General features: G+C 71.0%; 54 protein-coding genes and 1 tRNA gene (2 of these 55 running past the window's edge). 22 read left to right on the top strand and 33 right to left on the bottom strand.

The annotated features are described in order from the left end of the window. On the top strand, nt 1–520 hold the end of the coding sequence (locus ACWEN6_RS11905) for an acetyl-CoA C-acetyltransferase (RefSeq protein ID WP_452570187.1). Its footprint begins 701 nt before the window's first position; only the last 520 of its 1221 coding nucleotides appear in the window; its start codon lies beyond the left edge, outside the window; the stop codon is at nt 518–520. Between the two features lie 123 nt (nt 521–643). Here ACWEN6_RS11905 and ACWEN6_RS11900 read toward each other — a convergent pair whose 3' ends face one another. From ACWEN6_RS11900 to ACWEN6_RS11875, 6 genes are all read right to left on the bottom strand, one after another. Beyond that, the gene (locus ACWEN6_RS11900) at nt 644–1054 is read right to left on the bottom strand and encodes a PPOX class F420-dependent oxidoreductase (RefSeq protein ID WP_354927483.1); all 411 of its coding nucleotides are present in this window, start codon (nt 1052–1054) and stop codon (nt 644–646) included. A 108-nt stretch (nt 1055–1162) separates the two neighbouring features. After that, nucleotides 1163–1396 (bottom strand): DUF4287 domain-containing protein, encoded by a 234-nt coding sequence (locus tag ACWEN6_RS11895; protein WP_248961667.1) that lies wholly within the window; start codon nt 1394–1396, stop codon nt 1163–1165. A 216-nt stretch (nt 1397–1612) separates the two neighbouring features. Next, entirely contained in the window at nt 1613–2401 is a 789-nt protein-coding gene (locus tag ACWEN6_RS11890; RefSeq protein WP_452570186.1) for a Bax inhibitor-1/YccA family protein, read from the bottom strand. Between the two features lie 646 nt (nt 2402–3047). Further along, nucleotides 3048–3120: transfer RNA gene (locus ACWEN6_RS11885), tRNA-Leu, on the bottom strand. Between the two features lie 230 nt (nt 3121–3350). Further along, a complete protein-coding gene (locus ACWEN6_RS11880; RefSeq protein WP_452570185.1) occupies nt 3351–4709 on the bottom strand; it encodes an NAD(P)/FAD-dependent oxidoreductase in 1359 nt (452 codons plus the stop codon). A gap of 216 nt (nt 4710–4925) precedes the next feature. Next, the gene (locus ACWEN6_RS11875) at nt 4926–5720 is read right to left on the bottom strand and encodes a uracil-DNA glycosylase (protein WP_452570184.1); all 795 of its coding nucleotides are present in this window, start codon (nt 5718–5720) and stop codon (nt 4926–4928) included. Nucleotides 5721–5898: 178 nt separating this feature from the next. Between ACWEN6_RS11875 and ACWEN6_RS11870 the strand changes: the two genes are divergently transcribed. Continuing rightward, nucleotides 5899–6522, top strand: coding sequence for a DJ-1/PfpI family protein (locus ACWEN6_RS11870; RefSeq protein WP_452570183.1), 624 nt, complete (start codon nt 5899–5901; stop codon nt 6520–6522). Between the two features lie 16 nt (nt 6523–6538). Here ACWEN6_RS11870 and ACWEN6_RS11865 read toward each other — a convergent pair whose 3' ends face one another. The 7 genes from ACWEN6_RS11865 to mfd form a co-directional block, all read right to left on the bottom strand. Then, nucleotides 6539–7540 carry a Ppx/GppA phosphatase family protein gene (locus ACWEN6_RS11865; RefSeq protein WP_452570182.1) on the bottom strand — a complete coding sequence of 334 codons (1002 nt, stop codon included), beginning with the start codon at nt 7538–7540 and terminating at the stop codon, nt 6539–6541. Continuing rightward, nucleotides 7537–8127, bottom strand: a complete 591-nt coding sequence (locus ACWEN6_RS11860; RefSeq protein WP_452570181.1) for a DUF501 domain-containing protein — start codon at nt 8125–8127, stop codon at nt 7537–7539. Before ACWEN6_RS11860 ends, ACWEN6_RS11865 begins: the two co-directional genes overlap by 4 nt. A gap of 352 nt (nt 8128–8479) precedes the next feature. Continuing rightward, on the bottom strand, nt 8480–8902 hold the full coding sequence (locus ACWEN6_RS11855; protein ID WP_452570180.1) for an FtsB family cell division protein: 423 nt from the start codon (nt 8900–8902) through the stop codon (nt 8480–8482). 57 nt (nt 8903–8959) lie between these two features. After that, on the bottom strand, nt 8960–10237 hold the full coding sequence (eno, locus tag ACWEN6_RS11850; RefSeq protein ID WP_354839916.1) for a phosphopyruvate hydratase: 1278 nt from the start codon (nt 10235–10237) through the stop codon (nt 8960–8962). Between the two features lie 247 nt (nt 10238–10484). Next, nucleotides 10485–11456, bottom strand: coding sequence for a MazG family protein (locus tag ACWEN6_RS11845; RefSeq protein WP_452570179.1), 972 nt, complete (start codon nt 11454–11456; stop codon nt 10485–10487). Between the two features lie 4 nt (nt 11457–11460). Beyond that, nucleotides 11461–12084: a SurA N-terminal domain-containing protein gene (locus tag ACWEN6_RS11840; RefSeq protein ID WP_354839910.1), complete on the bottom strand. Its 624-nt coding sequence runs from the start codon at nt 12082–12084 to the stop codon at nt 11461–11463. A gap of 54 nt (nt 12085–12138) precedes the next feature. Then, nucleotides 12139–15720, bottom strand: a complete 3582-nt coding sequence (gene mfd / locus ACWEN6_RS11835) for a transcription-repair coupling factor (protein ID WP_452570178.1) — start codon at nt 15718–15720, stop codon at nt 12139–12141. A gap of 446 nt (nt 15721–16166) precedes the next feature. Between mfd and ACWEN6_RS11830 the strand changes: the two genes are divergently transcribed. Beyond that, nucleotides 16167–16898, top strand: coding sequence for a class I SAM-dependent methyltransferase (locus tag ACWEN6_RS11830; protein WP_452570177.1), 732 nt, complete (start codon nt 16167–16169; stop codon nt 16896–16898). 44 nt (nt 16899–16942) lie between these two features. Here ACWEN6_RS11830 and ACWEN6_RS11825 read toward each other — a convergent pair whose 3' ends face one another. Both ACWEN6_RS11825 and ACWEN6_RS11820 read right to left on the bottom strand, forming a co-directional pair. Beyond that, on the bottom strand, nt 16943–18328 hold the full coding sequence (locus tag ACWEN6_RS11825) for a hypothetical protein (RefSeq protein WP_452570176.1): 1386 nt from the start codon (nt 18326–18328) through the stop codon (nt 16943–16945). Then, nucleotides 18325–18855 (bottom strand): SigE family RNA polymerase sigma factor, encoded by a 531-nt coding sequence (locus ACWEN6_RS11820; protein WP_452570175.1) that lies wholly within the window; start codon nt 18853–18855, stop codon nt 18325–18327. Before ACWEN6_RS11820 ends, ACWEN6_RS11825 begins: the two co-directional genes overlap by 4 nt. A 100-nt stretch (nt 18856–18955) precedes the next feature. Between ACWEN6_RS11820 and cysC the strand changes: the two genes are divergently transcribed. After that, nucleotides 18956–20215, top strand: coding sequence for an adenylyl-sulfate kinase (gene cysC / locus ACWEN6_RS11815; RefSeq protein WP_452570174.1), 1260 nt, complete (start codon nt 18956–18958; stop codon nt 20213–20215). A gap of 26 nt (nt 20216–20241) precedes the next feature. Here the strand turns inward: cysC and ACWEN6_RS11810 are convergent, their stop codons facing one another. Beyond that, the gene (locus ACWEN6_RS11810) at nt 20242–21246 is read right to left on the bottom strand and encodes a glycoside hydrolase family 26 protein (RefSeq protein ID WP_452570173.1); all 1005 of its coding nucleotides are present in this window, start codon (nt 21244–21246) and stop codon (nt 20242–20244) included. 438 nt (nt 21247–21684) lie between these two features. On the opposite strand from ACWEN6_RS11810, the gene ACWEN6_RS11805 reads away from it, so the two are divergent. The 7 genes from ACWEN6_RS11805 to ACWEN6_RS11775 all read left to right on the top strand — a co-directional run bounded on the left by ACWEN6_RS11805 (nt 21685) and on the right by ACWEN6_RS11775 (nt 30002). Then, nucleotides 21685–22944, top strand: coding sequence for a hypothetical protein (locus ACWEN6_RS11805; protein ID WP_452570172.1), 1260 nt, complete (start codon nt 21685–21687; stop codon nt 22942–22944). Continuing rightward, a complete protein-coding gene (locus tag ACWEN6_RS11800; RefSeq protein ID WP_452570171.1) occupies nt 22941–24461 on the top strand; it encodes a hypothetical protein in 1521 nt (506 codons plus the stop codon). The genes ACWEN6_RS11805 and ACWEN6_RS11800 overlap by 4 nt, the downstream gene beginning before the upstream one ends. Further along, entirely contained in the window at nt 24458–25711 is a 1254-nt protein-coding gene (locus ACWEN6_RS11795) for a hypothetical protein (protein ID WP_452570170.1), read from the top strand. The genes ACWEN6_RS11800 and ACWEN6_RS11795 overlap by 4 nt, the downstream gene beginning before the upstream one ends. A gap of 8 nt (nt 25712–25719) precedes the next feature. Beyond that, complete coding sequence (locus ACWEN6_RS11790; protein ID WP_452570169.1) at nt 25720–26565, top strand: sulfotransferase domain-containing protein; 846 nt, start codon at nt 25720–25722, stop codon at nt 26563–26565. Between the two features lie 11 nt (nt 26566–26576). Then, nucleotides 26577–28199, top strand: a complete 1623-nt coding sequence (locus tag ACWEN6_RS11785) for a lipopolysaccharide biosynthesis protein (RefSeq protein WP_452570168.1) — start codon at nt 26577–26579, stop codon at nt 28197–28199. A gap of 150 nt (nt 28200–28349) precedes the next feature. Continuing rightward, complete coding sequence (locus ACWEN6_RS11780; RefSeq protein WP_452570167.1) at nt 28350–29507, top strand: sulfotransferase; 1158 nt, start codon at nt 28350–28352, stop codon at nt 29505–29507. Between the two features lie 117 nt (nt 29508–29624). Next, the gene (locus ACWEN6_RS11775; protein WP_452570166.1) at nt 29625–30002 is read left to right on the top strand and encodes a hypothetical protein; all 378 of its coding nucleotides are present in this window, start codon (nt 29625–29627) and stop codon (nt 30000–30002) included. A 100-nt stretch (nt 30003–30102) separates the two neighbouring features. Here ACWEN6_RS11775 and ACWEN6_RS11770 read toward each other — a convergent pair whose 3' ends face one another. The 4 genes from ACWEN6_RS11770 to ACWEN6_RS11755 form a co-directional block, all read right to left on the bottom strand. Then, nucleotides 30103–31239 (bottom strand): ABC transporter permease, encoded by a 1137-nt coding sequence (locus ACWEN6_RS11770; protein ID WP_452570165.1) that lies wholly within the window; start codon nt 31237–31239, stop codon nt 30103–30105. 167 nt (nt 31240–31406) lie between these two features. Then, nucleotides 31407–32102 (bottom strand): ABC transporter ATP-binding protein, encoded by a 696-nt coding sequence (locus tag ACWEN6_RS11765; RefSeq protein ID WP_452570164.1) that lies wholly within the window; start codon nt 32100–32102, stop codon nt 31407–31409. Continuing rightward, nucleotides 32099–33325 (bottom strand): peptidoglycan-binding domain-containing protein, encoded by a 1227-nt coding sequence (locus ACWEN6_RS11760; RefSeq protein ID WP_452570163.1) that lies wholly within the window; start codon nt 33323–33325, stop codon nt 32099–32101. The genes ACWEN6_RS11765 and ACWEN6_RS11760 overlap by 4 nt, the downstream gene beginning before the upstream one ends. 59 nt (nt 33326–33384) lie before the next feature. Next, nucleotides 33385–33924 carry a hypothetical protein gene (locus ACWEN6_RS11755; protein WP_452570162.1) on the bottom strand — a complete coding sequence of 180 codons (540 nt, stop codon included), beginning with the start codon at nt 33922–33924 and terminating at the stop codon, nt 33385–33387. 123 nt (nt 33925–34047) lie between these two features. Between ACWEN6_RS11755 and ACWEN6_RS11750 the strand changes: the two genes are divergently transcribed. Both ACWEN6_RS11750 and ACWEN6_RS11745 read left to right on the top strand, forming a co-directional pair. Then, nucleotides 34048–34698, top strand: a complete 651-nt coding sequence (locus ACWEN6_RS11750; protein WP_354839861.1) for a response regulator transcription factor — start codon at nt 34048–34050, stop codon at nt 34696–34698. After that, entirely contained in the window at nt 34695–36125 is a 1431-nt protein-coding gene (locus ACWEN6_RS11745) for a sensor histidine kinase (protein WP_452570161.1), read from the top strand. Before ACWEN6_RS11750 ends, ACWEN6_RS11745 begins: the two co-directional genes overlap by 4 nt. Nucleotides 36126–36164: 39 nt before the next feature. Here ACWEN6_RS11745 and ACWEN6_RS11740 read toward each other — a convergent pair whose 3' ends face one another. From ACWEN6_RS11740 to ACWEN6_RS11725, 4 genes are all read right to left on the bottom strand, one after another. Further along, a complete protein-coding gene (locus tag ACWEN6_RS11740) occupies nt 36165–36356 on the bottom strand; it encodes an HAD hydrolase-like protein (protein ID WP_452570319.1) in 192 nt (63 codons plus the stop codon). 126 nt (nt 36357–36482) lie between these two features. After that, nucleotides 36483–37316: a WecB/TagA/CpsF family glycosyltransferase gene (locus ACWEN6_RS11735; RefSeq protein ID WP_452570160.1), complete on the bottom strand. Its 834-nt coding sequence runs from the start codon at nt 37314–37316 to the stop codon at nt 36483–36485. Nucleotides 37317–37426: 110 nt separating this feature from the next. After that, on the bottom strand, nt 37427–38140 hold the full coding sequence (locus tag ACWEN6_RS11730) for a glycosyltransferase family 2 protein (RefSeq protein WP_452570159.1): 714 nt from the start codon (nt 38138–38140) through the stop codon (nt 37427–37429). Nucleotides 38141–38538: 398 nt separating this feature from the next. Then, the gene (locus ACWEN6_RS11725; RefSeq protein ID WP_452570158.1) at nt 38539–39525 is read right to left on the bottom strand and encodes a sulfotransferase; all 987 of its coding nucleotides are present in this window, start codon (nt 39523–39525) and stop codon (nt 38539–38541) included. Nucleotides 39526–40587: 1062 nt separating this feature from the next. Between ACWEN6_RS11725 and ACWEN6_RS11720 the strand changes: the two genes are divergently transcribed. After that, on the top strand, nt 40588–41484 hold the full coding sequence (locus ACWEN6_RS11720; protein ID WP_452570157.1) for a nitroreductase/quinone reductase family protein: 897 nt from the start codon (nt 40588–40590) through the stop codon (nt 41482–41484). A 64-nt stretch (nt 41485–41548) separates the two neighbouring features. Here the strand turns inward: ACWEN6_RS11720 and ACWEN6_RS11715 are convergent, their stop codons facing one another. The 3 genes from ACWEN6_RS11715 to ACWEN6_RS11705 all read right to left on the bottom strand — a co-directional run bounded on the left by ACWEN6_RS11715 (nt 41549) and on the right by ACWEN6_RS11705 (nt 44048). Next, complete coding sequence (locus tag ACWEN6_RS11715; RefSeq protein WP_452570156.1) at nt 41549–42850, bottom strand: LCP family protein; 1302 nt, start codon at nt 42848–42850, stop codon at nt 41549–41551. Continuing rightward, nucleotides 42838–43281 (bottom strand): RNA polymerase sigma factor, encoded by a 444-nt coding sequence (locus ACWEN6_RS11710; RefSeq protein ID WP_452570155.1) that lies wholly within the window; start codon nt 43279–43281, stop codon nt 42838–42840. The genes ACWEN6_RS11715 and ACWEN6_RS11710 overlap by 13 nt, the downstream gene beginning before the upstream one ends. A 314-nt stretch (nt 43282–43595) precedes the next feature. Beyond that, complete coding sequence (locus ACWEN6_RS11705) at nt 43596–44048, bottom strand: Lrp/AsnC family transcriptional regulator (protein ID WP_452570154.1); 453 nt, start codon at nt 44046–44048, stop codon at nt 43596–43598. A gap of 105 nt (nt 44049–44153) precedes the next feature. On the opposite strand from ACWEN6_RS11705, the gene ACWEN6_RS11700 reads away from it, so the two are divergent. Continuing rightward, nucleotides 44154–45002 (top strand): LLM class flavin-dependent oxidoreductase, encoded by an 849-nt coding sequence (locus tag ACWEN6_RS11700; protein WP_452570153.1) that lies wholly within the window; start codon nt 44154–44156, stop codon nt 45000–45002. Between the two features lie 2 nt (nt 45003–45004). Further along, nucleotides 45005–45433 carry a nucleoside deaminase gene (locus tag ACWEN6_RS11695; protein WP_354839833.1) on the top strand — a complete coding sequence of 143 codons (429 nt, stop codon included), beginning with the start codon at nt 45005–45007 and terminating at the stop codon, nt 45431–45433. 137 nt (nt 45434–45570) lie between these two features. Here the strand turns inward: ACWEN6_RS11695 and ACWEN6_RS11690 are convergent, their stop codons facing one another. From ACWEN6_RS11690 to ACWEN6_RS11680, 3 genes are all read right to left on the bottom strand, one after another. Continuing rightward, nucleotides 45571–46473, bottom strand: coding sequence for a GNAT family N-acetyltransferase (locus ACWEN6_RS11690; RefSeq protein WP_452570152.1), 903 nt, complete (start codon nt 46471–46473; stop codon nt 45571–45573). 664 nt (nt 46474–47137) lie between these two features. Next, nucleotides 47138–47692, bottom strand: coding sequence for a hypothetical protein (locus tag ACWEN6_RS11685; RefSeq protein ID WP_452570151.1), 555 nt, complete (start codon nt 47690–47692; stop codon nt 47138–47140). Nucleotides 47693–47800: 108 nt separating this feature from the next. Then, nucleotides 47801–48787, bottom strand: coding sequence for a hypothetical protein (locus tag ACWEN6_RS11680; RefSeq protein ID WP_452570150.1), 987 nt, complete (start codon nt 48785–48787; stop codon nt 47801–47803). Nucleotides 48788–49436: 649 nt separating this feature from the next. Between ACWEN6_RS11680 and ACWEN6_RS11675 the strand changes: the two genes are divergently transcribed. Together ACWEN6_RS11675 and ACWEN6_RS11670 are read left to right on the top strand one after the other, a co-directional pair. Next, on the top strand, nt 49437–49925 hold the full coding sequence (locus tag ACWEN6_RS11675; protein WP_452570149.1) for a hypothetical protein: 489 nt from the start codon (nt 49437–49439) through the stop codon (nt 49923–49925). A 164-nt stretch (nt 49926–50089) separates the two neighbouring features. After that, nucleotides 50090–50488 (top strand): VOC family protein, encoded by a 399-nt coding sequence (locus ACWEN6_RS11670; RefSeq protein WP_452570148.1) that lies wholly within the window; start codon nt 50090–50092, stop codon nt 50486–50488. A gap of 201 nt (nt 50489–50689) precedes the next feature. Here ACWEN6_RS11670 and ACWEN6_RS11665 read toward each other — a convergent pair whose 3' ends face one another. Continuing rightward, nucleotides 50690–50902: a DUF397 domain-containing protein gene (locus tag ACWEN6_RS11665; protein ID WP_354839825.1), complete on the bottom strand. Its 213-nt coding sequence runs from the start codon at nt 50900–50902 to the stop codon at nt 50690–50692. Beyond that, the gene (locus ACWEN6_RS11660; RefSeq protein ID WP_452570147.1) at nt 50899–51726 is read right to left on the bottom strand and encodes a helix-turn-helix domain-containing protein; all 828 of its coding nucleotides are present in this window, start codon (nt 51724–51726) and stop codon (nt 50899–50901) included. Before ACWEN6_RS11660 ends, ACWEN6_RS11665 begins: the two co-directional genes overlap by 4 nt. A gap of 230 nt (nt 51727–51956) precedes the next feature. On the opposite strand from ACWEN6_RS11660, the gene ACWEN6_RS11655 reads away from it, so the two are divergent. The 4 genes from ACWEN6_RS11655 to ACWEN6_RS11640 all read left to right on the top strand — a co-directional run bounded on the left by ACWEN6_RS11655 (nt 51957) and on the right by ACWEN6_RS11640 (nt 54927). After that, nucleotides 51957–52502, top strand: a complete 546-nt coding sequence (locus tag ACWEN6_RS11655) for an ATP-binding protein (protein WP_452570146.1) — start codon at nt 51957–51959, stop codon at nt 52500–52502. A 343-nt stretch (nt 52503–52845) separates the two neighbouring features. After that, a complete protein-coding gene (locus tag ACWEN6_RS11650; RefSeq protein ID WP_452570145.1) occupies nt 52846–53181 on the top strand; it encodes a YciI family protein in 336 nt (111 codons plus the stop codon). After that, nucleotides 53178–54443 carry an RNA polymerase sigma factor gene (locus ACWEN6_RS11645; protein WP_452570144.1) on the top strand — a complete coding sequence of 422 codons (1266 nt, stop codon included), beginning with the start codon at nt 53178–53180 and terminating at the stop codon, nt 54441–54443. The genes ACWEN6_RS11650 and ACWEN6_RS11645 overlap by 4 nt, the downstream gene beginning before the upstream one ends. Further along, nucleotides 54421–54927, top strand: a complete 507-nt coding sequence (locus ACWEN6_RS11640) for a DinB family protein (protein WP_452570143.1) — start codon at nt 54421–54423, stop codon at nt 54925–54927. Before ACWEN6_RS11645 ends, ACWEN6_RS11640 begins: the two co-directional genes overlap by 23 nt. A gap of 408 nt (nt 54928–55335) precedes the next feature. On the opposite strand, the gene cysN is transcribed toward ACWEN6_RS11640, so the two are convergent. Further along, nucleotides 55336–56307: the 3' portion of a sulfate adenylyltransferase subunit CysN gene (cysN, locus tag ACWEN6_RS11635; RefSeq protein ID WP_452570142.1), read on the bottom strand. 291 nt of this gene lie beyond the right edge of the window; only the last 972 of its 1263 coding nucleotides appear in the window; its start codon lies beyond the right edge, outside the window — the gene reads right to left on this strand; its stop codon occupies nt 55336–55338.

Here is a 56307-nt window from a genome sequence, read left to right as displayed (position 1 = left end):
CGGCACCACCTACGAGGCGGTCTCGCAGCTCAAGCCGGTGTTCCGGCCCGACGGCACGGTCACGGCCGGCAACTGCTGCCCGCTGAACGACGGCGCCGCCGCGGTGATCGTGATGAGCGACGTCAAGGCCGCCGAACTGGGCATCACACCGCTGGCCCGCATCGTGTCGACCGGCGTCACCGGCCTGTCCCCCGAGATCATGGGCCTCGGGCCGGTGGAGGCGTCCCGGCAGGCGCTGGGCCGCGCCGGCATGTCGATCTCCGACGTCGACCTGGTGGAGATCAACGAGGCGTTCGCCGCGCAGGTGATCCCGTCCTACCAGGAGCTCGGCATCGACCTCGACCGGCTGAACGTCAACGGCGGCGCGATCGCCGTCGGGCACCCGTTCGGCATGACGGGCGCCCGCATCACCTCCACGCTGCTCAACGGCCTGCGCTTCCACGACAAGTCGATCGGCCTTGAGACGATGTGCGTCGGCGGCGGCCAGGGCATGGCCATGGTGCTGGAGCGCCTCAACTAGACGCCCCCCCCCCGGCGACCGGGCGGGCCACGTGGCCCTGGGGCCGTGGACGCCCGGCCGGGGGGCGGTCAGCCGTGGACGTCGGGGCCGAGGGTCGCTCGCGGACGCCCGGCCGGGGGACGGTCAGCCGTGGACGTCGGGGCCGGCGCGGGTGAGGTCGATGCGGACGATCACCCGCCGGTCCCGCGTCATGGCCGCGCGGTAGTCGTCCCAGTCGGGGTGCTCGCCCGCGACGGTGCGGTAGTAGCCGACCAGGTGCTCCATCGCCTCGGGCAGGGAGACGACCTCGGCGGTGCCCTCGATCTGGATCCAGTCGCCGTAGAAGCCGTCGTTCATCACGCATAGCGCGACCTTGGGGTCACGGCGGAGGTTGCGGGTCTTGGCCGCGGTCTCCCGGGTGCTGACCACCGCGTACCCGTCGGCGTCCACGCCGACCGTCACCGGTGACATCTGCGGGCGGCCGTCGGGGTGGTAGGTGAGCATCACCGCGCGGTGGTTGGCGCCGAGGAATTCACGGGCCTTGTCGAGATCCATGTCTCCATGATGATCCATGCCGGCGGAGGGACGTCACGGCGGGCGCCGGCCCCTGGCACAGAACGGCGCCCACGCCAGACGGTGACGTGGGCGCTGGGACTGCAGGACTTACATGAAGCCCATGCGGGAACGGCGTTGCCGCTCGTGCTCAATGACGATCGCGGCGGCGTAGCCGTGGGTCAGCCCGTGCTCGTCGGCGAGCCAGTTGGCCCGCTCATCGCAGCGTAGGAACGACGGGCCGTTGTCGATGGCTTGGAACCACTCTGGGAGTGCGCGTCCGGTGATGTCCGGAACCCTGGCGATCAGCTTGTTCTGCGTCTCCGGTGAGTGGTTCAACGACATGGGCACCTCCATGAGTGAAGCCTCTTTTGCTCGACACTGCATCACCAGCCCCGTGATGGCAAGGGCCCAAAGGCCAGACTTGCATCTCACCAGGTAGATCATTGGTCGCAGCGCGTTGGCATACCCATACCTGCGCTTGCCATGCCGGTTTTCGGTCAGGAACCAGCAAATACGGACGCCCCGCCCGGGACCGGGCGGGGCGTCCGTGGCGAGGATCTAATCGTTGTTGAAGAAGTAGCTGATGAAGCGCAGGATCTCCAGGTAGAGCCACACCAGGCTCACCGTGAGACCGAAGGCCATCAGCCAGGAGTACTTCTCGGGGACGCCCGCGCGCACCCCCTGCTCGATGGAGTCGAAGTCCAGCAGCAGGAAGAAGCAGCCGAGCAGGATCATCGCGACGCTGAACACCCAGCCGATCGGGCTGTCGGTGCGCAGTCCGAGGCCGCCGTCGGTGAAGAAGCCCGCGACCCAGTTGATCAGCATCAGGCCGACGGCCGCGAAGCCGGCGGCGACGACGAACTTGGTGAACTTCGGCGTCGGCCGGAAGATCTTGAGCGCGTACACCGCCAGCGTGCCGCCGAAGGCGACCATCGTGCCGAGCACGGCCTGGAAGACGATGCCCTCGTAGATGTAGTTGTAGGCGTTGCTGATCACCCCGATGGCCAGGCCGTAGGCCACGGAGTAGCCGAGGATCAGCGCCGGGTTCGTGCTCTGCCGGAACGAGACGATCAGGCCGAGCACCAGGCCGACGATCGCCGCCGGCACGGCCACCGCGAGACCCAGGTTGAGGTACCAGGCGAGCGCCGCGGACACCACGAGGGTGCCGAGCGTGATGAAGCCCCGGACGACGACATCGTCGATCGTCATCGGCCGCGTCGCGGTCGGCGGAGCGTACGACGGAGTGTTGTACATCTCCTGCAGGTACTGCGGACTGGCGGTCGGGCCCGCCCACGACTGACGGTTGTTCTTACCCAGCCTGTTAAGGACCGGGTTCCTGCTCTGCATCACTGCCTCCACTGCGACCTGCGATCACCCTGCTCGTCGAGCCTCACAGGGGATGCCGCTTGCACGCGAAAACTCGTCATCGGTCATGGCGGTCAGGACGACCCTGCCGTATTGCGCCGCCGGGGACGGCATCCCGGCCTCCGGCGGCAACGAGTACAACGACCGACTGTCCACCTGAGTTCCGCCCTGCATGTTGCGGTTGGATCACCGCGGTCCGCCCGGACGGCGCGCCCGTGACTTCTCCGACCGGCGAGGTCGGCGTCCGATGGCGGACTCGGGGCTTCGCGGGACGTACCGTCACTGGAATGGGAGGTTCTGTCCCGTCCCTAACCTCCGCCATAGGCGGATTTTTCCACCATTGTTGACCGCTACCCTATTTATGGTGACTTTATCGCTTATAAGCAATTACCGTGCGTAGATCATCGATGGGCCGGGCGGCGAATAGCGGGGGCCACCGGCGAGAGCGCCGGGACGGCGTCGCGGCAGGACACAAGACGGTAACGATTGCCTGTGGGGGACGGAGCAGGGCCCGCAAGGCCCGCACGGAGGCCGGGGATAAACACGCGGCTCCGGGTGGCGAACCAACAATTATAGGGGCAAGAGCCCCGTCGTTACTATCACGGGGTGTTTCATATAGCCGGCAGAGTGCCCCCGGTGGGACTCGAACCCACACTGGAACCCTTTTAAGGGGTTTGCCTCTGCCATTGGGCTACGGGGGCGCCGTAATCATACGTAACGGACCACACTTGCGTAACGGGTCAGAGCCCACGTCTCCGCTCTTCCTTCCGTAGTCCGCAAGATAACCGTATACGTCGCACGCCCCCGCGACTCGGGCAATGAACAACAGACCGCTCAAGTAGCCCAATTCCACCACGCATCCTTGTTATGCCTACAGACAACGGTACGGCTCGCGCCCGAGGTCCTCGGGCGCGAGCCGTACCAGAAGCGGTCAGCCGGTGGCGGCGGCCGCCTTGAACTCCTCACGCGGAGACTCGATCTCACCCAGTGAGAGGGTCTCCCGCTTGAAGAAGAGCGCGAGCGTCCAGTCGGCCACCACGCGGACCTTGCGGTTCAACGTAGGCACCCGGGACAGATGGTAGGTGCGGTGCATGAACCACGCAGGAAATCCGTGAAGCTTGACGCCGTAGACGTTCGCGACGCCCTTGTGCAGCCCCAGCCCGGCCACCGAACCGACGTACTTGTGCCGGTACTCCCGCAGCGGGCGGCCCTGGAGGTGCCGGACGATGTTGTCGGCGAGCACCTTGGCCTGCCGCACCGCGTGCTGGGCGTTGGGCGCGCAGAACTGCCCGGGGTTGGTCATGTCGGGCACGCCCGCGACATCGCCGGCGGCGAAGGCGTCCTTGACGCCGGCGACCGTGAGCCGCGTCGTGGTCTTGATGCGCCCCCGCTCGTCCAGCGGCAGGTCGCCCGCGTTGACGACGGGACTCGCCTTGACGCCCGCCGTCCACACGATCGTGGCCGACTCGAAGCGGTCGCCGTCGGACAGCATCACGTGGCCGCCCTCGCAGGACTCCAGCAGCGTGCGCATCTTGACCTCGATGCCCCGCTTCCGCAGCTCCTCCAGCGTCCACTTGCCCATCTCGGGGCCCACCTCGGGCAGGATGCGGTCGCTGGCCTCGACGAGCACCCAGCGCAGGTCGCTCTCATTGAGGGTGTCGTAGTAGCGCACCGCGTCGCGCGCCATGTCCTCAAGCTCCGCCAGCGCCTCGACGCCCGCGAAGCCGGCGCCGACCACGACGAAGGTCAGCGCCCTGCGCCGCACCTGCTCGTCGTCGGTGGAGTCGGCCCGGTCGAACAGGGCGAGCACGCGGTTGCGGAGCGCGATGGCCTCGCCGACCGTCTTGAAGCCGATGGCGGCGTCCTTCAGACCCGGAATGGGCAGCGTGCGCGAGACCGAGCCGGCCGCCATGACCAGGACGTCGTAGGTGAGCTCCTTGGCCGGACCGGTGCTGGGCTCGAACGTCACGGACTTGTTGGCGTGGTGCACCTTGGTGACCTTGCCGTTCAGGATGCGGACGCGGTTCAGCACCCGGCGCAGCGGCGCGACGACGTGGCGCGGCGACAGGTTGCCGGCCGCGGCCTCCGGCAGGAACGGCTGGTAGGTCATGTAGGACTGCGGGCTGACGATCGTGATGCGGACGCGCCCGGAGCGCAGCTCGTCGCGCAGTTGGCGCTGCAGCCGCAGGCCCGTGTAGAGGCCGACGTACCCTCCGCCGACGATCAGGATGTGCTTCGCCTTCTGGTCCACGTGAGTGCCCCTTCGCGGCATGGTCGCTTGTGAAACCATTCACAAGCCTACGTCACGGTTGCCTATCGACGCCAATCCCGCCAGGCATCAAACTTTGGCGATTTTTCCGAAACTAGCCTCCTGAGCAGGGGTTTCTCCACAGAAGTTCGGCAAAACTTTCGTCTAGTGACGAACTTCACTCCACGTCAGCACGTCCGCGGAACGGAACGGGCCCGCCGTCGCGAGGACGGCGGGCCCGTTGCTCCGGCGCAGGCGTCAGCCCGAGAGCTCCACCGCGCGGGCGAAGACCGCGTCGAGCATCTCCTCGGTCACCCGCCCGGTGAAGGTGTTCTGCTGGCTCGGGTGGTAGCACCCGAGCAGGCGCACCGGCGTGCCGCCGTGCGCGATCTCCACCTCGGCGCCGTGCCCGAACGGCGGCCTGCGGCTCGGCAGCGTGTACCCGGCCTGCCGCAGCGCGGGCCACAGGGCCTGCCAGGCGTACCCGCCGAGGGCGACGATGACGCGCAGCGGATCGGCGACCAGCTCCAACTCCCGGGCCAGCCACGGGAAGCACGCCGCCCGTTCCTCGACCGTCGGCTTGTTGGCCGGCGGGGCGCAGCGGACGGCCGCGACCACGCGCGCGCCGAGCAGCCGCTGCCCGTCCCCGGCGTGGGTGCTGGTGGGCAGCGCCGCCAGCCCGGTGCGGTGCAGCGAGGCGAACAGCCAGTCGCCGCTGCGGTCACCGGTGAAGACCCGGCCCGTGCGGTTGCCGCCGTGCGCCGCCGGTGCGAGCCCGACGAGCAGGACCCGCGGCTTGTCGTCCCCCCAGCCGGCGATGGGCCTGCCCCAGTAGGTCTCCGTCATGAACGCCCGCCGCTTGACCTCCGCGACCTCCTCCCGCCACTCGACCAGGCGGGGACACGCCCGGCACACCGACTGCCGGGCGGTCAGCTCGGCGAGCGTGCCGCTCGTGCGGGCGAGATCGGCGACCTCCTCGGGCGTGCCGGCCACAGGAGTGTCCGGCCCGGCCGGATCCTCCGGCCAGCCACTGCCAGGGGGAACAAAGCTCATACCCCGATCGTGCCAGCCACCCCGGCATGCCCCGACCACTCCCGGACCACTCCCCGGCCACCTGCGCCGCGCTCGCCGCCTTTGGCAGGATCATCACGACGCCTGTCGTCGCCGCCACGACGTCGAGGACCGCCGAAGCCCGGCGGCACCCGACCGGACCACCGACCGAGGACTCACCATGCGAATCGTCATCCCGCTCTTCCAAGGCTTCACCGCTCTCGACGTCGTCGGCCCGTACGAGGTGCTCCGGATGCTGCCGGAGGCCCAGGTCGTGTTCACCGCCCCGGAGGCCGGCCCCGTCCGAGACGGCGCCGGGGTGCTGGCCCTGTCCGCCACCGCCACGCCGGCCGAGGTGGACTCCTGCGACGTCCTGGTCGTCCCCGGCGGACCGGGGGCGCGGACGATGATGCGTGATGAGGCCTTCACCGCATGGATCGGGCGGTTGCACGACGGCACGACCTGGACGACCTCGGTGTGCACCGGGTCGCTGATCCTCGGCGGCGCCGGCCTGCTGGAAGGGCTCCGCGCCACGACCCACTGGGGCGCCGTCGAAACGCTCGAAGCCTTCGGCGCGACCTACACGCCCGAGCGCGTCGTCGTCCAGGGCAAGATCGTGACGGCCGCCGGGGTGTCCTCCGGCATCGACATGGCCCTGACGCTGTTCGGGCGCATCGCCGGCCGGACGGCGGCCGAGGCCGCCCAACTCGCCATCGAGTACGACCCCCAGCCCCCCTTCGACGCCGGATCACCGGCCAAGGCCCCGCACGAGGCCATGGAGCTTCTTCTGGCCCGCCGGCGCTGAGCGCCCCGGCGGGCCGTCAGGAGGCGAGGCCGCGGGCGATGCCGTCGAGGATGTCGTGTTCGCTGACGACGACCTCGCCGAAGCCGAACCGGCTGACGATGCGGTCGAGGATGAGCGCGCCCGCGCCGATCACGTCCACGCGGCCGGGGTGCATGACCGGGATCGCCGCCCGCTCGTCGTGGGTCATGTCCAGCAGGCTCCGGGAGATCTCGCCCACCGTGGCCGCCGGGACGCGCGAGCCGTGGATGCGCTCGGGGTCGTAGGCCGACAGGTCCAGGGCGATGCCCGCGACCGTGGTCACCGACCCTGCCAGGCCGATCAGCGTGCGCGCCCGGCCCACCGGCACGGCCTCGGCCACCCGGTCGAGCGCCGCCTCGATGTCGGCGCTCGCCGCCGCCACGGCTGCGGAGCGGACGTCGTCCGCACCGGCCGATGCGTTGACGACCTCCGGCTCCTCGCCCGGTTCCGTCCTCGCCGCCGCTGCCGCCGCTGCCGCGGCGAAGTGGCGCTCGGTGAGGCGGACGCAGCCGATGTCGACCGAAATCGCGGCCTCCACGTCGGCTGAGCCCAGGACGAACTCGGTGGAGCCGCCGCCGATGTCGACCACCAGCACGGGGGCTTGGGCACCCGTGAGCCCGGCCGTGGCGCCGAGGAAGGACAGGTGGGCCTCCTCCGAGCCGGTGACCACCTCGGGGTCGACGCCGAAGATCTCGCGCACGCCGGTGACGAAGTCGGCGCGGTTGGCGGCGTCCCTGGTGGCGCTGGTGGCCACCACGCGCACCCGCTCGGCGCCGTGCTCCCTGATCAGCTTGGCGTAGCCGCGCATCGCGGTGAACGTGCGCTCCAGCGCCTCGGGGGCAAGCCGCCCGGTGCGGTCGACCCCCTCGCCAAGGCGGACGATCTCCATTCGCCGCTCTACGTCGATCAGCGCGCCGCCGGTCGGATCGCCGTTCCCGATGTCGGCGATCAGCAGGCGAACGGAGTTGGTGCCGCAGTCGATGGCCGCCACGCGGGTCATGCGCCCTCCTCGGGCTCGTCGGGGCCGGTCGGCACGCAGGGCCCCTCGCTCCACCACTCGGGCAGAACGTCGAGGGCCTCGCGGCCGAAGGGGTTGGTGCCCGGCATGGCCAGCTCGTGGCCCACCAGGGCGTGCAGGCACTTCACCCGGTCGGGCATGCCGCCGGCACTCTGCATGTCGCGGGGCAGGGGCTCCAGGCCGTCCTCGGCGGCGGCCTGGTCGCGTCTCTCGACGTAGGCGGCGTGCGCCTTCGCGTACGCCTCGGCCAGGGCCGGGTCCTCCGCCAGCCGCGCCTGCATGCGCTTCATGAGCCCGGAGGACTCCAGCGTGCCGATGGCAGAGGCGGCCCTCGGGCAGGTCAGGTAGAACAGCGTGGGGAACGGCGAGCCGTCGGCCAGCCGCGGGGAGGTCTCAACGACGTCGGGCAGTCCGCACGGGCACCGGTGGGCCACGGCCCGCAGGCCCCGCGGCGGCCGGCCGAGCTGCCGTTCGACCACGGCGGCGTCCGCCGGGTCCACTCCCGGCGCCCCTTCCCGGCCTCCGGCGGCCGTGTCGGCCGGATCGGCCGGATCGACCGGATCGACCATCGCGCATTCCCCCTGAGAACGACGGGCAGGCCCGTCGGGCACACCCGGACCGAAAACCCGGACACGTAAGTATCCAGCACCCCACGACCACCGATGCCCAGAGACCACAGAGCAAGGCCCGAGCCCTGGGCGCGCTCAGCGCAACCACGTCCACCCGCTGAACCCGCCATGTCCACCCGGCCGTCGTGAACGTCGATTCCCTCCGGCGCCGCGACGGCGGGACGACAAACGGCGAAAACGGCGCGCCGGCATCGCCGACCGCCCTTCCACCGCCCCGGCGTCGGAAACACCGACGCTGAAAGGCGAGGAGGATACGGCGCGCTCACGCACGCGCCCTGGCGGGCCGGGGGTGTCAGGGGGCGGGGGTGCGGGGGGACAGTTCGACGCTCTGGCCGGTGCCGCGGTCGGCGGCCTCGATGGACTCCCACAATGTCTGGTACCACGGGGGCGCGGACTGCGGCGTGGCCCCGGCCGCGGGCTTCCTGGCCTTCTTCGCCGGGTCCAGCAGGACGTAACACGTCTGGCGGCCGTCGCCGCAGTAGTGCAGCCGGCCCCTGGCGAGCTGCCTGATGTAGGCGGGGTCGTCGAGCCGCCGGCTGCGCTCGGCGAGCTCCTGCAGGTCTTTCAGCGCCTGGGCCTGCTGCCTCTCCAGCTGGGCGATCTGGCGTCGCTGCGCGACGTACTCGCGCACCGGATAGGCGAGGCTCATGGCGATCGCGCACACGACGACCGCCAGGATCGCGGCCCGTCCCGTCAACTGCGGTCGCTTCTTCATGGTCCTCCCGGGTCCGTACGGCTTGCGCCCATAAGCGCGCAAGCCGTACGGAAGAAACTAGCCCTGGAAGCGCGGAAAAGCTCCGCGACCCGCGTAGCGGGCGACATCGTCGAGAAGTTCCTCGATGCGGAGAAGCTGGTTGTACTTGGCCACGCGGTCGGACCGCGCCGGGGCGCCGGTCTTGATCTGACCGCAGTTGGCGGCCACGGCCAGGTCGGCGATCGTGGTGTCCTCGGTCTCGCCGGAGCGGTGGCTCATCATGGAGCGGTAGCCGCTGCGGTGGGCGAGGTCGACGGCGTCGAGGGTCTCCGACAGGGTGCCGATCTGGTTGACCTTGACCAGCAGGGCGTTGGCCGCGCCCTCGGCGATGCCCCGCTCGAGGCGCTCGGGGTTGGTGACGAACAGGTCGTCGCCGACGATCTGGACCTTGCCGCCGAGCGCGGCGGTCATGGCCTTCCAGCCCTCCCAGTCCTCCTCGTCCAGCGGGTCCTCGATGGAGACCAGCGGGTAGGAGCGGACCAGGTCCTCGTAGAAGGAGATCAGCTCGTCGGAGCCGTGGCCCTTGCCGTCGAGGGTGTAGACGCCCTTGGAGTGGAACTCGGTGGCGGCCACGTCCAGGGCCAGCGCGATGTCCTCGCCCGGGGTGTAACCGGCCTTCTCGATGGCGACGAGGATCAGGTCGAGCGCGTCGCGGTTGCTCGGCAGGCTGGGGGCGAACCCGCCCTCGTCGCCGAGGCCGGTGGAGTAGCCCTTCTCCTTGAGCACCTTCTTGAGCACGTGGTAGGTCTCGGCGCCCATGCGCACGGCGTCGGAGAAGGTCTCGGCGCCGATCGGCGCGATCATGAACTCCTGGATGTCGACGTTGCTGTCGGCGTGCGCGCCGCCGTTCAGGATGTTCATCATCGGGACGGGCAGGATGTGGGCGTTCGGCCCGCCCACGTAGCGGAACAGCGGCAGGTCGGCGCTGTCGGCCGCGGCCTTGGCCAGGGCCAGGGAGACGCCGAGGATGGCGTTGGCGCCGAGCCGGCCCTTGTTGGGCGTGCCGTCGAGGTCGATCATGGTCTGGTCGACGAGCCGCTGCTCCTCGGCGTCGAACCCGATGATCTCGTCGGCGATCTCGTCGGTGACGTTGAGCACGGCCTTCTGCACGCTCTTGCCCGCGTAACGCTCGTCGCCGTCGCGCAGCTCCACGGCCTCGAACTGGCCGGTGGAGGCACCGCTCGGGACGGCCGCGCGCCCGGTGCTGTAGTCGTCGAGCAGGATCTCTACCTCGACCGTCGGGTTGCCCCGGGAGTCGAGAATCTCGCGGGCGGTAACGGCCTCGATGGCAGCCACGAAGCGCTCCTATGAGTCAGTAGCCCGGGGACGGGCCCCCGGAACCCATCACCGCACCGTCGTACGCGATGCGGTTGCGGACGGTTTGCCTCACGAGCCTATCGGGGTCTACCGGCGGGTACGGATACCGCGCCCGCGGATCAGGTGTCTGGTTGCCCACACTCGGGTGAACCCGGGACGACCGGGACGCGGACGCCCGCCGCCCGCCGCTTCCGCCTCACCGTTCCCGGACGTGGACAGGCGCCGCCTACTGCTCCGGGCGTCCCTCGGAGCGTTCCCAGGCGTGCACCCGGTCGCGGTAGGCGCGGGCGGCCGCGCGCAGTTCTGCCTCGGGGTCGATGCCGGCGGCGCGCGCCCGGCGCACCAGGTCGAACAGCTCGCGCCCGATGCCCTGCCCGACCGCGCGCCCGAGCGAGTCGGGGACCCCGGAGCGCTCGGCGCGGCTCTGCAGCCCGCTCACGAGCGACAGCGCGGGCTGGCCCATCGGCACGCCGTCGAGCACCGACTCCCAGCCCTTGGCGGCCCGCTCGGCGGCCTTGATGGCGTCCCAGTTGGCGCTGACGTCCTCGGCGCCCTCGACCACCGTGTCGGCGAAGACGTGGGGGTGGCGCCGGACGAGCTTGTCGACGATGCCGGCGGCGACGTCGTCGACGTCGAAACCGCCGTCCTCGGAGGAGCGCTCCTGCGCCAGCCGGGCGTGGAAGACCACCTGGAGCAGCAGGTCGCCGAGCTCCTCGCGCAGGGCGGCGTGGTCGCCGTCCTCGATGGTCTCCATGACCTCGTAGGACTCCTCCAGCAGGTACGGCAGGAGGGACTCGTGGGTCTGCTCGGCGTCCCACGGGCACGAGCGCCGCAGCCGGTCCATGACGGCCACCAGGTCGAGCAGCCGCGCCCCCGGCAGGTCGTAGGAGCCCGGGACCAGCTCGATGACCGGCGGATCGTCCATGCCGAGCGCGGCGTGGCCGATGGCGCGCATGAGCGGCTCGTCGCCGTCCTGGGCGGCCAGCCACACGACAGTGCCGTCGCGGCCCTCGCGGGCCAGGGCCGCCGGGTCGGGCGTCACGACCTCGACCGGGATGTCCTCCTCGGCCAGGTAGGGCAGCAGCGGGTGGTCACCGGAGCCGGTGAGCACCCGCCCGGAGCCCAGGGCCGCCCACGCCCGCCCGCTCAGCAGGCCCGGAGCCACCCTGGGCGACGTCGTGACGACGAGGAGGGGCATGTGTCTACTGGGCGGCGGGCGGCGCCGGCTGGGCCGCGCCCTGGGCCGGAGCCCCGAAGCGCGCCTCCTCGACCAGGCCCTGCTCGGTGTCCCAGGTGCCGTAGCGGTGGGAGACCTTGACCGGGATGGAGTCGAGCTGCGCGAACAGCTTCTGCTGCGCGGCCTGGACGGAGGCCTGGTCGGTGAGGTTGGCCCCGAACCGCTCAAGGCCCTTCTGGTAGGTCAGCGAGGTGCGGACCCACTTGCGGACCTCCGACGGCGGGACGCCCCTGCCGAGCATTGCCGGGCCGACCTTCTCGATGCCGCCCTGTTCGTTGATGAACTTGTCGACGTCACCCTCGCTGATGGTGAGGCCGGTGCGCTGGGCGAACTGCTCGAACTGGCTGAAGTAGATCAGCTGGAGCAATACCGCGCGCGGGATCGAGGGCATCTGGAGCTGCGACTCGTTGATCTTGGCCTGCTTCAGCGCCGCCTGGTACTCGCGGATCTCGGAGTCCAGCCGGCCGTTGCTGATGCGCTCGCCGCCGACGGTGGCCGCCGTGCCGACCTGCACGGGCGAGGAGCAGGCGGTCAGCGCGACGCACGCGGCCGCGGCGGCCAGGAGCAGGCGCACAGGATTCGACTTCACTAGCGGTCCCTTCGACAGACGCGGCTACTCTACTCAAACCGCGCGCAGGTCCGTTCATCGATGTGCTCGTTGGCCACCGGCCGCCCGCGCAGGCTCCAGGAACATGGCCTCGACCAGGTCGGTGCACCACTTCAGCAGGTCCAGGTCGCGCAGCGGCTGCCCGCCGAGCGGGCGGGTCTTCGGCACCGGCACCAGCAGCGTCTCGGCGGCCACCTTGAGGATCGCCTTGGGGTACAGCCGGTCCAGGCGGACCTGCTGGGACTCCCTCAGCGTGACCGGGGCGAACCTGATGTGCTGGCCCTGCAGCGCGACGTCGGTCAGGCCGGCCTGGCGGGCGTGGACGCGGAAGCGGGCCACCTCCAGCAGGTTGTCCACCTGCTGCGGCGGGCGCCCGTACCGGTCGACGAGCTCCTCGCGGACGGCCACGATGTCGGCGCCGTCGCCCACCGCGGCGATGCGCTTGTAGGCCTCCAGGCGCAGCCGCTCGGAGGTGACGTAGTCGTGCGGGATGTGGGCGTTGACCGGCAGCTCGACCTTGACGTCCGGGCGCTCCTCGACGACCTCCTGGCCCGACAGCTTGGCCTTCTGCTCCTGCACGGCCTCGGCCATCATCCGGACGTACAGGTCGAAGCCGACGCCGGCGATGTGGCCGGACTGCTCGGCGCCGAGGATGTTCCCGGCGCCGCGGATCTCCAGGTCCTTCATGGCGACGTACATGCCGGCGCCCATCTCGGTGTGCTGGGCGATCGTGGCCAGCCGCTCGTGGGCGGTCTCGGTGAGCGGGGCCTCCGGCGGGTACAGGAAGTAGGCGTAGCCCCGCTCGCGGCCCCGGCCGACCCGGCCGCGGAGCTGGTGGAGCTGGGACAGGCCGTAGTTGTCCGCGCGGTCGACGATCAGCGTGTTGGCGTTCGGGATGTCCAGGCCGGACTCGACGATCGTCGTGCTGACCAGCAGGTCGAAGTCGCGCTCCCAGAAGCCGACCATGATCTTCTCGAGCTGCTGCTCGTTCATCTGGCCGTGGGCGACGGCCACCCGGGCCTCGGGCACCAGCTCGCGCAGGCGGGCGGCCACCTTGTTGATCGAGGAGACCCGGTTGTGCACGAAGAAGACCTGGCCGTCGCGCATCAGCTCGCGGCGGACGGCGGCGGCGATCTGCTTCTCGTCGTAGGGGCCGACGAAGGTGAGGATCGGGTGCCGCTCCTCCGGAGGGGTGAGGATGGTGGACATCTCGCGGATGCCGGTGAGGCCCATCTCCAGCGTCCGCGGGATCGGCGTCGCCGACATGGCGAGCACGTCCACCTGCGTGCGCATGTGCTTCATGGCCTCCTTGTGCTCGACGCCGAACCGCTGCTCCTCGTCGACGATGATGAGGCCGAGCTGCTTGAAGCGGATGTCGGGGTTGAGCAGGCGGTGGGTGCCGATCACGATGTCGACGGTGCCGTCCTTGAGGCCGTCCAGGGTGGCCCTGACCTCGCCGTCGCTCTGGAACCGCGACACGGGCTTCACCACCACGGGGAAGCTCGCGAACCGCTCGCCGAAGGTCGACAGGTGCTGCTGGACCAGCAGCGTGGTGGGCACCAGGACGGCCACCTGCTTGCCGTCCTGCACGGCCTTGAACGCCGCCCGCACGGCGATCTCGGTCTTGCCGTAGCCGACGTCGCCGCAGATCAGCCGGTCCATCGGCACCGCGCGCTCCATGTCGCGCTTGACCTCGTCGATGGCCTCGAGCTGGTCACCCGTCTCGGCGTAGGGGAAGGCGTCCTCCATCTCGCGCTGCCAGGGGGTGTCGGCGGCGAAGGCGTACCCGGGTGAGGCCATGCGGGCGCTGTAGAGGCGGATCAGCTCGCCGGCGATCTCCTTGACGGCCTTCTTGGCACGGGACTTGGCCTTGGCCCAGTCGGCGCCGCCCATGCGGTTGAGCGTGGGCGACTCGCCGCCGACGTACCGGGTGACCTCGTCGAGCTGGTCGGTCGGCACGTACAGCCGGTCGCCCTTGGCGTACTCGATGACCAGGTATTCGCGGGTGGCGCCCTGCACCGAGCGCTGGACCATCTCGACGTAGCGCCCGACGCCGTGCTGCCCGTGGACCACGTGGTCGCCGACCTTGAGCTGGAGCGGGTCGACCATGTTCCTGCGCCGGGACGGCAGGCGCCGCATGTCCTTGGTGGAGGCCTTCTGCCCCACCAGGTCGAGGTGGGTCAGGACGGCGACCGCGTCGCCGACGAACCCGTGCTCGACCCGGCCGGTGGTGACGCTCACGACGTCCTTGCCGGGGGCGGTCTCGAGGCCGGGCACCAGGCGGGCGGCGACGTCCACGCCCTTGAGCAGCTCGACGATGCGCTCGGCCGGGCCGTGACCCTCGCTGAGCAGGACGACCGCGCGGCCCTCGCCGAGCCATCCCTTGATGTCGCCGAGCGCGCGCTGGGTGTCCCCCCGGTAGGCCTCGGCCTCGCGTGCGGACAGCTCGACGATCTCGCTCTCGCCGTAGACGTCGCCGCTCGACGCGGGGGGCGCCGCGGGGGCCTGGCCGCCCGAGGGCTGGTCGGTGGTGGCGAACGGGGCGATGGTCCACCACGACTGGCCGAGCTCGCGGGCGTGGCGGCGCACCTCTTCCAGGTCGCGGAAGGCCGCCGCCCCGAGGTCGATCGGCGCCTCGCCGCCCGCGGCGGCGTTGATCCAGGACGCCTCGAGGAACTCCTGACTGGTGCGCACCAGCTCGACGGCGCGCCCGCGGATGCGCTCGGGATCGCAGACGAACACCGACGCGCGGGCCGGGAGGTGGTCCAGCAGCAGGTCCATGCCGTCGACCAGGACGGGCGCGAACGCCTCCATGCCCTCGACGGGGATGCCGTCGGCGAGCTGGTCGAGGATGTCCTTCAGCGCGGGATGCCGGTCGGCCAGCTCGGCCGCCCGCACCCTGACCTCGTCGGTGAGCAGCAGCTCGCGGCACGGCGCGGCGAACAGCCCGCCCTCGGCGACCTCCAGCGAGCGCTGGTCGGCGACCTTGAACCAGCGGATCTCCTCGATGGTGTCGCCCCAGAACTCAAGGCGCAGCGGGTGCTCCTCGGTGGGCGGGAAGACGTCCAGCAGCCCGCCGCGCACGGCGACCTCACCGCGCTTCTCCACCATGTCGACGCGGTGGTAGCCGTTGCCGACCAGGCGCTCGACCACGTTCTCCAGATCGGCGTCGTCCCCGGAGCGCAGCCGCACCGGCTCAAGGTCGCCGAGCCCGGCGACGAGCGGCTGCAGCAGGGCCCGGACCGGCGCGACCACGACGTCCAGCGGCCCGGCGGCGGCGTCGCCCTGGACGGGGTGTGCCAGCCGGCGCAGGACGGCCAGTCGCTGGCCGACCGTGTCGCTGCGCGGCGAGAGCCGTTCGTGCGGCAGGGTCTCCCAGGCCGGGAAGACGGCGACGGCGTGGTCGCCGACCAGGCCGGTGAGCGCGGCGGCGAGGTCTTCGGCCTCGCGGGCGGTCGCGGAGACGGCCAGGACCGGCCGCCGGCGCGCGAGGGCGGCCACGGCGAACGGCCGCAGCGCGGGCGGCGCGACCAGGTTGACGTCCTCGCCGTGGCGCTCAAGGGCACCGGCGAGTTGCGGATCGGCGACGACAAGGTCGAGCAGTCCGGAAAGACTCATTAGAAATGCCCCCACATGGTCATCCCCGCCTTCTCCCGCGCCTCAGGGCCCGGCCTGCCGGCCTTCTCGATCTTGTCGGCCTGATCGGCCGGCCGAGATCCCCGCATGGCGCCCGTCACCGCGCATCACACCGCGAACCCACCGATGACCGCGGACGGAACACGTCCATCGCATCACGACATGACGGCACCGGCACGGCCCACGGTGTCCACGACGACACGCGCGACCCCGGCTCGTCGGAGTCGGGGTTGTCTCAAGGCTACTTCCCCCTCGGCGGCACCATGCCGGGAACCGTCCCTCCATCCGTTCTGTCGGGAAACGCGAAACTCCCCGGCCGCCCGGCGCGGGCCTTACGGGCGGACCCGGCGGGCTCCCGGCGGCGAAAGCCGGAGCTTTCGTCAGGTGAATCCAATACAGAACGAGCCAGGGTGACTACTCTGAGTCACATGTCAGAGGTTCGATGGTGGCCGGAGACCCAGGGCGACGTGTTCGGTCACCGCATCCGCGAGCTGTGGACCGAGCAGCTCGGCCGGCGGCTCGACGTCCTGATCGCCGGGTGCGCCCGGGGCGACGCGATCGACGTCGAGCGCGTGGACACCCGGGTCACCGGCATCGACGAGGACACTCCGGTGCTGCGCGCCGCCGTCGAGCGCCGCTCCGGCCTCGACGCCCGCTTCCTCGGCGACCTGCGCGACGCGCCGCTGCTGCCGCGCACCTTCGACGTCGTGCACGCCGCCTTCCTGCTCGAACGGGTGCGCAACGCCGAACTCGTGCTCGACCGCATGGTCAACGCCCTGCGCCCCGGCGGGCTGCTGCTGATCAGGATGCGCGACCGCACGTCGGCGTACGGCTTCTGCGACCGCCTCACGCCGTGGTGGCTGCGCCGCCTGCTGTGGGCGCGCCTCGCCCCGGCCGGCGCCGTCGGCCCGCTCCGGGCGGTCTACGAGCAGGTGGCCTCCCGCGAGGGCATCCACTCGTACTGCCTGATGCGCGGGCTGATGATCGCCGAGGACTATTCGGCGTCCTCCGGCCCCGCGCTGCGCGGACGGCACCCCAAACTGGTGCGGGCCGCGCTGCGCGTCGTCCAGCACCTCTCGGGCGACCGCCTGCCCGCCGGCCGCGACGAGATCACCCTGGTCATCCGCAAGCCGCAGAACCACTTCGCCCGCCTGATCTGACCACCCCCGCGAAGGCCGCGCGGAGCCTCGCGGGGGCCGGCGGGTCAGCGGCGGGTGAGCAGGTAGTGCCAGCTTCCCGGCCGCTGGCTGTCGCGCATCTCGCCGGAGAGCCGCACGCTCTTGCTGCCGTCGACGGTGACCAGCACCAAGTAGGCGTCGAACTCGTCCTCGCAGGCGCCCATGCATTGCAGCCCGATCAGGTGCTGGTCGTCCGCCCAGGCCACGAGCTGCAGCATCCACTGCCTGCCGACGACCTTCCCGGTGGCGACCTCCCTGACGGCCGTCTCCGGGCCGATGGACCGGGTCTGGGCCAGCATCTTCTTCATCTCCTTGCCCGTGAGCACCTTCGCCGGGCCGGTGCTCCTCGGACGGGACGGAGCGGAGTCATCGGCGTACATGGTGCCGTCCGGGGACACGCCGGCCTGCTGGCCCGGCTTCAGCACCCCCTCGGAGACGCGCCGCGGCCGTCCCTCGGTGTCGTAGAAGACCCTGTCCGGCTGCCCCGGTTCGCCGGCCGACGGATTGGACTGCCAGATCAACCCGTCGGGGGACCACCAGAACCGGCTCGCCGGCATCCCCCCGTTGCCGCGCGACCCGGGCGCGGAGTGGAACGACGCCCGGCCCGACGCCACCTCGACGACCTGGAAGCCCGTACGGCCGGGGTCGGGATCGCTCCAGCTGTTCCCGTCGGCGGACACGTCGGCGCGGATCGTCGGGTCCCGGTCGTAGGCGGTGGCGAGCAACCTGGCCCCGTCGGGGGACCAGGAGACGTCGGCCACCGGATGGTCCAGGTCGAACCACCGGACGACCTGGCGGGTGGCCATGTCGAACAGGCCGATGCGGCGCGCGGGCAGATCGCGCTCCAGCACGGCGGCGAGCCTCATGCCGGGGGCCACGTCGAGCGCCGCCCATTCGGTCTCGTCATAGCCACCGGTGCCGGGGTTGTAGAGAAACCACCGGTCGCGGCGGCGATCGCTCCGGTCCCCCGTCTTCTCCTGCTCCCAGACGAAGTACGCCGAGACGGCGACCCTTCCGGCCGCGATCAGCTTCCTGGGCGGCGAGTCGCCGGTGTCGGCGCTGATCGCCAGCGACTCCGGCAGCGCGCCGGGCTCCACCGGCGTCGGCGCGACGACCGGCCGCCCTGAGGCGTCGTCCTCGGCGGGAGGCGCGGTGGGAAGCGGCCTCGATGGATGAGGAGAGGCGGAGCCCACGGTGACGGCGGGGACATCTCCGGGCCCGTCGCCGGACAGGATCCTCGGCACGAACACGGCGGCGGCGACCACGGCGGCCGTCGCGGCCACGGCGACGGCCGCCGTGGCGGCGCGCACGCGGGTGCGCCCGCGCAGGACCCGGTCGGCCAGGCCTGGCGGGACCTCGGCCTCCTTGGCCCATTCGCGAAGGGTCTCGGGCAGAAGGGACTCGGGCGTCATGAGGTGACCTCCTCGAACGGGTGGTGCGGCGCGCGGAGGTCGGCGAGCTCGGGGGAGATGGAGCGCAGCCGGGCTATGGACCGGTGGACGGTGCTGCGGACCGTGCCGACCGAGCAGCCCATGATCTGGGCGACCTCGGCCTCCGGCAGGTCCTCGAAGTAACGCAGCACGAGCACGGCGCGCTGGCGCGCGGTGAGGCGGGCCAGCGCGCGGCGCAGGATGAGCTTGGTGTCGGCCAGATGCGTGTCGTCGCGCCCGGCCTGCTCGGGCAGATCCGCGACCACCGTCTCGCGCCGCCGCGACGCCCCCCGCCACCAGCTCACCTGCTGGCGGTACATGGCGCGCCGCACGTACGGCTCGGGGTCGTCGATGCGGCTCCACCGCGCGGCGGCCCGCGCCAGGACGGTCTGCAGCAGGTCCTCTGCGGCGTGCTGGTCCCCGCCGGTGAGCAGGAAGCCCAGCCTCATCAACGCGGGCGACCGCGCCGACACGAACTCGCGGAAACGTCGCTCCTCGGCAACGTCCACGATCACCTCCAGAAGTCGTCGTGCCCCTAGGACGCGACCGGCCGCCCCCCGCTATGCCTCACCCCGTTCCGTGGACGCACTCCCGCACTATCCTGTCCCGGTGGGAAATGTGGAGCAGACGACGCCGCCCTCCGGGACGGCCCCCGAGTGGGTGCCCGACGCGCGCGAACTGGCCGACCTCGAGCTGCTGCTCTCGGGCGCGTTCGCCCCGTTGAAGGGGTTCCTCGGCTCGGCCGACGCCGCCTCGGTCACCGAGGACGGGCGCCTTCCCGACGGCACGCCGTGGCCCGACCCTGTCACGCTCCTGGTGCCGCACGACCACCCCGTCTCGGTCGGCGACGAGCTCACGCTGCGTGACCCCGAAGGCGCCGCGGTCGCCGTCATGAGCGTGACCGAGCGCACGGCGGACGGCCTGGTCGCCGGCCCGGTGACCTCTCTCGGCGCACCCGAGCACGGCCCCTTCGCCCGGCTGCGGCGCTCGCCGGAGCAGGTGCGGGCCGAGCTGGGCGAGCGTCCCGTCCTCGCCGTCACCATGCGGGGGCCGCTGGACGACCTGGACGAGATCACCGCCACCGCCCGCGAACTGGACGCGGTGATCCTGCTGCTGCCGCTGGCCTTCGGCGAGGGCGGCCCGGCGGTCGTCCGCGCGGCGCTCAAGGCGCGCGACCGGCTGCCGTCCGGCACCGCCGTCGCCGTGGTCCCGCTCGCCCCCCGTGAGCGCGAGATCGACCTCGAACTGCGCGAGCACGTCGCCACGGCGTACGGGGCGGTCGAGCACCTGGCCGGGCCCGAGCCGGTCACGCTGCCGGGGCCGCCGCACCGGCGCGGCCTGGTGGTGTTCTTCACCGGCCTGTCCGGGTCGGGCAAGTCGACGATCGCGCGCGGCCTGCACGACGCGCTGCTCGAACGCGGCACCCGCACGGTGACCTACCTGGACGGCGACGTCGTGCGGCGGCTGCTGTCGGCGGGGCTCACCTTCTCCCGGCACGACCGCGACCTGAACATCCGCCGTATCGGGTTCGTCGCCGCCGAGGTCGCCCGCCACGGCGGTCTCGCCATCTGCGCGCCCATCGCCCCGTTCGCGGCGACGCGCGACGAGGTGCGCCACATGGTCGAGGGGGTCGGCGCCGACTTCCTGCTGGTGCACGTGGCCACGCCGCTGGACGAGTGCGAGCGCCGCGACCGCAAGGGCCTGTACGCCAAGGCCAGGGCCGGGCTGATCCCCGAGTTCACCGGCATCTCCTCGCCGTACGAGGAGCCGGAGGACGCCGATCTGACGCTCGACACGACGGGCATATCGGTCGAGCGCGGGGTCGAGCGGGTGCTCGACGTGCTCACCGCCGGCGGCTGGCTGCGCTGAGCGCCCGCCCCGCCCGCGCCTGCGGCTCAGTGGTCGGGGACCGGGGTGGAGCTGAAGTACGGCGCGCGGGCCAGTTCGGTGAAGGCGCGCCGGGCGGCCACCGTCGCGTCGAAGCGGGTGTCGCCGCGCGGCGCGCGCGGCGAGTCGAAGTACACCAGGGCCTTGATCTGCGGGTACCCCTTGATCTGGCGGCGCACCGAGTTGAAGAACGACGCCTTGAACGCCGGCTCGTCCAGCCGCTCGAAGGCGCCCCACTCGGCCACCATGATCGGCTTGCCGGGGAAGCGCATCTGCGTCCAGCGGTAGAAGCCGGGCCAGCCGGAGTGGTCGTCACGGGTCTTGTCCACCAGGCCGGCGAAGTCGTTGACCCGGCGGTCGGCGTAGGGGTCCAGGCCGATCCAGTCGACCACGTCGTCTCCGGGGTAGAGCCGCTCGAACCACGGCTTGGCGGCCCAGTTGGGCGCCCCCATGTACGTCATGACCGTGATGGCGTTCTTGACCCCGCGCTCGCGCAGGCGTAGCACGACATGGCGGTACATGGCGGCGTAGTCCTCGGCGGTCATCCCCGACCCTGGGCGGGCGCGCACGTCGTTCTCGGGCTCGTGGTGGACGGTGAGGAAGAAGCGCTCGGGCAGCGTGCGCCTGATGCGCCGGGCCACCCGGTCGATGCGGCCGTCGATGGCGCCGGCGGCGATCTCGGCCCACGTGTGGTGCACGGACGGCTTCCAGTTGATCAGCAGGATGCGCTTTCTGGCCAGCCGGCGCTCCTCGGGGGTGGGGAACGGGTCGCCGCCCCGGTGGTAGACGTGCAGGATGTCGGCCCTGCGGCCCATGCGCTCCTCGGCGGCGGCGATGGACCGGGCGGGCGACCGTCCGCCGAAGACCTCCGGGGCCACCCCCCACCACGCTCCGCAGCTCGGAATGAGCTTGGCGGTGGCCGCGCAGTCGGGGGCGTCGTCGGTGGCGGTCACGCCGGCGCCCGGGACGCGGTCTCCCTCCACGGCAGGCTGCGAGGGCTTCACCGAGGCCACGGCGTAAATGATCAGACCACAGCCGACGGCGAGCCCGGTGCCGAAAAACCATATTCCCGTCACTTTTCGCAATGCACTCAAACCCCCTTCTCTCCGGTCTTCCCCGAAGGTCGCTATTCACCTTCCCACTAATCGGTGCCATGCCGCCGGTAACTCGGCGCGCTTTCCCGGGGGTCCGGCGTCCGCGCCGTCGTTGGCTTCACGTCGCGGCGCACGTCATACCGGACCCCAATAACGGAAATATCCGATTATGAGGCTGAGCTGGGACGATGCCCCGTCCACCAAAAACTCCGGTATGCGGTCGCGGCATCCCGCGTTGTGCCTATAGTTCTCTGGATCCGCCCCTCGGGAACCGTTCACCACGCGGCGCCCGGCACATCACAGCGCACCGGGCGGAATCCGCAGGAACAATTCCGCACCGAGAGGCATGCCGTTCCCATGGACCACCCGGCGTCCTCAGTCTCCGGCCCGGCCCCCGGGCGCGAGCTCGCCGAATTCGGCTCGATGCTGGTGCGGCGCCGCGTCGCCCTCACCGTCTTCCTGCTCGCCGGGGTGTGCGCCGGCGGCGTCGTGCTCGCGACCACCCCGCCCTCGTACACGGCCACCGCCGAGGTGCTGGTGGCCCCCACCGGAGTGCAGGACCAGACCAACCCGACCACGCCCCGCCAGCGCGAGCCGCTCAACCTCGACACCGAGGCGCAGGTCGCCCGCTCGGCCGTGGTCGCGGCCCGGGCCGCGCGCGCCCTCAAGGTCAACGACCCCGACCCGCTCAGAGACCGCGTCGCGGTCACCGTGCCGCCCAACTCCGCCGTGCTCGCCATCTCCTACACCGCCGCCGACCCGGTCAGTGCCGCCGCGGGCGCGCAGGCGTTCGCCAGGGCCTACCTCGCCAACCGCGAGGCGACGGCCACCCGCGCCCTGGACGCCCAGCTCAAGGTGCTCTCCGGCAAGCTGCGCGAGATCGACTCCCGGCTCGCCGCCACCGTCGCCGGCCTGCCCCGCACCGCCCCGGGCTCGGCGGCGCGCACCATCGCCAACCAGCGGCAGAACGTCCTGAGCCGGCAGGTCTACAACCTCACCGTCAAGTACGACGCCCTCAAGACCGTGGCGATCACCCCGGGCACCGTCATCAGCGACGCCCGCCCGCCCGCGTCGCCTTCCCAGCCGAGCCCTCCGCTCTACCTCGGCAGCGGGCTGTTCCTCGGCCTGCTCGCCGGGGCCGGCGCCGCCATGGTCCGCGACCGCTTCGACACCCGTCTCAGGACGGCCGCCGACATCGAGCGCCTCACCGGGCTGCCCGTCCTGTGCGAGGGTGAGAACGCCCGCGAGCTGCGCGAGCTGGCCATGGCCGTGGCCCGCCACCTGCGCGACGGCGGCGAGCTGTTAGTGCGCGGTGTCTCCCCCGACACCGACCCCGAACCGATCGCCGACGACCTGCGCGTGGCGCTCACCGGCCTGGCCCCGATCTGGGTGCGCACCGACCAGGCGGCGCGCGCCGACGCCGCGGTGCTGGTCGTCGAGCGCCGCGCCGCCCGGTCCAAGCAGCTCGCCCAGGCCGTCCGGCAGCTCAGGCGCACCGACACCGCGCCCCTCGGCGTGATCCTGCTGCCCTCGCCCGCTCCGCTGCCCCGCGGCCAAGCCTCCCTGCCGCACGGCCACCACCGTCACCCCGGCAACCCCGCCTCCCGCGCCTCATGAGACGGCTCCTGCGGCCGCCCCTGGCACGGTGGCCGATCGCCGCGCTGCTCGTGGGCTACCCGCTGTGGTGGGCGCTCGGCTTCGGCGGCCTGTCCCTGGTGGTCCTGGCCGTCCCGATGGCCGTCGTGCTGTGGCGGCGGCGGCCGATCGCGGTGCCCAAGGGCATGGGCCTGTGGGCACTGCTCATCGCCGGATACCTGGTCAGCGCCCTCATGCTCGGCGAGATGCCGCCCGGCACCTACGGCGACCTCGGCGCCGGCCGCGTCCTGGGGTACGCGATGCGGCTCGCGCTCTACCTGTCCCTCATGATCATGGTGCTGTACCTGGGGAACCTCACCCCCGACGAGCTGCCGCAGCGCACGCTGGTGCGCATGCTCGGCGTGCTCTGCGTGACCACCGTGGCCGGCGGGCTGCTCGGCGTGCTCGCCCCCGGCTTCCAGTTCACCTCGCCGCTGGAGATGGCGCTGCCCGAGTGGATCGGCGGCAACTCCTACGTCCGCAACCTGATCCACCCGACGGCCGCGCAGGTGCAGCACGTCCTCGGGCACGCCTCGCCGCGCCCCGAGGCGCCCTTCGAATGGGCCAACGCCTGGGGGAGCAACATCTCGGTGCTGCTCATCTGGTTCGTCGTCGGCTGGTGGACCTACGGCGGCACCGTCCGCCGCCTGCTGTGCGCGGCCGTCGTCGCGCTGGCCACCGTGCCCATCGTCTACTCGCTCAACCGCGGCCTGTGGATCGGCCTGGCCGTCACCGTCGCCTACGTCCTGGTGCGCGCCCGGTCGCGCACGGCGCTCGCGGTCGGCGCGGCCCTCGCGGCGGCGGCGCTCGCGTTCTGGGCCGGGCCGCTCGGCGCCATCGTCGCCCAGCGCCTGGACAGCCCGCACAGCAACCGCATCAGGGCCTTCACGGTCGCCGGCACGCTGGAGGCCGCCGCCCACTCGCCGGTCATCGGGTACGGCAACACCCGCAACGCCTTCGGCAACTACCAGACGATCACCACGGGCCGCACCGACTGGTGCGCCGAATGCGGCCACCCTCCGCTCGGCAGCGACGGGCAGCTGTGGCTGCTGCTGATCACTCAGGGCTACACCGGCGCCGCACTGTACATCGCGTTCTTCGCCGGGGCCGTCCGCCGGTTCCGGCACGACCGCACCCCCATCGGCCAGGCAGGGACGCTGGTCATGATCCTGGTGCTGATGTACATGGTCGTGTACGACGGCCTGGTCACCGCTCTGATCCTCTACCTGGTCTCCTACGCCCTCCTCTGGCGCAACGCCCCCGCCCCTGGCACCGCGCCCCCCGGCCCCGCCGGATCGCGGGCCCTCACCGCCCCGATCGGGACGAACGGCGCGACGGGCACCGAACCGATCTTGAACGACAACAGAGCGGTCACTGACCCGATGCGGACCGTCGGCGGCGTGACCCGCGGTCGTCTGCGGGCAGTCGGTAATGAGGCCGGTCGTCCGACACGGACCACCGGTACGACGACCACCGCACCAATGGAGGCGTTCCGGTGAGGGACTACCGCGCCCGTCTGGGCTATCTCGACCAGGTCACCACCCTGCTCTACCCGACCCCCGCTCCCACGCCGTCCCAGCCCTCGGCCACCGATCCCGGCACCGCGGTCTCCGTTCCTTCGGAGACGGGCCGCTCGTCTCCGGCCCGCCACTCCACCTCCTCCACCACGGACTCCACCGTCGACCCTGGCATCGATCCCGGCATGGACTCCGGCACGCACTCCGGCTCTTCCGGGGCCAGGGCCGCGTACGCCGTGCTGCCGAGCAGGTACCTGCCCCGGCGGCTCGTGCCGCGCTCCCGCTGGCTGCCGGGACGACGGCGCCTGCCGCACGGGCCGGGCACGATCGAGACCTACCTCAGCGAGGTGTTCGGCCGGCCCGTCAAGGTCATCGTGCACGTCCGGCCGGCCCGGCGGGCCAACCGCAAGCCCATCCTGGAGATCCGTTCCGGCTCCGGGGAGCCGCTCGCGTTCGTCAAGATCGGGGACACCGAGCGCTCCCGGTCGCTGGTCCGGCACGAGAGCGCGGTGCTCGAAGCGCTGGCCGGGCTGCCACTGCGGGTCGTCGCCGCGCCCACCGTGCTGCACCACGGCGTCTGGAACGGCCTCGACGTGCTCGCCCTGTCCCCGCTGGCCACGCGGCGGCGGCGCGTCCCCGCGGCCCTGCTGGAGGACGCCGTCCACGAGATCGCCGCGCTCGCCGTCCCCCGGGCCACGCCCGGCGAGGGCCGCCCCTCTCCGTTCGTCCCCTCCCAACGCCCCAGCGAGGACGACCTCGCCGACCCGGCGCCTCACCTCGCCACCGGCCACCCGGCGCGCTCTTGCGCCGCCGGCGACGAGGTGAACGACGGCGCCGCCCGCGTCCTGCGCCTTCCGGCGGACGGGCGGGGCGACCACGCCTGGCACGGCGACTTCTCGCCGTGGAACATGGCCCTCTCCCCCGACGGCCGCCTGGCCGTCTGGGACTGGGAGCGTTTCACCACCGGCGTGCCGCTCGGGTTCGACGCGCTGCACCACTTCTTCCAGCGGGCACTGCGCCGGATGCCTCCCCGGCTCGCCGCCGAGGCGTGCGTGGCGGGCGCCGCCCGCACGCTCGCGCCGTACGGCCCTTCAGCGGGCGAGGCGCGGTGGACGGCCGTCCAGTACCTGATCACCCTGGCCGACCGCTATGAGGGGGACGGCCACCAGCCGCTCGGCCCGCCGGCCGCGTGGCTCAACCCCGCCCTCGACCATCTGGAGGTCCTGCATTGAACCGCACGGTGAAGAGATCCGCGCACGCCCTGTCCCATACGGCGGGCCGGCTCACCGTGAGCGGGCGGCTCCTGCCGTCCTTCCTGATCGCCGGCGCTCAGCGCTGCGGCACCACCTCCCTGTACCGCGCCCTGGCACAGCACCCCCTGATCCTCAAACCCGTGCTGCGCAAGGGGGTGCACTACTTCGACATGGCCTACGGCAAGGGCCCCTCCTGGTATCGCGCGCACTTCCCGCTGAAGGCCACCGCGCACCGCCTGGAACGCAGGTTCGGCATCCGCCCGCTCAGCTTCGAATCCTCGCCGTACTACCTGTTCCATCCGTTGGTCCCCTCCCGCATCGCCACCGACCTGCCGGGGGTGAAGCTGATCGCCCTGGTCCGCGACCCGGTCGAGCGGGCCTACTCGGCGCACGCGCACGAGGTGGCGCGCGGGTTCGAGACCGAGGCGTCGTTCGAGCGGGCGCTCGCGCTGGAGCCCTACCGCCTGGACGGCGAGGAGGAACGGCTGCGCGCCGACCCGGCCGCGCGCAGCCGCGCCCACCGGCACCACGCCTACGTCGCCCGCGGTCAGTACGCCGAACAGCTCGCGCGGCTGGAGCCGCTGGTCGGCCGCGACCGCATCCTGGTGCTCGACAGCGGGTCCTTGTTCACCGCGCCCGAGCGCGCGTACGACCGGGTGCTGGAGTTCCTCGGGCTGCCCCGCCTCGGAGACCCGGTGTTCGAGCGGCACAACGCCCGCCCCCGCCCGTGCGACATGCCGGCGGCTCTGCGGCGACGGCTGTCGGAGCACTTCGCCCCCTGGGACGCCCGCCTCGAACCCTGGCTCGACGAGCGCCCCTCATGGCGCCCCTGACCCCGCACCCCATGCCTGTCGTCTCCGCCGGCGGAGCGGGCGCGACGCGATCGGTGGTCAAGGGCGGCGCGGCCGGGCTGGTGGGAGCGGCGGTGGCCGCGGGGTCGCAGTTCCTGATCGTGGTGGCCGTCACCCGCGGGTTCGACGCGCGAACGGCGGGCTGCTTCTTCACCGCCACCACCGTGTGCCTGATGGCGGGCGGCGTCCTACGCCTCGACTGCGGCAACGGCCTGATCTACTTCATCGCCGGAGCCCACACCGCCACCCCTGCACAGGAACCCGCTCCCGCGGAGCGCATCGCCCCCCGCGTACCCACAACCGCCGCCTCCGCACAGGAACCCCCCACCACGGGGCGCGCCACCCTTCGCGTACCCACGTCCGTCGCCTCTGCCATGCCCGCCGCGCCCCGCGGATACCTGCGGGCCGCCCTGCTGCCCGTGGTCATCCTGTCCCTCGCCGTCGCGGCCCTCGTCGTCGCCTACGCGGACGCGCTCGCCACCGCGCTGACCCACACCGCGACCTCCCTGACTCCCGCCACGACCTCATCGAGCCCCGCCACGACCGGCCCCGCCCATGTCGCATTGGCGACCGCCGCGGCGTCCTCGCCCGGCGCGGACCCCGCCGTCGTCCTGCTCGCCGCGGCGCTGCGCGGGCTCGGCCTGGCGCTTCCCGTGATCGTCCTGGCCGACATCCTGGTGTCGGCGACGAGGGGGTTCGGGGTCATGCGCCCGACCGCGCTGTTGAGCGGGGTGCTCCAGCCCGGCGCGCAGCTCCTCCTGGTCGGCGTCGTCGTCCTGGCCGGCGCCACCGGCCTAGGTGAGGGCACCCGGACGCCCGGCTCCGCGTCCGGCACCGGGTGGCTCCTGGCAGCGGCCTGGGCGGCGCCCGCGCTGCCGGTGCTGGCGCTGAGCGCCTTCTGGCTGCGCCGGCGGATGCCCACCGGGCCGTACGTCCCCCGCGCGGCCCGCGCGTTCTGGCGGTACACCGGCCCGCGTGCGCTGGGCGGGGCGGCGCAGGCGGTGTTCCAGCGGCTGGACGTCGTCGTGGTGGCCGTGCTGGCCGGGCCCGCGCAGGCGGCGCTGTACACGGCCGCCACCCGGTTCAAGGTGGTCGGCCAGCTCGTGAACCAGGGGTTCGCCCAGGCGGCCCAGCCCCGGCTCGTCCGGGCCATGGCCGAGGGTGATCTCCCCCTCGCCCGCAGGTTGTACCAGATGACCACGATGTGGCTCGTCCTGCTGACCTGGCCGGTATGGCTGGGTTACGCCGTGCTCGCCCCCTGGCTGCTGCGGGCCTTCGGCGACGGCTACCCGGACGGAGCCGCCGTGGCCGTGGTCCTGGCCGCCACCATGATGCTGGCGACGGCGTGCGGCATGGCCGACGTCATGCTGATCGCCGCGGGACACACCGCCGCGAGCACGGCCAACATCCTGAGCGCGATCGCGGTCACCGTCGTGCTCGACGTCGCGCTCGTCCCCTGGCACGGGGCGCTGGGCGCCGCCCTCGGCTGGTCCGGCGGGATGTTCGCCAAGAACCTGATGCCCCTGGTGAAGATCGCCCGCTTGTACGGGCTGCGTCCCTTCGGAGCCCACAGCCTCCCCTCCCTCCGCCTCTGGCGCGCCGAAGAGGCGACGTGATGTCCGCCGGGGAGCCGCCATGACATTCGGAAAGGCGACACGAGGCACCCGCCGAGACGACGTGACGCTCGGAGAAGGTGAGATGAGCGACCGAGAAGGCGCCACCGGCCCCCGAGGAGACACATGAAGCGCGCGCCGCGAGCAGGCGGTGTGACGCGAGAAGCGGCGCCCATCCTGGTCACCGGGCTGCCGCGAAGCGGCACGAGCTGGGCGGGCAAGATGCTCACCGCCGGGGGCGGCGCGGTGTACGTCAACGAGCCGCTCAACCCGCAGCGCCCGCCCGGGCGCTCCCCTGGCGTGCTGAACGCCACGGTGGAGCACCGGTTCCAGTACATCTGCCGGGACGACGAGGAGCCGTGGCGGCGCGCCTTCGCAGACACCGTGGCCCTGCGCTACCAGTACGTCGCCGAGCTGCGCCGCAACCGCTCGCCAGGCGATCTGGCGCGTCTGGCGAAGAACGCCTCGGCCTTCGCGCTCGGCCGGGCACGCCGCCGCCGCGCGCTGCTGGACGACCCGTTCGCGCTGTTCTCGGCGGGCTGGTTCGCCGAGCGCCTCGGCTGCCGGGTGGTGCTGCTGGTGCGCGATCCGGCGTCCCTGGTGGCGAGCTGGCGGCGGCTCGGCTGGACCGTTCACCTTCACGAGCTGCTGGAACAGCCGCTCCTGCTGCGCGACCACCCGGTGGTCGGACGGGTGCGCCCGCTGGCCGGCTCCCCCGACCACGTCGCCGCGATCGCCACACTGTGGGCCGTGGCCCGGGAGGTCGCCGGGGAGCTGGCCGCCCGCCACCCCGCCGTCCGCCTGGTGTCCTACGAGCACCTGGCCTCCGATCCGCTCGCCGGCTACCGCGATCTGTACGCCTGGTGCGGCCTGCCCTGGACGCCCCGCGCGGCCCGGCGCGTCGAGCGCGCCTGCACGACCAGCCCCCGCGCGGCCCGCCCGCCGCACGGCGCCCCCGCCGCGAGCCACGGCGGCACCCGAACAGACGGCTCCTCCTGGGCAAGCGGGTCCACCCGGCCGGACGAGTCCACCCGGGCAAGCGGGTCCCCCCGGACGGCTGGATCCGCTCAGGGGGACGCGTCCTCTCAGGAGCGCGAGTCCACCCTGGCGGACGGATCCACCCAAGCGCGCGAATCCACCCTGGCGGACGGATCCACCTTGGCGGACGGATCCCCTCGGGCGGGGGGATTCGCATGGACGGGTCTGTCGCGTACCGCCTACCGGCGCATGGACTCGGCGAGCACCGCCGCCCGCCCGCCCTCCGGGCTCACCGCCCAGGACCTCTCGCGTATCGAAGCGATCACGCGATGACGGCCGGTCGCGTGCGCGTCCTCGTCTCCCGGTGACCCCGGCGGCCCCCTCTCAACGTCAAGGCAATGTCATGGAGGGAATTGTCAGCACATCAATGCTGGTCAGAGGATAGACGGCATGAACGAGAACCACTCGGTCCCCGTCGTCCGGCTGCACGCCGACGAGGACGGCGAATCCCACTTCACCGACGACAGCATGACGCTCGGCCTGGCCGAGTTCGCCCCGCCGGCCCCCGCCATCCTCGTCTCGCCGCCCACGGCGGCGGCGCGCTCGATGTTCCTCGCCCTGCCCGACAACTGGTCGAGCGAGGCGCATCCCGCGCCGCGCGAGCAGCTCATGGTGATGATGAGCGGCGCGATCGAGGTGACCGTCAGCGACGGCGAGACGCGTACGTTCACGACCGGGGACGTGATCATGATCGAGGACACCACGGGAAAGGGCCACACGACCAGGAGCACCGCCCCGAACGCCCTCGCCATAGTCGTCCAAACGTAGATCGTCCCAGCGCTCCGACGAAGTCACAGCCAGGCCGCCTGGGCAGACTCAGGTCATCACCAGCGCCTCCGTCGAGGACAACCGGGCCGCGCGGACGGACTCAGACCATCACCAGCGCTTCTGTCGGGGACAGCCGGGCCGCGCGGATCGCGGGGTAGAGCCCGGCCACGCCGCCGATGAGCACGGTGGCGGCGAGCGCGCCGGTCGTCGCCCACGCCGGCACGACGGTCGGCCAGCTCTGGTAGGCGGCGTAGCCGGTGGTCACCGCGATGCCCAGGAGTACCCCGCCGATGCCGCCGAGCGCGGACAGCAGCAGCGACTCGGCGAGGAACTGCGTCCGGATCTGCCCTCGGGTGGCGCCGAGCGAACGGCGCAGGCCGATCTCGGACCGGCGCTCCAGCACCGAGATCACCATCGTGTTGGCAACCCCGACGCCTCCCACCAGCAGTGCCACCGCGCCGAGGCCGAGGAGCAGTCCGTTCAGGGTGGCGTTGGCCGCCCGGCTCGCGGCCAGGGCGTCCGAGGGCCGGGACACGCTGACGTCACCAGGCGCCTGCGGGTTGGCGGTGGCCGCCAGAACGGCGCGCACCGCCTCGACCTGACTGTCCCGCGACCGGGTGTAGACGGTGGTCGCCCGCCCGTCGAAGCGGAACAGGTCGGTGGCGGCCGGCCAGCCGATCAAGACGGCCGTGTCGAGCTCGGGTGCGAGCTTCGCCCTGTCGAGCACGCCGATCACGGTGAACCGCTCGCCGCCGACCAGGATCATCGTCTCCGGCCTGGCTGGGCCGATGCCGAGCCGCCCGGCCGCGTCGGCGCCGAGCACCGCGGCCGGGTACCGGCCGGTGCCGCCGTTCAGCCAGACGCCGTTGCGCAGCGTCGCACCGACGGTCCCCGGCAGGCTCGCTCGGGCGGCCGACACGGTCAGCCCGCCGGTCTCCACCTTGGGAATCCTGTCCGAGCGGTACACCTTGGCGTCGCGGATCGCCCCGGTGGCGGAGACGGCGGTGACCGGTCCGATCCGCGCGATCATGGTCTCGGCCTCGGCGGGAAGCTTCGCCTCCTGACCGTCGAAGGTCTGTCCGGGGACGACCGTGAGCAGGTTCGTGCCGAGCGCGGCGAGCTGCCGTTCGAGCTGTTCGCGCGAGGACGACGAGATGCCCACCACCGCGACCATGGCGGCGATGCCGATCGCGATGCCCAGCGCCGAGAGCAGTGCCCGGGTCGGCCGGTTGCGCAAGCCGGCCGCGCCGACCCGGACCACCTCACGCGGGGACAGCCGTGCGGGCGTGAGCCGGGGGCGGGTCTGACCTGCAGGTGTGGGCCGAGAGCGGGCCCACTGGGTAAGTGAGAGCCAGGAGCGAGTCCACCGGGTAGGTGAGAGCCAGGAGTGGGTCTGCCGGCCCGTCATGACGCGGTCACTTCCCCCTCGCGCGGCAAGGTGACGGTGTCGCCGACCACCCTGCCATCGCGCATCAGCGCCTGCCGGTCCAGCCCGGCCGCGATGTCCAGGTCATGCGTGATGACCACGACCGTCGTGCCGGCGGCGTGCAGTTCCCGCAGCACGGCCATGATCCCTTCACCTGAGGCGGAGTCGAGATTGCCGGTCGGCTCGTCGGCGAGCAGCAGCGCGGGGTCGCCGATCACCGCCCGGGCGATCGCCACCCGCTGCCTCTCACCACCGGACAATTCATGCGGCTCGTGGTCGAGCCGGTGTCCGAGGCCCACCCGCTCCAGCGTCGCCCCGGCCCGCCGTCGCCGCTCCCTCAGGCCGACCCCGGCATAGAGCAGGCCGTCGGCCACGTTGTCCAGGGCCGGCACGCCCGAGGCCAGGTGGAACTGCTGGAACACGAAGCCGATGCGGGTCGCGCGCAGCGCCGACAACTGCCGGTCGGACTGCCGCGACACGTCGCGGCCGTCGACCACCACCCGGCCGGAAGTGGGCCGGTCGAGCGTGCCCAGCACGTGCAGCATGGTGGACTTACCCGAGCCGGACGGGCCGACCACCGCGACCAGCTCGCCGGCGCCAATGGTCAGGGTGACGCCGGCGAGCGCCCGCACACCGCCGGGGTACACCTTCGTGACGTCGGTCAGTTCGATCATCGCGGCATCCCCACGGTCGTGCCCTCGCGCAGCCCGTCGCCGGTGATCTCGACCCGGCCGTTCGCGAACAGGCCGGTCTTCACCTTGACGTAGCGCGTGGCGAATCCCTCGACGACCTCGACGCCGTAGCCGCCCTCGGCCAGCGCCACGAGCGCCGCGACGGGCACGGTGAGCACGTCCTCGCGCTCGGCCGCGGTGAATACCACGCTGACCACGGCCACCTCGATCCCCGCGGCCACCTTGGCATCGCGCAGCGCGATGATCGTCTCGATCGAGGTCTCCGCCCGCCCTCCGGAGCCGGTCGGCCGCAGGACCACCGTACGGACCCGCTCCACCCGGCCGGCGACCTTCCGGCCGTCGGGCATCTGGACCCGTACCCGGACCCCCTTGCGGGCCAGCCGCTGCTTGGACACCTCCAGCCGGGCGGTCACCTGGCGGCCGGTCCCGGTATACCGCAAAACCTCCTGCCCGCCGCCGGTGGACCGGTTCACCCCCGCCGAGACGGCGTCGATCCGGATCCTGCCCGGGGCGAACACCACCCGCCCCAGCTCGACCTGGCCGGTTCGCGGCAGGCCGAGATGCTTCTGCCATCGCCGCACCGCGACCGAGGTGCTCCACGTGTAGGTCTTGTCCACCGTGAATCCGCCATAGCCGAGCGTCTTGAGGTTGCGTTCGAGCTGCCGCACGTCCGCGCCGGTGACGCCTGGAGCGAGCGTCCGGTAGGCGGCGACGTCGCCGTACATGAGCACGACCGGTGTGTCGTCCACCCGATAGATCCGCCGGCCCCTGGCGATGACGTCGCCGGGCAGAGGCATCTTGGTGACGACACCCGCGATCCGGCCGGCCAGAGCGGTCTCGGCACGGTAGCCCAGATCACCTGGTACCTCGTCGGTGTCCAGCATCGTCATCCGGGTCACTTGCGCGGTGGCGGGCGGCAGGTTCGCCGCGGCCGGCGCACCCGTGCCGCCCCCGCCGCCGAACCCACCGCCGAACCCACCGCCGCCGCCCCCGAATCCGACCGCGCCCGCGGTCGCCGCACCTGCCGCGAGCACGACCGCGCCGAGCACCGCGACGGTCCCGCCGCGCCGCCCGCCGCGCCTCCGCCGGGCGGCGCGGCTGCTCACCGGCACGGCGTCGTCCGGCCCTTCGCCGTCACCCGCCCGTTCGACGTCGCTCGCGGGCACGGCGTCGTCCGCCGACGCCACATCGCCCGCCCATTTCACGTCACCCGCCGGCGCCACATCGCCCGTCCGTTCTCTGTCGCTCGCCGGCGCCACGCCGCTCACGGGCTCTGCCGCGAGCTCGGCCGCGCCGACGCGGCTGCCGCGTCCTCCCGCGCGTCGCAGGTCTCCTTCGCCGCGGGGAACCGCGGGTCGTTCTCCACCGACGGTTCGATCTCGAAGTGGCCGTCGGGCTCCGGATCAGGAAAGTCCGCCACCCCCTGTTCCCGCATGCACTGGGCGAGCACGCGCGACAGCCCCTGCTTCAACTGCCGCACGTCGGCCGGCAGGACGGGGCGGAGGCTCTCGCACGCCTGCTGTGCCTTCTCCAGCACGTTGCTGTCCACCGCGTCCTTGGCGAGCCCCTGGTAACGGATGCCGTCACCGTGATTGACCACCGGATCCGGCTGCGGCACCCCGTGCTCTCGCATGCACCGCGCCCACCTGATTCCCTGGTCCAGGAGGCTGAGGCTCGCCGTCGCCGCCGGCGCGGCCGAGCCGCCCGCCGAGGCGACGTGCTCGCCATCGGCCGGTCGGGTACAGGCGGCCGTCGCCACTAGCAAGAGCGGTAGCAGGCAGCCGGCCAGTAATTGCGTTCTCATCGGTGTTCTCCTCTGGTCCTGTCGGCCCAGTGGAGCAGGACGCCGGAAACCCCGTCGTCACAGAGCGGGTAACACCGGTGTAATGCGCGATCGCGAATACTGCCGGTCAGGGAGGGTGCAGGCGTGCGAGTGCTGCTGATCGAGGATGAGGTACTGCTGGCCGAACAGGTCGCCGACGGGCTACGGGATCAGGGCATCGCGGTCGACCTCGCGGCCGATGGGCTCGACGGCCTGCACAAGGCCGGCGCGAACCGGTACGACGTGATCGTGCTCGACCGCGACCTGCCGCTCGTCCACGGCGACCAGGTGTGCACCGCGTTGGCCGCGGGGGGCGCCGACGCCCGCGTGCTCATGCTCACCGCGGCGGGCGAGGCGGCGGACCGGGTCGCCGGCCTGATCCTCGGCGCCGACGACTACCTGGCCAAGCCGTTCGTCTTCGACGAGCTGGTGCTGCGGATCCGCGCGCTGGCCCGTCGCGCCAACAACGCTCCACGGGTCCTGCGGCGCGCCGGCCTCACCTTCGACACCGCGCGGCGCGTCGTCACCCGCGACGGTCGGATCATCCCGCTGACCACCAAGGAACTGGCCGTGCTGGAGATCCTCATGAGCGCCGACGGAGGCATGGTCAGCGCCGAGAACCTGCTGGAACGGGCATGGGACGAGCACGCCGACCCCTTCACCGCGACCGTGCGGGTCACCATCGCCCGGCTGCGCCGCAAACTGGGCGACCCACCGCTGATCGAGACCGTCATCGGCGCGGGGTACCGGCTGTGAGGCGCCGCCGAAGGCACCCGTCGATCCGGCTGCGGCTGACCCTCGTCTACGCGGTCGTGCTCGTGGGGACCTGCGCGGCGCTCCTCGCGCTGAACTACGCCCTGCTCTACCAGAGCCTGTACACCGACAGCATCGGACGCCGCCCCCCGGCCGGGGCGACAGGCGACGCCTCGGCCGGGGAGGACTCGCTGCTGAGGGACGAGAAGTCCAGCGCCGGCGACCCCGCGAGGTTCGACGAGATCAAGCAGAGCGGACTCGACCGGCTGCGGGCCGACACGCTGCTGAAGAGCGCCGGAACCTCGGCGATCGCACTGGCGGTCACCGCCATGCTGGGACTCGGAGTTTCCTGGGTCGTCGCCGGGCGCATGCTCCGGCCGCTGCGGACGCTCACCGCCACGACCCGGCGGATCTCCCAGGACCGGCTGCACGAGCGCGTCGCGCTCACCGGTCCGCGCGGTGAGCTCAAGGAACTGGCCGACACCTTCGACGAGATGGTGGCCAGGCTGGAAGCCTCGTTCAACAGCCAGCGGAGGTTCGTCGCCGACGCCTCGCACGAATTGCGCACCCCGCTCGCGATCGTCCGTACAGGTGCCGAGGTGCTGCTCGGCAAGCGGGAGAGCACGCCCGCCCAGTGGGAGGCCATGGCACACAACGCGCTGACCGCGGCCGGCCGAGCCGAACGGCTGTTGGACGGCCTGTTGGCACTGGCCCGCAGCGACAGCGGCGTCATCGCCCACGAGCCATACGACCTGGCGGTGGCGGCGGCCGTCGCGGTGAGCGAGGCGGACGACGAGGCCGAGCGCGCCGGCCTGGACGTCACCACCGACCTGCGTCCCGCCCTGGTCGACGGCGACCCGGTCCTGCTCGAACGCCTGGTGCGCAACCTGGTGGACAACGCGATCCGGCACAACCGGGAAGGCGGCTGGGTCGAGGTCACCACCGGCCACGGCGCGGCCAACGGTCGTGAAGCGATCGACGGTCGTTATGCGGTCGACGGACGCGGCATGGCCGATGGACGCGACGTGGCCGATGGACGCGACGTGGTCGACGGACGCGACGTGGTCGACGGACGCGGCATGGTCGACGGTCGCGACGTGACCTATGGATGCGACATGGTAGACGATCGCGACATGGCCGACGATCGCGGCGCGGCCGGCGGGGTAGCGGTGGTCACGGTGCGCAACAGTGGTGACGTCATCCCTCCCGCGGAGGTCGACCGGCTGTTCGAGCCGTTCCAGCGGCTGGCGTCCGGCCGTGCCGCGGGCTCCCGGTCGACCGGTCTGGGCCTGGCCATCGTCAGGTCCATCGTGCACGCGCACGGCGGCACGGTGACGGCGGCGCCGAACGCCGAGGGCAGCGGACTGGCCGTCACCGTCACGCTGCCGGCATCGAACCGGGCTGAAGGGGAGGCGGCCCGGCGAAGGTGAGGGCCACCGCACCAGCGGCCGGGCCACGCAGCCCAAGAATCAGCGTTGGCCATCCACGAACAGATCCAGAACACGCGTCAGGGAGTCCGGGCGAGCGCCAACAGGTAGCGGCTCAACGAGATGCACCGGACAGCCAAGTGCGGCGGCCCCCGTATCGGCCTCATGGTCGTCACCGACCATGAGAACACTGTCAGGCGCTAGACCGAATTCGTCGCAAGCGACCCGGAAGATCGGATCGGGCTTCGTCGCACAAATCTCGTAGAAGAGTACGAAGATGATCCCTCGTGGTCAGGCGTGGTGACCCACCATCGGAGCCCTGACGCGTCGGCTCCGTCACCTCCAATCGTCGGACGCGTTCTAGCGGTCCGGCCTGAGCGTGTGGGCGGCGTGCCGGAGGAGGCACGAAGTGAGCAGGCGCAGCGCGAAGGGAAGATCGTCGACCAGGTAACGACGGGCGAGCCGGCCCGGCTCGGCGGCCAGGCGGAACAGCCATTCGAGGCCGGAGCGCCGCATCCACTCGGGCGCCCTCCGCACCGCCCCGGCGGCGAACCCGATGGCCGAGCCGCAGCCGACGAACCACGCCTGAGGGAGGTCGGCGCGGAGCAGGCCGATGAGGCGATCTTGCTTGGGGAAGCCCAGACCCACGAACACCAGGTCGGGACGGGCTCGCAGCAACGCCTCCCGCACGGCGGCGAGCCCTTCCGCCGAGGTCTCGAACCCGAACGGAGGCGACACCACCCCGGCGACGCGCAGCCCCGGATGACGGTCGCTCAGCACCTCGGCGGCGCGTACGGCGACGCCGGGAAGCCCTCCGACGAGGTAGACCGACAGCCCGGCGGACGCGGCCGCCGCCGACAGCGACCAGATCAGATCGGCCCCGGTGATGCGCTCGGGCACCGGGGTGCCCAGCAGCTTGGACGCCCAGACCAGCGGCATGCCGTCCGGCACGGCGAGGTCGGCGCCCTCGACGATGGCCCGCACCTCGGGGTCGCGGGAGCAGGCCCGGCAGATGTCGACGTTCGGGGTCACGACGTGCCCGCCCCGCCCCTGCCGCAGGGCCGTGACGACATGCTCGACCACCTGCTCCTCGGTGAGCGTGTCGACCGTGACCCCCGCCACCGTGACCCGCGCCCGGCCGTCGAGCCCCGCGCCAACGGCACCGCCGACGGCTCCGGCAGCCCCTGAGGACATGGCGGTACCCGCCGAACCGGCGGCTCCCGCGATGGCCACCGAACCGGAGCCTCCGGCGGCTTCCGCGATGTCTGCGACAAGAGGGTGACCGGGAAGTGTGCGGGGCGTCATCAGATGCCGTGCCCTCGGGTGTGCAGCAGGCCCAGCATGGTGTGCGCGGGGACCAGGCCGGAGGCCACCGCGAGGGCTATGGGAACGCGCGGCTCGCCCCGGCGGGCGGCGAACGCGCGGCGCGCCCACCGCCATGCGGCCGCACGGCGTCCGAGCGCCGCGTGGTGGAAGGCGAGCTGGCCGTATATGCGCGCGGCGCCGCGCGGGTCGGCGGCCAGGTAAGGGTGGCGGGCGAGCATCCATTCCAGGCCGGCGATGCGGTCGGCCCACCGTGTCGCGTAAGCGGAACCGCCCCAGCGGACCCGTACCAGGGGCCGGTCGACGTAGGCGATCGGGTGGCGGCCGACGGCGCGCAGGGCGAGGTCCCAGTCTTCGTTCTGCCCGCCGGGGGCGCTCTCGTCCGGCCAGATCGAGCCGCGCCTGAACAGGAACGTCGAGGAGTGCACCATCACCATGCGGGAGCGGGTGAGATGCCGCCTGGTCACCTGGTCGGTGCCGGCGAGGCGGACGACGCGGTGCGAGCCGTACTCGACCTCGATGGCGCATCCGGCGAACTCGGCGTCCGGGTCGGCGTCGAGCGCCGCGAGCTGGGCGGTCAGCTTGCCGGGAAGCCATACGTCGTCGTCGTCGCAGAAGGCCACCAGATCGGTGTCCAGCGCGGCGATGCCGGTGTTACGGGCCCCAGGCAGCCCAGGACTCAACCGATTGGCCACCACCCGGACCGCACCACGACCCCCCGCCCCCGGCACCCCAGGACCAGACCGATCAACCACCACCCCGACCGCACCGCTATCCAGTCCCGACAGCGCAGGATCTGGCCGATCGACCACAACTCGAAACGCACGGTGGCCCCCCGCTCCCGGCACCCCAGGACCCGGCCGATCAAGCACCACCTGGACCGCATCCTCGGCGGGCTGGGCCGTGCGCGGCGCCGCCTGGGGCGCGCCGTCGGACAGTTGTCGGGCGACCGCCCGCGCCTGAGCGGGACCGTCGACGACCACGATGACGTCCGCGGCCTTGGGGCGGGTCTGCGCCAGCACGGAGGCCACCGCCGCGCGGAGCAGCCGGGGCCGGTCACCGCGGGTGGGGACGACCACGCCGACCGACGGGCTCATCGGCACTCCTGGGCGGTGACGCCGGTGGTGAGCCACGGGCCGGCCGCGGGCTCGGGCACGGGCTCCGCGGCACGCCGATCGCGTACGCGGTAGCCGTACTGAAGCATGAGCGGCCAGGTCAGCGCGGTGACGAGCCATCGGTGACGCCAGGCCAGGTGGTCGCTCCAGGAGTCGTCCCTCGCGAGTTGGAGCGGGCCGGCCCTGAAGCGCATGGGGTTGCCGGCGCAGGTGTGGGACTTGGACAGTTCGGCGAGCCCAGGACGCAGGAACGGCAGGTCGCCCCCGTCCAGCCGCAGATCGGCGAGCAAGGCGCCCAGCACTGCACGCGGATCGGCCAGCAGGTCTTCGTACCTGACGCGGATCACCCTGCCGCCGCGCCGCGCGAGCAGCTCGAAGGCGAGGTTCTGCACGACCCAGTGAAGGGAGGTGCGCCACGGCCGCCAGCGGGTCATGCGGGCGCCGTTCTCGGGCCTGCTCACCCGCCGGTGCCACGAGTGCGCGACCGCCCGGGGATCGCGGACGAGGTGCACCACGCTGAGATCGACGACCGGGGAGGTGCTCAGGCAGAAAGCGAGCGAGGCGTGCTTGCTGGAGTCGACCACGACCGGGGCGGCGGCGACCTGCGCGGCCGCCTCGTAGACGCGGGTGTAGGCCCGGGTGTACCCGCTGAGACCGACCTGGCAGCGGCGGCGAGCCAGCGCGGGGATGTGTCGCGTGCGGTCGACCCGGCGCCGCAGGGTCAGCACTCGATCGGCCAGGCCCGGGGACCACCCGCCGAACGCGCGCAGGCCGACCCTTCGCCAGAACGCGCACGAGGTGAACGGCTCACCGCATCCGCAGGGCTCGTGCGAGCACACACCGCGTTCCCACAGGTGAACGACCTCGCCGAGCGGCGTGACGCCGGGCGTCTCGCCGAGCAGCCGCTCGAGCAGCGTCGTCCCGCTGCGCCCCAGCCCACCGATGAAGACCACACGAACAGCCACTGCGACGGACCCCCGATGGACGACCATTACACAACGTGAACAGATTAGCGCGGACAGTAATCGCAGCGTGCCGAAACAGTAAAGGATCTACCTCCTTTTCCGGCCGTCCACCATGCCCTCCCTAAGACCACACGGCGGGAGCCATGACAACGTCCGACCAGGCCGACCGGCCCGCCATCGCACATCGGCCCCACACCCCCATTCCCGTGGACAGCTCGACGGCGCCGCCGCGGCTGCGGGATGCGGGTGCGGCCATCCCGGGCATCGCGTGCCCCACGTCAGACCGCATCCCACGTGGACACCTTGACGGCGCCGCCGCGGCGGAATGAAAGTGCGGCAAAGCCGGCATCGCGTGCGCCACATCAGCGTCACACCGCACCCCACGTGGATACCTTGACGGCGCCGCGGCGGCGGGATGGGGGTACGGCGAGGCCGGCGCCGGTGGGTGGTGGGGACGTGTGCCAGGGCGCTTGTGCCGGTGTGAGATTGATGGTGGGGGTTGACAGGATTCGCCGGGACCGCCTGTAATGATCCGCGTGTCGTTGTGACGTCGACCGCGTAGGCGACGGACAGGGCGGCACCCGACCTATAGGGGATGATGTCGTGAGTTCTTACTCCACAGGCCGCGCCTGATCATCACGTCGCGCCCGCGCGTCGTCCCCTCCCCCGGTGGCACAAGCTCCCTCCGGCGGTCCAGAGCTGATTCCGGCGGCACAGAACTCCTTTGGGTGGCACAAAACCCGCCTCCCTCGGAGAGTCGCCCTCGCTTCTGACCGGCCGGTGACGGACGCGCCGCTCCGGCGGCCCGACCACGCGCGGTGACGTCACGCCGTTCCACCCCAGTACGGCCACAGCAGTGCACCGCGTGCCGACGCGGTTCCGCACGTCCGCTCCACCGTCGTCCGGCGATCTCCCAGCACGGGCGTACGGCGGCGCGGCGCGCGTGGATCCGCCCCAGGCCCGCCGGGCACCGGCCGTTCACCCATCACCGCGGCGCGACCGCGGACGAGAAATCGCCGCGGCGCGTCCGCGGACCCGAACACGCCAGGAGCAGATCTGACCATGCCCGAAAACTGGAACCAGAAGATCATCGACGAGTTCCGTGCCAACCGCGGGAAAGTGGGCGGCCTCTTCGAGGACGCGCGGCTCCTCCTGCTGACCACGACGGGGGCCAGAACCGGAGCCCGTCATACGACCCCGGTCGCCTACCTGCCGGACCGCGAGCGGCTTGTCATCATCGCCTCGGCCGCCGGCAGTCCGAAGCATCCCGACTGGTACCACAACCTCCTCGCCCATCCACGGGTCACCGTCGAGAACGGGATCTTCACCTACGAGGCGGACGCGGTCGTCCTGGAAGGGAAGGAACGCGAGGAGATCTTCGCCCGCGCCGCCGAGGCGGACCCGGGATGGGCCGCCTACCAGGCCAAGACCTCCCGGATCATCCCGGTCGTCGCCCTGCGCCCCCTCGGCCCGCCTCCCCCCTCCGGCGCGCCGGGCGACTTCCTCAAGTCCGTCCACGACGCCTTCCGGCGGGAGCTCGCGCTCATCCGCAAGGAGGTCGCCGCGTCGGGCCGGAGCCTCGGGGCGCAGTTGCGCGTCAACTGCCTGACCGTCTGCCAGGGGCTCCACCACCACCACCTGATGGAGGACACCTACATGCTCCCCACCCTCGGCGAGCGGCATCCGGAGCTCGCCTCGCCTCTGGCGCGGCTGCGCGAGGAGCACGAGACGATAAAGCGGCTGCTGGACGAGTTGCAAAACCTGCTCTCGGGCGAGGGGTCCGCTCCCGGCACCGCCCCCGACACCACTCCTGGCACCGTTCCCGGCACCGCTACTGCCACCGCCCCCGACACCGCCTCCGTGCTCGCCAACGTGGAACGGCTCACCGCCGAACTGGAAGCCCACCTGGACTACGAGGAGGAGCACCTCATCCCCCTCCTGAACGGCGTCGCCCCCTGACCGATCCCTCGCCGGAGTCCGCCACCCCGGAGGCCGGTCCGGGGTGGCGGTTCGCCGGATTCGTCTAGTCCGTTCTGAGCTGGGCGAACAGGCGGGCGGCGTCCGGCTGGACCCATTCGAGGTGGTGGCGGTCGGCAGGGTAGGGACGTACCGGCACGATCATGAACCGGACGGAGCCGACGCCGTTCGCCCGGACGCCCTGCATGATCGTGAGGAAGGTGTCGAAGTCCATGTCGACGTCGGTGGTGAAGGCCCTCCGCGCGGCCTGGAACAGCGGTAGCAGCTTGTCCGGTTCGTCGACGCTGGCCAGCACCCGGTCCAGCAGAGGACGCAGGAGCGCCTGCTGCCGACGAATTCGCGAGATGTCGGACCCGTCACCGAGCGCGTAACGGGTCCGCACGTACGCCAGCGCCTGCTCGCCTCTGAGCAACTGCCGGCCGGCGGGCAGGTCGAGCTTGGATTGGGGGTCCTTCACCGCCGTGGGCAGCGTGACCTCCACCCCCCCGAGCGCGTCGATCATGTCCTTGAACCCGGAGAAGCGCATCTCCACCGCGTGGTCGACGTGGACCCCGGTGGTGCTCTCGACGGTCTTCCAGGCGCAGCTCAGCCCCCCGGCGTTGAACGCCTGGTTGATCATGTCCGTGCGGGCGGGGATGACCTTCCCGGACGGCGACCGGCACGCCGGAATGCGGACGATGGAGTCCCGGGGCAGGCTGATCGCCTGGACCTTCTTACGGTCCGCCGCCACGTGCACCAGCATCATGACGTCGCTCCGCTCGCCGAGGGAGCCGGCGGGCATGCCCTTCGGCCCCGGCCGCTGGTCGGAGCCCAGGACGAGCACGTTGAGCGCGCCGCCGCCCGGCTTCGCGGGCCGGTCCCAGGTCGGCGCACCCACGGTCGTCCCGGCGGGCGTGGCGCCGCGCAGCAGCACCGTGGGCATGATCACCAACGCGGCGGTGACGGCGGCGGCCCCCGCGAGCGCCACCCACCCCGCCCCGCGCCGGGGCCGTGCGAGTGCCGCCCACCGTCCGCGCCGTCCGCCGCCCGCGCCCGCCCCGGAGCCCCCGAACGCCACCGTGGCCGGGGTTTCCGAGGCGGCCGAACCCCGATCGGCCGCGGCACCCTTGGCGAGGGACGCTCGGTCACAGATGGCGTCCGTGGAGAAGGACGCTCGGCCAGAGGTAGCGTCCGTGGTAAAGGAGGCCTGGTCAGAGGTGGCGCCCGTGGCGATGGGGGCCCGATCGGTGGACGTCTCCGAGGCGGCGGCGATCACATCGAGGAGCCGGCGGCGTTGCCCGGCCAGCGTCGCAGGGGGCTCGTGCTCCAGGTCGCGGCCGAAGTCGCGCAGCACCCTCAGCTCGTCCATCGGTCCTCCTCCTGCTCGTGCATGGGGTTGGTGTCGCCGAGGACGGCGCGCACCTTGCGCCTGGCCCGGTTGAGGCGCGAGCGGACCGTGCCGATAGGGATGCCGAGCGCATGGGCGACCTCCTCGTACGACAGGTCCCCCCAGGCGATCAGCAGCAGGACGTCACGGTCACCTTGGGACAACCCCGCGAGCGCCGGTGCCAGCACCGACCGGGACGCTCTCGCGGTCACCTCGCTCGCGACCTGCTCGGCGTGACCCTCCACGACGGCGTCCACGGGGTTGCGCATCAGGGCGCGGTAGCGGGCCGCCTCGGCGCGGTGGTGCCGGGACACCAGCTTGGTGACGATGCCGAACAGCCAGGGCCGCGCGTCGGGATAAGCCAGGTCATAGTGGTCCCGGCGGCCGAACGCTATGAGGAACGTCTCGCCCACCAGGTCCTCGGCGACCTCGGGGCCGAGCCTGCGGGAGACACCGGTACAGCATCGCGGCGTAGCGGTCGAACAGCGTCGCGAACGCCTCCGGTCGCCCTCTGGACTCGGCGATCAGGTCCGAGTCCAGGACGCTCCTTGCGGCGGGGGGTGCGGTCATCGTCGGCACCATGGCATCGAGCCGGCCTTCCCGTGGGGGATGTGTCGCCCATGTCTCTCCACAACCCCCGGGACGAGTTCACGCCCACGGCTCGAGTTCACGCCCACGGCCCGAGCGCACGTCCCGCCGCCGGCACCGCCCGTTTCGCGGGGCGGACCTAGGAGCCGGGCGTGCGCGGGCCCCGGTAGGGGAGGGTGTGGCTGTAGACGATGTTCGTCGTGGTGCTGCCGAAGCCGGCCAGTTCGTCGACGACCTTCTCCATGTGGACCATGGAGGTGGCCGCGACCTTCAGCGTGTAGCAGTCCTCGCCGGTGGTGCGCAGACACTCCAGGATCTCCGGGCGTTCCGCCAGCATCCGGTGCAGCGGCTCGTGACGGCTGCCGGGGTACTTCAGGCGCACGATGGCCAGCACGGCGAGGCCGACCTTCGGCAGGTCGATGTCGGCCCGGTATCCGGTGATGACGCCCTCGGCCTCCAGCCGCCGCACCCGCTCGGTCACGGCGGAGGCGCTCAAGTTCACCCGGCGCCCCAGTTCGGTGAGCGGAACGCGGCCGTCGCGCTGGAGCTCGGCCAGGATGGACCAGTCGGTCGCATCAAGATTCACGGCCATTCGCCGAATATACCGGCACATATCCCGGCTGAGCGGCCCCAACGCCGGGAACAGTCCCTTCCCGCGATCATGGCGGCTGGCTAGCCTTAAGCTGTGCGAATAGGCGTGAACGTCCCGAATTTCGGCCCCGGCACCACCCCCGGAACGCTACGGCAGTGGGCACAGACCGTCGAGGGCCTCGGCTTCGACCTGCTCATGGTCTCCGACCACCTCGTGGTGACGCCGGACGTCGCCGAGCAGTACCCGCCGCCGTTCTACGAGCCGTTCACCACGCTGGCGTGGCTGGCCGGCATTACCCACCGGATCCGGCTGGGCACGACGGTGCTGCTGCTCCCCTACCGCCACCCACTGCTGACCGCCCGCATGGCCGCCAACCTCAACCAGCTCAGCGGCGGACGGCTGGTCCTCGGGGTGGGGGTCGGCTGGGCCCGACAGGAGTTCGCCGCCCTCGGCGTGCCCTACGAGCGGCGCGGCGCGCTGACCGACGAGAACCTGCGCGCCATCCGCGCCGCCTGGGAGAACGAGGAGGACTACCAGGCGGCGGGCATCCCCATCTGGGTCGGCGGCAACAGCGACGCCGGTATGCGCCGGGCCGTCCGCTTCGGCGAGGCATGGCACCCGTTGCGCTTCACCATGCCATGGCTGCACGGGGCGCTGGAACGCATTCGGGAGTTCGCCCGCGAGCAGGGACGTCCGGTTCCCGAGCTGGTGCCGCGCATCGCTCTTCAGGTCACCGACATGCCCGTCGCCTCCTCCGACCGTCTCGCCGGCGTGGGAACCGCCGAGCAGATCGACGAGGACCTTCGCGAACTGCGCGACCTGGGCGCCACCACCGTCGTCCTCGACCCGTTCGACGGCGACCCCGACGAGACCCTGCGCCCCGAGCGGGCCTGGCACGCCCTCGCGACCGTGGCGAGCCGGTGGACCACGACCGAACAGACCGTGGAGGACTGACCATGACACACCAGGACGAAGAACTGCTGCGCCGGGCCATCGAGCTGGCCGCCAAGGCACGGGCCGGCGGCAACCCGCCGTTCGGATCGCTGCTCGCAGGCCCGGACGGCGCCATCCTGGCCGAGGACCACAACACCTCCCTCACCGACCGGGACATCACCGCCCACCCGGAGCTCAAGCTCGCCCGCTGGGCCGCCCGCGAGCTCGACCCGGCCACCGCGGCGGCCACCACGATGTACACCAGCTGTCAGCCTTGCGGCATGTGCGCCGGCGCGATCGCCCGCTCGGGCCTGGGCCGGGTGGTCTACGCCCTGTCCGGCGAGCAGCTCGACACCCTCAAGCCGCCCGGCACCGCCTTCACCGACGCCCCCGCCGAAGGCCCCGCCCTCTTCGACGAGGCCCGCGTCCCGGTGGAGGGCTACTACCGCTAGCACCGACGCTCATGAGGCCGGTCCGCGGCCGGTCGAGCCGGCCGGCTGAGGGCCGGTCGGCGGCCGGCTGAGGGCCGGTCGGCGGCCACCAGCCGCCGACCGACGGACTCGCGCTGGTCAACCGAGCAGGTGCACCATCACCCGCCGGCCGGCGAGTCGACTTCTTCCGCCGGCTCGAGCGACATGTAGAAGCGGGTGCCCTCGGGCCGGAAGCCGACGCGTTCGTAGACGCGGCGCGACCCGTCACCGGAGTACTCCAGCCACACCGACCGCGCCCCGCGGGCGAACATGGTCTCGGCCAGCGCGGCGGTGACCGCGGCCGCGATGCCGCGGCCGCGGAAGGCGGGACGGGTCCCCACACCCGCCAGCTCGGCGGTCCCCTCGGCCGGCGCGGAGCACATGGCCGCGCCGGCGCAGCCGCCCTCGGACGCCCGGACGAACCGCACCGCCCCGCCATCGTCCTCGGTACGACGCAGCCGCGCCGCCCCCTCCGGAGACGACGCGAACACCCCGCTGAACGCCTCGGCCAACGCCGCGTCGATCGCCCTGTACTCCGCGTCCGTACCGGGACTCTCCACGCGGAACCATCCGTACTGCGCGTCGGCCGACGTGGCCGCAGATGCGGTTCCGGATGCCGAGGCCGATGTGGATGCGGATGACCTGGATGCCGATGCGGATGTGGATGTCGACGCGGATGCGAGCTCGCCGAGTGCCGGCGGCATCGTCAGCGTGGCCGGGGTGCAGACCAGGTACTCGTGGACCTCCTCCACGGTGAATCCGGCCTCGCTCAGCGCCGCCTCCACGGCGGGCGCGGCGTCCGGGGCGAACTCCAGCCGCGGCTTGAGACCGCGCTCACGGAACGCGTCGATCAGCGCGGCGACGTCCCGGCCGGTGGGCCGAGCGCCGGGCAACGGGGTCGCGTAGTTGATGAATGGGCTGGTGGTGCTGGGGTCGATCCCCACGACGAAGCCACCGACCTCCACGACCACGGGACGGCGGCGGAGGTTGGCGACGGCGAAACTCTGGACGTTGGTGCCCACGGTGATGATGACCTCACGTAGATGACATGGTGAAGCGCGCTCCCGCGATCAGGAGCCGCATGCTTTGTCAGACCCGGCCTCGGGCCGGGACCATCTCCGCAGAAGGAGATGGAGCGGTGTCGGACACCGCACGTGGGGCCGCCGTAAGACGGACGCGGACACTGAAGGTGCTCCCCGCAGGAAACCCGATCAGCGCCGACGGCGGCCACTAAGGCTCGCCGAAACCATGGACTTCATTCCTCACCGTGTACCTGCACACCCGAACACATCCGACCCTCCCACGCCACCTCACACGCAGGCAACCGAGATTCCACAACGCAGAACACGAGTGCGCCGAAGGCCCTTAAGCGGATCTCCCGCCGCTCACCCCCGATCGCGGAGCACCTTCGCCGAAGCCGAACGAGCCGAACCATCACCGAGGAATCGGACGGGCCCACCCGGCAAGCGGGCTGGTGGTCCAGGTGTGGTTGCCCACCCGGTCGTCACCTCCACGCTGTGGCGATAGCGGTCACCTCCGAGGAGCAGGCAGGACCGAGCCGGCGATCGCACCGAAAATAGGACCGAGCCAAGCCGTCACATGCGTTGAACAGGCCCCGCTCGGCATGCGAGTGGGTGGTCCCGGTGTCGTTGCCCATCCAGAACGTAGACGTCTTCATCCCGGTTTTCACTCCTCTCTTTTTCGCAACCTCCGAACCACATCTTTCGAGGAGTCCGGAGATTCGGCTTCCCACAGCCCCAGATCCTCCCGCATCTCGACCAACAGACTCCTCATTGGACCATCGATCTGAACAAGGGTTCCATCGCCTTCCACTACCATCTTCGCTCTCTTCAACAGCGTGTCCACGGCACCACTGGCCGCCTCGGCGGCAGGCAAACTCGCCACTAACAACATTTCTTCACGGCTCAACACCAGAGCGCTCAGCTTCTTTGAGCAGTCCGCCCACGCCTCTTGCGAACCACCCTCCTGGTAGAGAAGGAGCGCGTCCACCGATTCATGTAGATTCAGCAGCAGTCTTGAATAGACGCGCATTCTAATCTCATACAGGTTCTTCCGGCGCTCTCTCCGATACTGCTCCTGTTGCACTTGCACATTGCGGTTATGGGCGGCCTCCGCCTCCACGCGAACCTGGCGACGGGCGAAATAAGCCACGCTGAATGCGGCTATCGCGGCAACCAGAGCAGCTATCATCGTGCCGATCTGGGCTGCTAACGAAGTCATCGCAACCTCTCACATAGGGTGTCACCGACCGCCCCAGCCATCTGGACCAGGGAAATCGGGGCCCGCGGGATCGTCGCGTCTGAAGGGGGTCGGGTCACGCTCTATGCCTTATGGATCAATCGGCGCAGACCATGGAATGTCGACCGGGCGCGAAATGGCAGCTTTGTGTACATCCAAGTGTGCTATGCGAAAGGGCTCCATCACGTCAAAAGCATGACGCAATTGCACAGGGTCCTTGAAGACATCGTCTAGGCTCGCGCGCCGAAACTCATCCACCGTGAGGACAGCCACCTTCGCCGAGTCCTCCCCCGCGTCGATGATGAGCGGACCTAGAGCTACCGCAGCGTCGGCGATGCTCGCAGCCGCGATCACCTGCTTCAAACTTTCTTGCGCAGCCGTGCGCTGCTCCCCTTCTATGGGAGCGGCTGCTACGGACAAGAGAGTGGAACGAAGACCTTCAAGACTCGATCCCGAAGGAAAGGACGCCAAGTAGTGCACATGCCAAGATCCTTCCCACTGGCCGTCCAAGACTATATCCGTGGCTCCGACATTTCTTACGGTGGCGAGCAATGCGTCGATCATTGTGGCTCTTACAGTTCTGCGCCCATCTACCTCCGGCCCCTCGTTTTTACCGTGAGCATAGACATCGAGAGTCAAGGGGGCCTTCGGTGTAACGCCCTCAGCATTCTCCGTCATGGATGAATCTCGATTGGATCTAGCCCTCTCCCTCTTGAGCTCGGCGGCCACGAGAGATCGAACCTCGACCGACAACATCTCTGAGTGTTTCTTGAGCCTGTCGTCCAATCCGTCGGACAGCTTTGCCGTACTGCTTTTGTAGTCCTCCAATCTGCGATCTAATTCAATGTATCCACTCAGGGCCCCCTCGGCTCGGGCCATCCGCCGCTGCAGATCTTCATTGATTTTCTTCAGGTCTGCATGCGAGCTTGCAGTGCCTCCTCGCATGTCATCCATGTCCCCTTGAACATTGCGGACCAGATCCTCGACCCTCTTAATATTTCGCTGAAACCCACTCGCCAAATGTAGCGAAATCGCGGCGACGAGGAGGCATGTGGTGGCCAGTACGATATTGATCAAGCCGCCCTCCGAGTCACCTTCGCGAGCGTTACGCACGCGAGTGTCACGGCAGCAGCACAGATCATCAATGTGAATCCATGCACCGGAGAGACGTCAGATGCCTGTCTGGAACCCGGCACCGAATCAGGTGCAGCAGTAGCGGTGGCGGTAACCGTCACCGTCGACAGGACCGTGACGACAGGTGTCGGTGTTGATGCGGCACCGCCGTCAACCGAATATATGGAAGCGTCCCATTGCCACGCCAATATCAGTCCGACAATGCATGCCAGGAGAATGCCTGCTGGACGCACACCACACCCCTAGGTAATCGACATGACCGCATCATGTCCTGCTGTATCAGGTCTGCTCAGCCCTCGCAACGAATTCGCACTGATCGTGATCAGAGCTCCAAGATCAAGTAGGATTAGGATCGAAGTTACTCGGGATCGGGGATGACCGTAATAGTCACGCCGAGCCGGCGGGGGGCGAATTCCGGGGCCGGGAAGGCAACTGTTAGATCAGGCGAGAGCGGACAGGTCTCCTTCACCCATCCGGCCACCGCCCCCTTGCTGTGCTCGATCGCACGGCGCGCCGGCACCTGTGTCGACCAGCCCGTGCCGCTGATCAGAGCGGCATCCCATCCCCGGCTGCGATTTGATACACAACTGCCATGGAGATGCAGGTCTGGGCTTCGCTGTTCGGTGTGATCTTAGGCGGGCTGCTGTCGTATCTGGCCCAGTTCACCACCGTGCGACTTGCCGGCAGGAATGAGGAGAAGCGGCAGACGGCTCAGCGGGCCGAGGCTCGGCGCTCGGAGCGGCTGGAACTGCTGCGCGAGTTCATCGCGATCACGCAGGCGGGTATTCGCATCGCCGAGGAGCGGGATCAGGCCCCTGACTGGGATGCCGCCGGAACGCCTGAATGGTTCGCGGCGGCCCGGAACATTATCGACCGTCTCTGGGTGGCCGAGCGGATGATCGAGGTTGTGTTCAGTCCTCAGATGTACCAGCTCGCTCGGGCCTACGCGAGTGCGGTGGACCACGTCCTATGGCGCCTGCCCGATCAGATCGCAGCCGAGGGTTCGATGTGGGACCACCTCAGAGGTCCGCAGCACGACTTCCTGGCCGGGGCCCGCACAGATGTGGGTTCGCACCCGTGACACGCCCCGGAGGCGCGCCGGCCCCGCTTGAGCCCAGGAACTAGGTGAACGGTCACAGCAATAGGCGTCGATTGCGGGGTTGGTGGTCGAGGCGTCCCGGACTTGCCGGACGGGCGGCGCGGCCCCAATAGACTGAGCCCCCGTCCGCACTGTCTGGGAGAGTCATGACCAGTAGGTTCACCGAGTTGGTCGTCGACTGCCACGATCCGGAGCGGCTCGCGGCCTTCTGGTGCGCGGTGCTGGACTTCAAGGTGATCGACCGGAGCGAGGGCACGGTCGAGATCGGCTCCTGGGAGCCGACCGTCGAGGAGGTCCGGGCCCGCCAGATGCCGCCCACCCTGCTGTTCATCCCGGTGCCCGAGGGCAAAACCGTGAAGAACCGGCTCCACCTCGACGTCAGCCCGATCGACCGCAGTACCGACGACGAGGTGGCCAGGCTGCTCGGCCTCGGCGCCACCAAGGTGGACGTGGGACAGGGCCCCGACCGGAGCTGGGTGGTCATGGCCGACCCCGAGGGCAACGAGTTCGACGTCCTGCGCACCCTGCACCGTCCAACCACGTGATCAGCCCCAAGGGCCGGCGGGCGCCTGCGTCGTGTCGGGCATCAACGACCGCCGCCTGCGCCCGGGACTGACAATGGGGGTGGGCAGCCACACCTGGACCACCCACCTGCATGCCGGGCGGGGCCGTCCAATCCGGTCACGGCTCGGCCCCTTCAGCGTTCGCCGTCCGTTTCCGCACCTGCACCCGCTGTTCGATCGAGGTCAGGCGAAGTGCTGGGTCTTCACGTGGTCGAGGAAGACGGCCCACTCCGTCGGGGTGACAACGAGCGGGATCAGGGAGTGGTCCTTGCTGTCGCGCACACCCCGCCGTCCACTCGACAACCGAGCCACTTCAACGCAGTTGCTTCCGTCGTCGCCGGAGTACGTTGACTTACGCCACTGAGGGTTCACAAATCCTCTGGTCACGCCGTTCATCTCAGCATCGTCTCCTTGATCATGCCAAGTGAGTCAGAACGTGGCAGGGCGTCCACTCGAATCAGGTCATACCTGAGCTCTAGACCTTTCACTTCATCTGATCGGTCGCTCACTCGATCTTCTGTGCTTTGGGACTCAATGTAGGCCGCTGAGGGGGCTCCGCCAGGCATGTCCGCGATAACGAAGCCTCCCATCAACCCAACCACGCTGCACGCTCTGTAGGGAAGCACCTGCAGGGATATATGGGGGTTTTCGGCCATATGCACGAGGTGCTCGAACTGACTCCGCATCAGCTCTGGCCCAGCGATGGGACGGTGGAACACACCCTCGTCCAAGATGACCCAGAGCATTGGAGGCCGGTGTCGTTGCAGGATGCTCTGCCGATCCATTCTCGCCGCCACGTGCTCTTCAGCCTGCTCCGGCGTGATTCCAGGTTTGCGACTCAGGATGGCTCGGGCGTACTCCTCGGTCTGGAGGAGACCGGGGACCATGAGCGGCTCCCACATCCGCAGGGCCTCGGCTTCGCGTTCGTAGTCGAGCCAGGGGCGGAACCAGCGGGGTAGCTGGGCGGCGGCGCGGTTGAGGCGGTCGAGGAGGCCGGCGAGGGTGGCGCCGAGCCCGAGGGCCTCGTCCACGTGTTGCGCCAAATCCATGGTCGGCGCCCGGTGCCCGTTCTCGATCATGCTGAGCTGGCTGACCGACAGGTGAATCGCATCGCATAGTTGCCGCTGCGTGAACCCGGCGGAAAGTCGGAATTTGCGTAGCTCTGTACCGAACTGAATGCGCGGGGATATGGACGGATCCGGTGCCAGGGGGATGGTCATCGCCGGGTTCCCTTCTGTCCGCCTGGTAACAGCTCCAGGCCATCATGCAGGGAGTTCGCGAAGTACCGCGAGGAGGTTCACGCGATTGTGAACACAATACGAACCCCGAAGCGCCATTACCGTCTCCCATTGTTTGCCACCGTATGAGGACCGCCCCGGCTTCATGGCGGCGCCTCGGCCGGCCCGGCCGAGTGAAATGAGAATTCCGTCGGACCGACCGGGCGAAAGGCATGTCAATGGCGCCGGACCCGCTGAAAGAGCTTTACCTCCCGAGCACCCCAGAGTCGGCTTCGCGGGCCCGTTCCGCCGTCCGGGACTGGCTCGGAACCGAGCACCCGGCCTACGAGCCGGTACGCCTGGCCGTCTCCGAACTCGTCACCAACGCCGTCCGCCACGCCGGTCCTCACAACGACCGACCGTACGACCAGGACAGCCAAGACTGCCACGCCCCATGCTTGCTCCTTCGACTGCTGGCGGACGGGGACCTGCTCCGGGTCGAGGTGACGGACGGAGGCCCGTCCACTGGACGTCCTCGGGTCAGGGTGGAGCAGGCGTTGCTCCTGGCCGAGCGCGCTCAGGTGGAGCCGTCGTTCCTTCTCGGGGAAGGCGGCCGGGGCCTGGCCATCGTCGACATGCTGTCGGCGGGGAACTGGGGCTTCCGTTCCAACCCCGACGGCCCCGGCTCCACCGTCTGGTGCGAGATCACGACCGGACCGCTCTCAGCGGACGCCTCCTGCTGTGCGATCTCCACCTCCACTCATGGCGATGCACCATGAGTCATCGATGGTGAGCGATCAGGGAGACGGGCACCTCCCTGGAGACGGGCGTCGTCGGCTACTCGCGGCCGGAGCGGGCCACAGCGGAGAAGACGACATCTCCGAACGAGTCCACGAAATCCTCGATCGCGAGTGGGCGCGCGTCCCCGGCGGGGGGCGTCATGGGCGAACTACCGCTCCCACCGCTGCGGCGTCGGACACGTGACCGCACAGTCCAGTCAGTGAGTGACGAGGCACGAGCAGGGGCGCGACATGCTGGAGGGGAGAAATCTGCGCGGGTTGTCCGGAAGCGGGGAGGGCGTTCGTCACTAGGGTGCGAGCAACCGAACCAGGGAGCGATGAGATGAAGTACATGATGTTCGTCTGCACCGATACCGAGCCTGACACCGACAAGGAGAGCACGCCCGACATCGACGTGTGGGTGGAGGAGAACGACGCCAAGGGCCGGCGCCTGCAAGGCATGGCGCTGGCTCCCACGTCCACCGCCACCACGGTCCGGGTGCGCAACGGGGAGCTGCTGGTCTCCGACGGTCCCTTCGCCGAGACCCAGGAGGTGATCGTGGGCTTCGACCTGCTGGAGTGCGCCGACCTCGACGAGGCGATCGAGGTGGCCCGCGCCCACCCCATGGCCAGGGAGGGACGGCTGGAGCTGCGGCCGTTCGCCGACTTCGAGCAGTGACGAGTCACCCTGACGGGTCCCCGGCGGAGGCGGCCGCCGCGGCGGCGGCCGTCGACGCCTACCCCCGCATCGTCGCCGCGCTGATCCGCGTCATCGGTGACTGGACCATGGCCGAGGACTGCGCCCAGGAGGCGCTGGCGCTGGCTCTGCAGCGGTGGCCCGTGAACGGGGTGCCGGACAATCCGGGCGGCTGGCTCATGACGGTGGCCCGCAACCGCGCGATCGACACCCTGCGGCGCGCGTCGGTGGAGCGCCGTAAGTTGCGCGAGCTGGCGGTCTTCGCGCTCACCACCGAGGACGCGGGCGCTCCTGCCCCGCAAGCGGAGGACCCGATCGTGGACGACCGGCTCCGGCTCATCTTCACCTGCTGCCACCCGGCGCTGTCGATGGAGGCGCGGGTGGCGCTGACCCTGCGGACGATCTGCGCCGTGCCGACCGCCGACATCGCCCGCGTCTTCCTGGTGAGCGAGTCGACCATGACCCGCCGCCTGACCAGGGCGAAAGCGAAGATCGCCGGTGCGGGCATTCCCTACCGGGTGCCCACCGGACGGGCGCTCGCCGAGCGGCTGCCCGGCGTCCTCGCGGTGCTGTACCTGCTGTTCACCCGCGGCTACACCGCCGGCGGCGAGCCCGCCTTCGCCGAGGAGGCGATCCGGCTGGCGCGGCTGCTGCGGCTGCTCATGCCGCGCGAGCCCGAGGTGGCCGGCCTGCTGGCCCTGTTCCTGTTCCACCACTCCCGGCGCGACGCCCGCCGCGACGCCGAGGGGAACCTGCTCTCCTTGGACAAGCAGGACCGGTCGCTGTGGGACCACGCCGCGATCGCCGACGGTCTGGACATCCTGGCCGGTCTCGGCCAGGACGGCCCGTACGCGCTGCAGGCGCACATCGCCGCGCGCCATGCCACGGCGGAGTCGGCCTCCGGCACCGACTGGCCGGCGATCGCCCGCTGCTACGACCGGCTGGCCCGGCTGCGACCCACTCCCGTGGTGGAACTGAACCGCGCCGTGGCGCACGGCTACGCCTACGGTCCGGCGACCGGCCTGGATCTGCTGGCCCGCGCCCGCTCCGGCGGCGCGCTGGACGACTATCCGCTCGCGGTCGCCGCGGAGGCCGATCTCACCGCCCGTGACGGCGACCACGCCCGGGCCGCCTCCCTGTTCCGGCGGGCCGCCACCGCCGTCCACAGCGAGCCGGAGCGCCGGGCCCTGCTCGACCGCGCCGATGAGGAGGATGACAAGCATGCCGCGAACGGCTCCCGCTGAGGTCGGGCTTCTGCTCGACGCCCTGAACGACCAGCGACGCCACGTATTGGGGATCCTGGAAGGGCTCGGCGAGAAGGACCTGCGGCGGCCGGTGCTGCCGTCGGGATGGAGTTGCCTGGGCCTGGTGCGGCATCTGGCCCTGGACGTGGAGCGATTCTGGTTCAGGGGCGTCATCGCCGCAGACCCGGCCGTCATCGACGCGCTCGACCCGTCCGACGACGCCTGGCAGGTCGATCGGGACGTGCCCGCCGAGGAGATCCTCGACCTCTATCGGCGGGAGATCGAGGCCGCCGACGCCGTGCTCAGCAGCACGCCGCTGGACGCCCCGCCGGCCTGGTGGCCTGGGGACCTGTTCGGCGACTGGCGCCTCCACACGATGCGGGAGGTCGTGATGCACGTCATCACCGAGACCGCCTGCCACGCCGGCCACCTCGACGCGGCCCGCGAGCTCATCGACGGCCGCACCTGGCTCGTCCTGACCTGAGCCGGTCCGGCACCGCCCCCGGCTCACCGCGACCGCCTTCGGCGTCCTCGCCGGAGGGGTCAGCCGAGTCGGGGACGCCGATCAGCTCTCGTAGCTCTGTGGAGGCGACCAGGTCGGCGGCATGCACAACGGGCATTCCCGGACCGGGATCGTGGCATTCGTCGTCCATCGGTGCACCTCTCGAATCGCGAGCCGTCATACCAAGCGACGACACAGACCATGCGAATTCGACAGAAACACCACGGACGTTCGTCCGGAAGATCGGCCGCCCGGCGGCGAACACGCCGCCGGGCGACCATCACTGGACGCGAAACAGAGCCGCGAGAACGCGCCGACGGACCTCATCGCCCCACGAGGGCACGCAAGCGGGCAGCGGCCCGCATGACGCGATCGGTCCGCGGCGACGCGTCAGCGGGCGTCGACGATCATGCCGGCGCCGACGGTGCCGTTGGTGGACTCGTCGATCAGGATGAAACCGCCGGTCATGCGGTTCCTGGCGTAGTCGTCCACGAAGAGCGGCTGGGTGACCCGCAGCGAGACCCGGCCGATCTCGTTGAGGCCGAGCGAGCCCGCCGACTCATCCCGGTGCAGGGTGTTGACGTCCAGCCGGTAGTGCAGGTCGCGCACCAGCGCGCGGGCCGTGCGGGTGGTGTGCTTGATGACCAGCTTGGAGCGCGGGCCAAGCTTGAGGCCGTCGGACATCCAGCACACCATCGCGTCGATGTCCTGAGCCACCTGCGGCTGGTTGTGCGGGCGGCAGATCATGTCGCCCCGCGAGATGTCGATGTCGTCCTCCAGGCGGAGGGTGACCGACATGGGAGGGAACGCCTCTTCGATGGGGCCGTCGAAGGTGTCGATGGCCGCCACGCGGGTGGTCAGACCCGACGGCAGGTGCATGACCTCGTCGCCCGGCTTGAGGATGCCGCCCGCGACCTGGCCGGCGTACCCGCGGTAGTCGTGGAACGCCGGGTCGGTGGCGCGCTGGGGGCGGATCACGTACTGCACGGGGAACCGCACGTCGACCAGGTTGCGGTCGGAGGCGATGTGCAGGTTCTCCAGGTGGTGCAGCAGGGAGGTGCCCTGGTACCACGGCATGTTCTCCGACCGCGTGACGACGTTGTCGCCGTGCAGCGCCGAGATCGGGATGAAGGTGAGGTCGGCGACGTTCAGCTTGGCCGCGAAGGCGGTGAACTCCTCGCGGATCTCCTCGAAGCGGTCGCGCCCGTAGTCGACCAGGTCCATCTTGTTGACCGCCAGCACCAGGTGGGGCACCCGCAGCAGCGTGGTGAGGAAGGCGTGGCGGCGCGACTGCTCGACCACGCCCTTGCGCGCGTCGATGAGCACGATGGCCAGGTCGGCGGTGGACGCGCCGGTGACCAT

This window comes from Sphaerisporangium sp. NPDC004334 (assembly GCF_053602655.1).
This window is presented reverse-complemented; position numbering and strand designations above follow the sequence as displayed.

What these genes read in the sequence shown, in the direction of transcription:
- ACWEN6_RS11900 (WP_354927483.1), bottom strand. Translation starts at nt 1,054, where the DNA reads ATGGATCTCGACAAGGCCCGTGAATTCCTCGGCGCCAACCACCGCGCG.
- ACWEN6_RS11880 (WP_452570185.1), bottom strand. Translation starts at nt 4,709, where the DNA reads ATGGTTTCACAAGCGACCATGCCGCGAAGGGGCACTCACGTGGACCAG.
- ACWEN6_RS11890 (WP_452570186.1), bottom strand. Translation starts at nt 2,401, where the DNA reads ATGCAGAGCAGGAACCCGGTCCTTAACAGGCTGGGTAAGAACAACCGT.
- mfd (WP_452570178.1), bottom strand. Translation starts at nt 15,720, where the DNA reads ATGAGTCTTTCCGGACTGCTCGACCTTGTCGTCGCCGATCCGCAACTC.
- ACWEN6_RS11825 (WP_452570176.1), bottom strand. Translation starts at nt 18,328, where the DNA reads ATGACGCCCGAGTCCCTTCTGCCCGAGACCCTTCGCGAATGGGCCAAG.
- ACWEN6_RS11805 (WP_452570172.1), top strand. Translation starts at nt 21,685, where the DNA reads ATGGACCACCCGGCGTCCTCAGTCTCCGGCCCGGCCCCCGGGCGCGAG.
- ACWEN6_RS11895 (WP_248961667.1), bottom strand. Translation starts at nt 1,396, where the DNA reads ATGTCGTTGAACCACTCACCGGAGACGCAGAACAAGCTGATCGCCAGG.
- ACWEN6_RS11765 (WP_452570164.1), bottom strand. Translation starts at nt 32,102, where the DNA reads ATGATCGAACTGACCGACGTCACGAAGGTGTACCCCGGCGGTGTGCGG.
- ACWEN6_RS11685 (WP_452570151.1), bottom strand. Translation starts at nt 47,692, where the DNA reads ATGACTTCGTTAGCAGCCCAGATCGGCACGATGATAGCTGCTCTGGTT.
- ACWEN6_RS11715 (WP_452570156.1), bottom strand. Translation starts at nt 42,850, where the DNA reads ATGGACGAGCTGAGGGTGCTGCGCGACTTCGGCCGCGACCTGGAGCAC.
- ACWEN6_RS11695 (WP_354839833.1), top strand. Translation starts at nt 45,005, where the DNA reads ATGACACACCAGGACGAAGAACTGCTGCGCCGGGCCATCGAGCTGGCC.
- ACWEN6_RS11865 (WP_452570182.1), bottom strand. Translation starts at nt 7,540, where the DNA reads ATGACCCGCGTGGCGGCCATCGACTGCGGCACCAACTCCGTTCGCCTG.
- ACWEN6_RS11800 (WP_452570171.1), top strand. Translation starts at nt 22,941, where the DNA reads ATGAGACGGCTCCTGCGGCCGCCCCTGGCACGGTGGCCGATCGCCGCG.
- ACWEN6_RS11855 (WP_452570180.1), bottom strand. Translation starts at nt 8,902, where the DNA reads ATGAAGAAGCGACCGCAGTTGACGGGACGGGCCGCGATCCTGGCGGTC.
- ACWEN6_RS11735 (WP_452570160.1), bottom strand. Translation starts at nt 37,316, where the DNA reads ATGTCCTCAGGGGCTGCCGGAGCCGTCGGCGGTGCCGTTGGCGCGGGG.
- ACWEN6_RS11705 (WP_452570154.1), bottom strand. Translation starts at nt 44,048, where the DNA reads ATGGCCGTGAATCTTGATGCGACCGACTGGTCCATCCTGGCCGAGCTC.
- ACWEN6_RS11655 (WP_452570146.1), top strand. Translation starts at nt 51,957, where the DNA reads ATGTCAATGGCGCCGGACCCGCTGAAAGAGCTTTACCTCCCGAGCACC.
- ACWEN6_RS11860 (WP_452570181.1), bottom strand. Translation starts at nt 8,127, where the DNA reads ATGGTCGATCCGGTCGATCCGGCCGATCCGGCCGACACGGCCGCCGGA.
- ACWEN6_RS11640 (WP_452570143.1), top strand. Translation starts at nt 54,421, where the DNA reads ATGCCGCGAACGGCTCCCGCTGAGGTCGGGCTTCTGCTCGACGCCCTG.
- ACWEN6_RS11675 (WP_452570149.1), top strand. Translation starts at nt 49,437, where the DNA reads ATGGAGATGCAGGTCTGGGCTTCGCTGTTCGGTGTGATCTTAGGCGGG.
- ACWEN6_RS11670 (WP_452570148.1), top strand. Translation starts at nt 50,090, where the DNA reads ATGACCAGTAGGTTCACCGAGTTGGTCGTCGACTGCCACGATCCGGAG.
- ACWEN6_RS11755 (WP_452570162.1), bottom strand. Translation starts at nt 33,924, where the DNA reads ATGAGAACGCAATTACTGGCCGGCTGCCTGCTACCGCTCTTGCTAGTG.
- ACWEN6_RS11875 (WP_452570184.1), bottom strand. Translation starts at nt 5,720, where the DNA reads ATGAGCTTTGTTCCCCCTGGCAGTGGCTGGCCGGAGGATCCGGCCGGG.
- ACWEN6_RS11720 (WP_452570157.1), top strand. Translation starts at nt 40,588, where the DNA reads ATGCCCGAAAACTGGAACCAGAAGATCATCGACGAGTTCCGTGCCAAC.
- ACWEN6_RS11845 (WP_452570179.1), bottom strand. Translation starts at nt 11,456, where the DNA reads ATGCCCCTCCTCGTCGTCACGACGTCGCCCAGGGTGGCTCCGGGCCTG.
- ACWEN6_RS11660 (WP_452570147.1), bottom strand. Translation starts at nt 51,726, where the DNA reads ATGACCATCCCCCTGGCACCGGATCCGTCCATATCCCCGCGCATTCAG.
- ACWEN6_RS11830 (WP_452570177.1), top strand. Translation starts at nt 16,167, where the DNA reads ATGTCAGAGGTTCGATGGTGGCCGGAGACCCAGGGCGACGTGTTCGGT.
- ACWEN6_RS11785 (WP_452570168.1), top strand. Translation starts at nt 26,577, where the DNA reads ATGCCTGTCGTCTCCGCCGGCGGAGCGGGCGCGACGCGATCGGTGGTC.
- ACWEN6_RS11870 (WP_452570183.1), top strand. Translation starts at nt 5,899, where the DNA reads ATGCGAATCGTCATCCCGCTCTTCCAAGGCTTCACCGCTCTCGACGTC.
- ACWEN6_RS11775 (WP_452570166.1), top strand. Translation starts at nt 29,625, where the DNA reads ATGAACGAGAACCACTCGGTCCCCGTCGTCCGGCTGCACGCCGACGAG.
- ACWEN6_RS11665 (WP_354839825.1), bottom strand. Translation starts at nt 50,902, where the DNA reads ATGAACGGCGTGACCAGAGGATTTGTGAACCCTCAGTGGCGTAAGTCA.
- ACWEN6_RS11650 (WP_452570145.1), top strand. Translation starts at nt 52,846, where the DNA reads ATGAAGTACATGATGTTCGTCTGCACCGATACCGAGCCTGACACCGAC.